Origin of the sequence: Muricauda brasiliensis (assembly GCF_003057865.1) — a bacterium.
Classification (GTDB): Bacteria; Bacteroidota; Bacteroidia; order Flavobacteriales; family Flavobacteriaceae; genus Flagellimonas; species Flagellimonas chongwuensis.
This window is the reverse complement of record NZ_QBTW01000003.1, coordinates 115343-173013: the sequence shown is the minus strand read 5'-3', so window position 1 is coordinate 173013 and position 57671 is coordinate 115343. Positions and strand designations below refer to the sequence as shown.

Below are 57671 nucleotides of genomic sequence, written 5' to 3'. Positions count from 1 at the left end.
GGTTACGAAGGCTATCCTTCCAATCCAAATGGAAGTGATTATAACACAGCCATGCTTTGCGACAAAACGGGAAGGCATTTGGTGACCATGCCACACATTGAGCGCTCGACATTCCCTTGGAACTGGGCGCACTATCCAAAGGATAGAACAGATGAGGTATCGCCTTGGTTGCAAGCATTTGTGAACGCAAGGGTTTGGTTGGAAAATAAATAATATGACTATAAGGCAAGCGAAAAAAGAAGATGTATCACTTATAGTTGAAATGCTTGCCAATGATGATTTGGGCAAACTTAGGGAAGATTTTCAAAATCCGCTTCCGAAAAAATATTACGATGCTTTTAGCAATATCGATAAAGACCCAAACCAAGAATTGGTGGTTATGGAGGATGCCGGACTTGTAATCGGAACTCTACAACTAAGTTTCATCCAATATTTAACTTATCAAGGCGGTATTCGCGCTCAAATTGAAGCTGTACGGGTTCATGAAGATTACCGGGGAAAGGGCATTGGTAAGCAGCTCTTCCTGTGGGCCATAGAACGTTCAAAAGAAAAAGGTTCACATGTGGTACAATTGACCACCGACAAAAAAAGACCGGATGCACTCAAGTTTTACAAATCCTTAGGATTCATAGATTCTCATGAAGGCATGAAATTGCATATTCAATAAAATTATTAAATAATTATGCGTTTTTTTGAATAACTCGTTTTAAAATACGGTTCTCTTTCCCTAATTTGCATTCGCTATACACATAACTTACTATGCAAACTGTTACCCGATTATTTGATTTCCCATACTATCAACTTGAAAAATACCCCTTAGAAAAATCATTGGTCACCAAAAGTGACGGTACTTGGATAGCAACGTCCACGCAAGAATATATTGATAAGGCCAATGCGGTGAGCAGGGCTTTGTTAAAAATGGGTGTTAAACCCAACGATAAGATTGCTGTGATTTCCATGACCAACCGTACCGAGTGGAATATTGTTGATATTGGAATTCTTCAGATAGGCGCACAAAATGTCCCCATCTACCCTACAATTTCGGAAGAAGACTATGAATATATTCTGAACCACTCTGAGGCAAAACTATGTTTTGTTTCCTGTGATGAAGTTCTGGAGAAAGTCCAGGCGATACAATCAAAAGTGGAAAACCTGAAAGATGTCTACTCTTTTGACCAGCTCGACAACTGTAAAAACTGGTCGGAAATATTGGAACTGGGTTCAGATGCGTCCAACCAAGACCAAGTCGAAGAAATTAAAAAAAGCGTAAAACCGGATGACCTAGCTACCTTGATATACACTTCGGGTACTACGGGTCGACCCAAAGGGGTTATGCTTTCCCATAACAATATTGTTTCCAACGTGGTATCCAGCAAAGTAAGGGTTCCATTTGATACAGATGGAGTAGCATTGAGCTTTTTGCCCGTCTGCCATATTTTTGAACGCATGATATTGTATTTGTACCAATATTGTGGCGTTCAAATCCATTTTGCGGAAGGGTTGGACAAGATAAGCGACAATGTAAAAGAAGTCAAACCAACAGTAATGACTGTGGTGCCACGACTCTTGGAAAAGGTATACGATGCCATTATAGCCAAAGGAGCATTGCTTTCCGGCATTAAAAAGAAATTGTTTTTCTGGGCCGTGGAAGTAGGACTCAAATTTGAACCTTACGGGGCCAACGGCTGGTGGTACGAGACCAAACTTGGGATAGCCAGAAAATTGATTTTCAGTAAATGGAGAGAAGGATTGGGCGGAAACCTGTCCGTAATGGTATCCGGTAGTGCAGCCTTGCAACCCAGACTTGCCAGAGTTTTTGCCGCTGCTGAGATGCCTGTGATGGAAGGGTACGGACTTACGGAGACATCACCCGTGATCGCAGTGAACGACCAACGCAATAAAGGTTGGAAAATCGGCACCGTAGGTAAAATGATTGATGACGTCGAAGTAAAAATCGCCGAAGATGGAGAAATCCTTTGCAAAGGTCCAAATGTGATGATGGGCTACTACAAAAACCCAGAGAAAACTGCAGAAGTGATGACGGGCGCCTATTTCCATACGGGTGACATTGGTGAGATTGATGCAGAGGGCTTTTTACGCATTACCGATCGTAAAAAAGAAATGTTCAAGACCTCAGGCGGAAAATATGTTGCTCCGCAATTACTGGAGAACCGTTTTAAACAATCAAGGTTCATTGAACAAATTATGGTTATAGGTGAAGGTGAAAAAATGCCTGCTGCACTTATCCAGCCTAACTTTGAATTTGTTAAGGAATGGGCCAAACGCCACAACATCCAACTGAGCTCCAACGAAGAACTAGTCAAAAATGAGAAGGTAATCGCACGCATGCAGGAAGAAGTAGATTGGGCCAATCAAGAATTTGCCAAGTGGGAAAAAGTAAAACAATTTAGGTTAACCCCAGATGTGTGGGGTGTAGAACAAGGCCACCTTACCCCTACTATGAAACTAAAACGCAAACCCGTTAAGGAAATGTACATTGATTTGTACAATGATATTTATGGGCATTAATCAACAGATTGTAAATTTTAAAAAGCCTGCTACTTGCAGGTTTTTTTTTGCGATTAATTAATCTAAATTTATTATGCATGCATAATAAATTTTCATATATTTGAGAATACCAAACAAGTTCTATGAAAGATTTGACCATTGATCACGCCCTGAGGGCAACCTGGCAAGCTGTTAGCAAAATGTACAACGAGGAAGCAAAAAACTACGGGCTTACAATGGCAATAGGTTTTACCTTATTAAGCATTGACCCAAAAGGAGGTACTCCTAGTACTACTTTGGGACCTAAAATGGGAATGGAAGCAACTAGTTTGTCCAGAATACTTAAAAATATTGAAGAAAGAGGATTTATAGAGCGTAAACGCAACCCCAAGGATGGTAGAGGTGTGCTAATCTTTTTGACACTGCTTGGTTTGGAAAAAAGGGAAGAATCCAAAGAAGTGGTACTGCGTTTCAATGAGGTGGTAAAAGAGAACACCACTCAAGACGATTTGGTGGGTTTCTTTAAGATAATCGACATTATCAATAAGCTTATTACTGATAAAAAAATCTATACAAAAACAACTAATAATTAAATTACAAACCCGCACATGAAAAGGCATATAAACAAAGTTGCCGTAATCGGTTCCGGAATTATGGGAAGTGGCATTGCCTGCCATTTTGCAAACATCGGAGTTGAGGTTCTATTATTGGATATAGTTCCCCGTGAACTGAACGATAAGGAAAAAGCTTCTGGGCTGACCTTACAGGACAAAGTGGTTCGAAACCGCATTGTCAACGATTCGCTGGCTGCTGCACTAAAATCCAAACCCTCTCCTATTTACCACAAAAAATTCGCTGATCGCATTACAACGGGCAATCTTGAGGACGATATTTCCAAAGTGGCCAATGTAGACTGGATCATCGAGGTGGTCGTGGAACGATTGGACATCAAAAAACAGGTATTCGAAAATCTGGACAAACACCGTAAACCGGGTACCCTCATTACTTCTAATACTTCCGGAATTCCAATCCGATTTATGAGCGAAGGTAGAAGTGACGATTTCCAAAAACATTTCTGTGGCACGCACTTTTTTAACCCAGCCCGCTATTTAAAGCTATTCGAAATCATACCCGGACCAAAAACCTCTCCTGAGGTTCTTGAGTTCCTTAATGGATATGGGGAACAATACTTGGGCAAGACCTCTGTGGTCGCCAAGGACACTCCAGCATTTATCGGTAACAGAATCGGAATCTTCAGTATCCAAAGTCTGTTCCATGCTGTTAAGGAAATGGGCATGACGGTCGAAGAAGTGGATAAATTGACCGGCCCAGTTATCGGAAGACCGAAATCCGCCACTTTCCGAACCGTGGATGTCGTAGGACTCGATACCTTGGTACACGTGGCCAATGGCATCAGTGAAAACTGTAAGGACGATGAACGTCACGAACTCTTCCAACTGCCGGATTTTATCCAAACCATGATGGATAATAAATGGTTGGGGAGCAAAACCGGACAAGGATTTTATAAAAAAGTGAAAGGGGACGATGGCAAGAGCGAAATCCTAACCTTGGATTTGGACACTATGGATTATCGTTCCAAAAAGAGTGCGAAATTTGCAACCTTGGAGCTTACCAAGACCATTGATAAGGTCATTGACCGTTTCCCTGTTTTGGTAAACGGAAAAGACAAAGCAGGTGAATTCTACCGAAAGAGCTTTGGAGCACTTTTCGCCTACGTAACCCACCGTATTCCAGAAATCACGGATGAACTATACAAAATTGATGATGCCATGAAGGCAGGCTTCGGTTGGGAACATGGACCATTTCAAATTTGGGATGCCGTAGGCTTGGATAAAGGTCTTGAACTCATCAAGGCCGAAGGCTTGGAAGCAGCATCTTGGGTATCCGAAATGAAAGAATCTGGAATCAATTCCTTCTACACGGTAAAAGAAGGGAACACCTACTTCTACGACATTCCAAAAAAGGCCATGGAGAAAGTTCCGGGTCAAGATGCGTTCATCATTTTGGACAATATTAGAAAAACCAAGGAAGTCTTTAAAAACAGCGGAGTTGTTATCGAAGATTTGGGTGATGGAATCCTTAACTGTGAGTTTCAATCCAAAATGAACACCATTGGCGGCGATGTATTGGCCGGTTTGAACAAGGCCGTTGACCTTGCCGAAAAGGATTTTGCCGGATTGGTTGTTGGTAACCAAGCGGCCAATTTCTCAGTAGGTGCCAACATCGGTATGATTTTTATGATGGCTGTGGAACAAGAATATGATGAGCTCAACATGGCCATCAAAATGTTCCAAGACACCATGATGCGTATGAGATACTCTTCCATACCAACGGTATCCGCCCCACACGGCATGTGCTTGGGCGGCGGTTGTGAACTTTCGCTACATGCAGATAAAGTAGTGGCTGCGGCTGAAACCTACATCGGTTTGGTGGAATTCGGCGTAGGTGTAATTCCTGGTGGAGGTGGTTCCAAGGAAATGGCACTTCGAGCCTCCGATACTTTTAGAAAAAACGATGTGGAGCTCAACGTGCTTCAAGAGTATTTCCTCACCATCGGAATGGCCAAAGTATCGACCTCGGCTTATGAAGCCTTTGATTTGGGTATCCTACAAAAAGGAAAAGATGTGGTGGTGGTCAATAAAGACCGTCAAATTGCAACAGCGAAAGCCCACGCCAAACTAATGGCTGATGCAGGCTATACCAAACCCGTCAAACGCAAAGATGTGAAGGTGCTCGGAAAACAAGCCTTGGGTATGTTCTTGGTAGGAACAGATTCCATGGAAGCTGGACATTACATTTCGGAACACGACAAAAAGATTGCCGATAAATTGGCCTATGTAATGGCAGGTGGCGACCTTTCTGAAGCAACGCTTGTCAGTGAGCAATATCTATTAGATCTAGAAAGAGAGGCCTTCTTGTCGCTCTGTACGGAGAAAAAGACATTGGAGCGCATACAGCACATGTTGAAAACAGGGAAACCACTTCGCAACTAGTTGCGATAGTAGTGAGATACTAGAATTGAGTAATCAGATATGCACAAGGTAGAGGATTTAAAAATTTGGAAGAGGTCGATTCAACTTTCTAAGTCCATTTACCTACTGATGCCTGAGTTACCAAAAGACGAAAAATTTGGTTTGATAAATCAAATTAAAAGAAGTGCGGTTTCGGTTCCTTCTAATATTGCCGAAGGGGCAGGAAGAAATTCAAACAAAGAGTTCAAGCACTTTTTAGGCATTGCGAACGGTTCTCTATACGAATTACAAACGCAATTGATTTTAATTATTGAATTAAACTTGACTGAAAACCAGAAAGTACAAACACTTATAGATGACTGTATTGAAATACAAAAAATGATTTATTCATTAGCACAAAAGCTTTAACCTCAATACTAGCATCTCAATTCTCAATACTTATTAAATGAAAACAGCATATATAGTAAAAGCATATAGAACAGCCGTAGGGAAAGCCCCCAAAGGTCTGTTCAGGTTTAAGCGTCCGGACGAACTGGCTGCAGAAACCATAGAATATCTAATGAAAGAGCTTCCCCAACTGGACAAAAAACGTATCGACGACGTTATTGTGGGTAATGCGATGCCAGAAGCCGAACAAGGCCTTAACATGGGACGACTCATCTCTTTAATGGGTCTTAACATCGAGGACGTTCCTGGTGTTACGGTGAACCGGTATTGCGCCTCAGGATTGGAAACCATTGGAATTGCCACAGCAAAAATACAATCAGGAATGGCGGATTGTATTATTGCAGGCGGTGCCGAAAGCATGAGCTATATCCCAATGGGAGGTTACAAACCGACACCTGATTACGCTACGGCCAAAGAAGGTCACGAAGATTACTATTGGGGAATGGGACTTACGGCAGAAGCAGTGGCCAAGCAATTCAAAGTGTCTCGTGAGGATCAAGATGAATTTGCTTTCAATTCACACATGAAAGCTTTGAAAGCTCAGGAAGAAGGTCGTTTTCAAGATCAAATCGTGCCCATTGAAGTCGAACACACTTTTGTGAACGAAGCTGGAAAAAAAGAGACCAAAACATATACTGTCAACAAGGATGAAGGTCCAAGAAAAGGAACTAACATCCCGACTTTGAACAAATTGAGACCCGTTTTTGCCGAAGGTGGAAGCGTAACCGCAGGTAACTCTTCACAGATGAGCGATGGTGCTGCGTTTGTCATGATAATGAGCGAGGATATGGTGAAAGAACTCAATCTGGAGCCCATTGCACGTCTGGTAAACTATGCCGCCGTAGGTGTGGAACCAAGAATTATGGGAATTGGACCTGTAAAAGCGATTCCAAAAGCCCTAAAGCAAGCTGGAATGAAACAGGACCAAATAGATCTTATTGAATTGAACGAAGCCTTTGCATCGCAATCCTTGGCCGTTATCCGGGAATTGGGATTGAATCAGGATATCGTTAACGTGAATGGAGGAGCCATAGCACTCGGCCACCCATTGGGATGTACTGGGACCAAATTGTCCGTCCAACTTTTTGATGAAATGAGAAAGCGTGACATGAAAGGCAAATACGGTATGGTCACCATGTGCGTGGGTACAGGTCAAGGTGCTGCGGGGATATTCGAGTTTTTGTCGTAGGAACCAAGACATTTAGAAGCAAGAACCAAGACTGGAATGCATAATTTCAAAAAACTGAAAATTTGGAAAGAGAGTATGGATTTGGTCTCTGAATCGTATAAAATAACAAGAACTTTTCCTGATTTTGAAAAATATGGCTTGGTCAGTCAAATGAATAGATGCGCCGTTTCGATTCCATCGAACATCGCTGAAGGTTCCAGTAAAAGTTCTGATAAATATTTCAAAAACTACCTCGAAATCAGTTTGGGGTCCGCTTTTGAATGGGAAACACAATTAATTATAGCACATAACGAGAATTATATCACTTCGGAGATATTTGAGAAACTAGAAAAAAGCATTAAACAATTACAAAAAATGATTTCAAGTTTTCAAACCAGTTTAGGCAAGTAAATCTTGGCTCTTGATTCTTGACTCTTTTAATCTAAGCAACTATGGAAACAACAGAAAAAGACATACTGAGAGGAGGTCAATTCTTGGTCAAGGAGACCAAATGTGAGGACGTATTCACCCTTGAGGACCTCAACGAAGAACAAAAAATGATGCGCGAAAGTACCAAGGAATTCGTAGACCGGGAACTTTGGGCGCATTGGGAACGTTTCGAGAAAAAAGACTATGCGTACACCGAGGAATGTATGCGAAAGGCTGGCGAACTTGGTTTATTGAGCGTAGCGGTACCAGAAGCGTATGGAGGTATGGGAATGGGATTTGTGTCCACCATGTTGGTGTGCGACTATATTTCCGGAGCCACTGGTTCATTTAGCACGGCATTCGGTGCACACACGGGAATCGGCACCATGCCTATTACTTTGTACGGGACCGAAGAGCAAAAGCAAAAATATGTCCCTAAACTAGCCACAGGGGAATGGTTTGGCGCATATTGCTTAACTGAGCCAGGAGCAGGTTCCGATGCCAATTCCGGTAAAACAAAAGCTGTACTTTCTGATGATGGTAAATATTACAACATCACAGGGCAAAAGATGTGGATTTCCAACGCTGGATTCTGCAATATGTTCATTGTCTTTGCTCGAATAGAAGACGATAAGAACATTACAGGCTTTATCGTTGAAAATGACCCAGAAAACGGTATCAGTTTCGGTGATGAAGAAAAGAAATTGGGTATCCACTCCTCCTCTACCCGTCAGGTGTTCTTCAACGACACTAAGGTGCCTGTTGAAAATATGCTTTCTGAAAGAGGAAACGGGTTCAAAATCGCTATGAATGCTCTAAATGTGGGTAGAATTAAATTGGCAGCCGCTTGTTTGGAAGCACAGCGCCGTGTAATCAACGAAGCGACGAAATACGCCAACGAGCGTATTCAATTTAAGACTCCAATCATGAATTTTGGAGCCATCAAAGCTAAAATCGCAGACATGGCCACCAATGCTTATGTGGATGAAGCAGCGTGTTATCGTGCCGCAAAAAATATCGAGGACAGGATTGCTATTCGCGAAGCTAGTGGAAATTCCCACCAAGAAGCAGAGCTCAAAGGTGTTGAGGAATATGCCATTGAATGTTCTATTTTAAAGGTGGCCGTTTCCGAGCACGTTCAGCACACCACCGATGAGGGTATCCAAGTGTTCGGAGGAATGGGCTTCAGCGCCGATACCCCAATGGAATCTGCATGGAGAGACGCCCGTATTTCCAGAATTTACGAGGGAACGAACGAAATAAACCGCATGCTCTCCGTAGGTATGTTGGTCAAGAAAGCCATGAAAGGCCATGTTGACCTTTTGGGCCCCGCTACAGCTGTAGGCGAGGAATTGATGGGTATTCCATCGTTCGACACACCTGATTTTACCGAGTTGCTCTCAGAAGAAAAAGATTTGATTGCAAGATTGAAGAAAGTCTTTTTAATGGTCGCTGGTAGCGCCGTTCAAAAATTTGGACCGGATTTGGAGAAGCATCAAATGTTATTGATGGCCGCTTCTGACATTTTGATTCAAATTTATATGGCCGAATCTGCCATCCTAAGAACAGAAAAGAATGCAAAACGCTTTGGTGAAGAAGCACAAGCCACCCAAATTGCAATGTCCAAATTGTATTTGTACAGAGCAGTGGACATCATTCAGCAAAAAGCTAAGGAAGGTATTGTCTCCTTTGCTGAAGGTGATGAACAACGCATGATGTTGATGGGACTAAAACGCTTTACCAAGTATACAAACCAACCCAATGTTGTGAAACTTAGAACGCAAATTGCCGACAAAGTTGCCGCAGATAATGGGTATACCTTTGACTAATTCAAATAAGTGTTGGGACTAAAACCCACTTGGATTTGAAAACGCCCCGATCGGGGCGTTTTTTTATTTATTTTACTTGATGGATTCCAAAATCCGCTCGTCCTTTTGCTTGGTAGAAAAATTGATAGCGCACTCAATAAGTGCCAAATGTGAATATGCTTGAGGAAAGTTCCCGAGCAATCTTTTGGTTTTAAAGTCGATGTCTTCACTGAAAAGACCCAAATGATTACTATACCCCAATAATTTTTCAAACTGTTCCAACGCCTTGTCTTCTTCACCAATTTTGAACAATGCATTGATAAACCAAAAAGTGCAAATAGTGAACGATGATGATGGTAACCCAAAATCATCCTCATTTTTATAACGGTACAAAAGACCATCATTGCTCAAACCCTCTTCTATTGCCTTTACCGTGCTCACATACTTAGGGTCGCGCGGATGAATAAATCCGTAAGGTTCCATTAATAAAACTGATGCATCCAAATGACGGGAGCCATAACTCTGCACAAATGCATTGATGTCACTGTTCCATGCATTTTCGTGGATATCTTCCTTGATTTTTTGTTCGAGTGCAGTCCAACGCTCCAGTTTCCTTGTTTTACCGAACATGTTGGCCACTTTAATGGCTCGGTCCAAAGCTACCCAGCACAATACTTTGGAAAATGTGAAATGCTTGTCCTCACCTCGAAACTCCCAAATACCTTTATCGGGTTCTTCCCAGTGTTTACCTACAATCCACACAATACCTTTTGTAATGCTCCAAAGCTCTTCTACATTTTCGATATCGTTGCTGAAATTTTTCAACTGTTCGTAAATGACATCCATCAATATTCCGTAAATATCGTTCTGTTTTTGCATGTAGGCCGCGTTACCCACACGAACAGGTTTAGAGCCTTTATAGCCGTCCAAATGGTCCAAGGCTATTTCCGTCAACTTTTTTTCCTTGTTGATGCCGTACATAATTTGGAGCTTTTCATCCTTGTCTGGCATCAAGTCAATAATAAATTGGAGGTAACGTTTGGCCGAATTCTTGTGTCCAAGCTCGGAGACTACCTTAATCACCATAGACGCATCTCTAATCCAGCAAAAGCGATAATCCCAGTTCCTAACCTCTCCAATAGTTTCGGGAAGTGATGTGGTCGCAGCTGCAAGTACAGCTCCGGTTTTATCGTAAGTCAACATTTTAAGGGTAATGGCGCTCCGGATTATCTCATCTTTGAATTTTTGATAATCAGGGGTCTTTGCAGACCAATCCAACCAATATACCTTGGTACGTTCCAGTTCCAACCCCATCTTTTCGGTCGTGGGTTTCAATATTTTTTCATTGTACCTGATCAAGAAATAGCCATCTTCTTTAAGAGTGATTTCTTCACCTTTTAGAACTCCCTCCTTGTCAAAAGAAGTGTACAGAAAAAGCGTATCATATTTTAATTTATGCGTAAGGCTAGCTATAAAATCCTCCTTTGCAAAGTGCTTGGTCTCCCCAAGTCCATACTCCAATTTAGGGTCATATTTCACGGTAAATTTTGGTGTTCCGGAGATATATTTTATATAACGGATAATCTCGGGCTGTGCCTTATATTTTCCGTTCATTTTATGGTGGCGAGGCATAAAGTCATGAAGTTCAAAAACATTGTTTCCTTCCGTAAATCGCGTAATCAGGATAGCGGTATTGGGATAATATTCCTGTTCAATGGTATAATCCCCAGTAGGGTGTATCTCAAAACTACCCCCTTTTTGCTCATCCAAAAGTTTGGCAAATATCGATGTAGAGTCAAATTGTGGCAGACAGCACCAGTCAATAGAACCTTCTTTGGAAATCAATGCTGCACTCCTACAATTTCCTATAATTCCGTAATTCAAATTATCCATAGCTCAAAAATTCTCAAAAGGGTTAGAATGAATTGGTTTTACGCTCGAATTTCCCGATTTTTAAAGAAACAAAAAATTAAAACACGTCAAAACTTATCCTTTTATGGGCAAAACTATCATAATCTCAAATCGATTACCTGTTCAGTTACAAATTAGCAATGGAACACTCAATGCAATACCAAGCGTTGGAGGTTTGGCCACGGGGATGAAATCCGTGCATAGCGGAGGTGAAAGTTTATGGATAGGTTGGTCCGGATTAACAGATGAAGATACCCCCGAAGATTTAGAGGATGATATTGACAAGGCCCTAAAGGAACATGGCTGTGCCAAAGTAAAGCTTAATTCTGAAGAAATTGATGGTTTTTATTACGGTTTCAGCAACCGAACCATTTGGCCCTTGTTTCATTATTTTTTGAAGTATTCCGAGTTTGAATTGAATTATTGGGACACCTACAAGGCCGTAAACCAAAAATTTGCAGATGCCATCATTGAGAATTCCGATGAAGATGATACCATTTGGGTGCATGACTACCAATTGATGCTCGTGCCTCAAATGGTGCGGGAAAAACGTCCAAATACCACCATTGGTTTCTTTTTGCACATCCCCTTCCCATCTTTCGAAATTTTCCGGACCTTGCCTTGGCGTGAAGAAATCTTGGAAGGATTACTGGGTTCGGACCTTATTGGCTTTCACACCTACGACTACGAAAGACATTTTTTAAGTTCCGTTCGTAGACTTATTGGATTGGATGTGAGCTTCAATGAGATTTATTTGGACAACAGGGTCATCAAAGTGGATTCTTTCCCTATGGGGATCGATTATAAGAAATTTAGGGACGCAGCTTTAAAGCACGATTCAAAAAATACTGAAGAGCGTAGCGACCTGCAGATTCGCTTGGATAACCATAAAGCTTCCTCTCCTGGCAGTAAACTCATACTGTCCATAGACCGTTTGGATTATAGTAAAGGAATTGCAAAGCGCATCAATGCCTTTGAGTATTTCCTTCAGAAATATCCCGAATACAAGGAAAAGGTTCGATTGATTATTCTTGCAGTCCCCTCCCGCTCCAATGTACCACAATATCAATTGTTGAAACGAGAGGTTGATGAACTGGTCGGACGCATCAACGGAGAGTTGTCCACGGTAAACTGGACACCAATTTGGTATTTCTATCGTTCCCTACCTTTCGAAAGCTTGATAGATCTCTACACTTCTAGTGATATTGCATGGCTTACACCACTTAGAGATGGAATGAATTTGGTGGCCAAAGAATATATTGCCACACGCACCGACAAGTCCGGAGTACTCATCTTGAGTGAAATGGCGGGCTCCGCTTATGAAATGAACGAAGCGCTACTAATTAATCCCAACAATTTTGAGCAACAAGCGGACACGTTAAAAAGAGCATTTAATATGCCGCTGGACGAGCAGGTGTCACGAAACACTTTTCTTCAAAAAAGACTGGAACGCTATAATGTGGAAGTCTGGGCCAATGAGTTTATGAGGTCACTAAAGGAAAAAAGGGAACTGGGCAAGGCATTTATTTCTGAAAAAATGTCACCAGAAATACTTTTATCCATTGAAAAAGAGTACACTAAATCTAAAAAAAGACTGCTCTTCTTGGATTATGATGGTACTTTGGCCGGTTTTCATAAAGACCCGCAGCAAGCCTCTCCCGATGAAGAGCTTTACGAACTATTGGACCAATTGAACCAACAAGAAAACACGACCGTTTTTTTAATCAGTGGACGGGACAAGCAAACCTTTACCCGCTGGTTCCTACCTAAAAGGTATAATATGATCGTAGAACACGGTGTATGGATTTCTCGCAACGGCGATGAGTTTAAATTGCTCGAACAAGTAAAAGGGGAATGGATGGATAAAATTAGACCTGTTCTAGAATCCTTTGTGGATAGGACGCCCGGCTCATTTATCGAAGAAAAAAACTACTCCCTGGCTTGGCATTACAGAAATACCGACCCCGATTTTGGTGAAAAAAGGGCAACAGAGTTAAATACTGTGTTGCGTAGTTTAATTGGCAATGACGATATTAGTGTGCTGAACGGAAACAAGGTCATGGAAATAAAAAGCAGCAACGTGAACAAAGGTAGAGCTGCCACTCGTATGTTAAGTGAAGATGATTACGACTTTGTTTTTGCCATTGGTGACGATTGGACAGATGAATTTATGTTCCAGGAACTACCCGATTCGGCAATTACCGTTAAGGTCGGACTTAAAAAAACCCAAGCCAAATACCATGTGGAAAACACCGCAAAGGTAAGGCAGCTTTTAAAACGTTTTACAAAACCATGACACGAACGCTTTTCGCTATTTGTTTTTTACTGGTATGCGCCCATGGATGGTCACAAACCGAAACAGAGGTTTATCTTTTTGACCTTTCTATGAATAACGGAAAGCCCATATTGACCAATCCTAAAAATATTTCCAATAACGCAGGTTATGACAATCAGCCTTCTTTTTGGGACAACGGTAGTGTTTTGTTCGCTTCAACCAGAAAGGACCAAACAGACATTCTTCGATTTAATGTTGACGAAGGAAGCACATCCTCTTGGCTGACCTACACCACCGCAGGGAGCGAATATTCACCTCTGCGTATTCCCGGAGAAAATGCAATTTCTGCTATTCGCCTGGATGTAGATGGGCTACAACGGTTATACCAATACGACTTTAAATCACGTGAGTCTATCCCTATAACCGATTTAAAGATTGGTTATCACGTTTGGTACAACAAGCATATTTTGGTTGCTACAGTACTGGTTGAAAACCGAATGGACCTAAAGGTTATCAATCTGGAAGACAACACCCAAAAAACGGTTTATCAAAACGTAGGGAGGTCTTTACACAAAATTCCCGGTTCAGATTTGGTGAGCTTTATTGGAAAAAGAAACAATAATGCCTGGGAAATTTTATCCCTTGACCCAATCTCTGGGGAATCAAAAAAAATAACGAACACCTACAACAAAGAAGAAGACATTTGTTGGTTGAATAAAAATACCATCATAACTGGTGCAGGTAAACAGCTTTTAACCTTGAACATTGATTCGGAAAACGCCACGTGGGAGACCATTATTGCGTTCCCACAGGAAGAAATCAATAATATTAGTCGGATTGCCATTAGCCCGAACGGTAAACGATTGGCATTTGTCGCCGAGGATTCACCATCAAAGATCATTCAGAAACAAGTGGAGTCTTTTAACAATCAAAACCTCGATGCCTTTGTCTCCTGTTTTGCAGAGAATGTCGTGGTACAACGTTTTCCAAACCAGAGAATGTACCAAGGGAGAAGCAAAATGAAGGAAAACTATGAACGTTTTTTTGAGAATGTCAAATCCTCGAGCGTTGAAGTCGTTAACCGAATCGTTCTAGGCAATACAGTTATAGATGAAGAGGTTGCCAAAGTAGACGGAAGAGAGGGACGCCAAGTCGCCATATATACGGTAGAGAACGGACTGGTCACATCAATGACCTTTATTTTTCCAGATGGTCCCTTGACCGATGCTGAAAGTGTGGTTCAAGAACAATTGGGCGCCTACAACGAAAGAGATATCGACGCCTTTGCCGGAACCTATGCCCAAGATGTAGAACTATATCAATTTCCAAAAAAGCTCAACTCAAAAGGCATTTCAAAACTGAAACAACAGTACAGTTCTTTTTTTAACAACACACCGGACTTAAAAGGCGAGATAGTTAACAGAATCGTAATTGGCAACAAAGTTATTGATCACGAGTCCGTAACCGTAAATGGAAGCGTTTTTAAAGCCATTGCCATTTACGAAGTAGTTGACGGAGAAATTACCAAGGTCACCTTTATTCAATAATCCAATGAAGCTACCCCACAATAGAAGCAGAATTGAAGCCTTTAGCGATGGGGTTTTTGCTTTTGCCGCTACATTGCTGGTGGTTTCGGTGGGTACTCAGGCCGAAAGTTCCGTTCTTCAAGTGGACTGGATGGTGTTCTTGAGTTTCGGTGTCAGTTTTTTTGCCCTGGTAGGATTATGGTCGGTGCACTATAACTTTTTTCGAAGAACCAGTTACATGGATAATTGGGTTATTGCCCTCAATGCAATTCTCCTGTTTTTGATACTCTACTACATCTTCCCCATTAAGTCCTTGATAAATTCATGGACGGGAGCACTACAGATCACTGCAGATGAATTTTCTTCATTGTTCCAACTGTACAGTCTTGGATTCCTCCTCATCTTCGCCTGCTATGCTCTTATGTATTTAAGAGTCTACAAAAAAGCGAACAACAGCAACATGACACATCTTTTTTATGCCCGCCATTTTGGGTTATTTGTACTTGTTGCTTTAGTTTCCATCGTAATTGCAAAGCTCCAATTGGGATTATATTACGGTCTCCCGGGTATTGTGTATGTACTTTTGGGCCCTTTTTGTTATTTTCACGCTTCATTCTTTCAGAAAAAAACCAACGCTTTTTAATATGAGAAAAATATTCCCCTTGCTATTTGTGGTTTTCACTACAACAATTTATGCGCAGACCGATACCAGAATTTATGACATAATCAATGCGGTTTCATCAGAACGTATCGAATCTGATGTTACGACACTGGTCAATTTTGGAACCAGACACACCTTGAGTGATACGGTTTCCCAAACTAGAGGAATTGGTGCTGCAAGAAGATGGATCAAGTCCGAGTTTGATAAAATTTCGTCCAATTGTGGAGATTGTTTGGAGGTCTTTTATCAAAAAAATCTAATCGAAAAAGGAGACAATGCCCGAATCGTTAAAGATGTTGAGATTGTGAACGTGGTGGCCATTCAACGCGGAACCAAGTTTCCCAATCGCTTTATAATTATGAGTGGCGATATTGATTCCCGTGTAAGCGACCCTACCAATTACACCTCGGATTCTCCCGGAGCCAACGACAATGCCAGTGGAATGGCCGGGACCATTGAGGCCGCCAGAGTATTATCACAATATAAGTTCGAGAGCAGCATCATTTTCGTAGGGCTCTCCGGTGAGGAACAAGGACTTTACGGAGGAAAAGGCCTCGCGGAGTATACCAAGGAAAAAGAATGGGATATTGTGGGTATACTAAATAATGATATGATCGGCAATATTACGGGCGTCGATGGTGTTGTGAGCAACCGGGATTTCAGAATATTCTCTGAACCTGTGCCCCCAACCGAAACAGAAGAACAAAGAAGAGCCAGACGTTTTTATGGTGGAGAGGTTGATGGTATTTCACGTCAGTTGGCACGCTATGTTTACAAAACCACTAAAACCTATATGCCAGAAATGAACCCCATGATGATCTATCGACTGGATAGATTCGGTAGAGGTGGACACCATAGACCGTTCAACGACGCTGGATACGCGGGAATCCGAATTATGGAAGCCCATGAGAACTACACACAGCAACATCAAGATATACGAGAGGAAAACGGTATTGCCTACGGCGATGTCTTGGAGCACGTAAACTTTGAATACGCCAAAAAACTTACTGCGGTAAATGCTATTAACCTAGCCTCCATTGCGTGGGCTCCCCCTGCTCCGGAAACCGTAGAAATCGGAGGTATTGTAGAGCCTAGTGCCAAATTACGCTGGAGCAAGGTAGATGGTGCCGTTGGCTATAAAATTTATTGGAGGGATACCACCTCGCCTACTTGGGACAATTACAAATATGTAAGCAATGTAACCGAACACACTTTAGATGGTGTTGTGATAGACAACTTCTTTTTTGGCGTTGCGGCCATAGGTAAAGATGGTCACGAAAGTCCAGTGGTTTTTCCAAATAAAGTATTCAGATAACAAAACAACCCATGAAACAAGGTTTAATTCTTTTAGTCCTCATACTCGGGGCATGCTCCATTGACGCCCAAGAACTTACAAGGCAAGATACCCTGAGGGGCAGCATTACATCTGAAAGGGCATGGTGGGACTTGAATCACTACGATCTCAACGTTAAAATCGAGCCTTCAAAGAAGTTTATTTCGGGCTATAACGTGGTAAGGTATAAAGTTTTGGAAGAAGCCAAAACACTTCAAATTGATCTTCAAGAACCCATGAAGATTGAATCCATTGAGCAAGATGGAAAAAAATTGAAGTTCACTTCTGAGGGCAATGCACATTTCATCAAACTCAAGAAAAAACAAGTTCCGGGAGAATTCAACGAAGTTAAAATCACATATTCGGGGCAACCACGAGAGGCCGTACGTGCACCTTGGGACGGTGGCTTTTCTTGGAAACAGGATAAAAATGGCAATCCTTTTGTAGCTACATCCTGCCAAGGTTTGGGAGCAAGTGTTTGGTGGCCCAACAAAGACCATATGTACGACGAAGTGGACAGTATGCGCATCAGCATTACCGTTCCCAAAGACCTAATGGATGTTTCCAACGGACAGCTTGAAAGTGTTGAGGAAATAGGTGAATTCAAAACCTACAATTGGGTAGTAAAAAATCCCATAAACAATTACGGTGTAAACGTAAATGTTGGAAACTATGTCCATTTTGATGAAGTTTTCGAAGGTGAAAAAGGTCCATTAAAATTGGTTTATTATGTGCTGCCCGAAAATTTGGAGAAAGCTAAAAAGCAGTTCGTGCAGACTCCGATGATGCTCCAGGCCTTTGAGCATTGGTTTGGCCCCTACCCCTTTTATGAGGATGGTTTTAAACTCGTGGAAGTTCCCTATTTGGGCATGGAACACCAAAGTTCCGTTACCTACGGAAACAAGTTCGAAAACGGATATTTGGGAAGGGACCTGTCTGGAACTGGCTGGGGTTTGCAGTTTGATTTTATTATAATCCACGAAGCGGGGCACGAATGGTTTGCCAACAACATCACCTATAAGGACATTGCCGATATGTGGATTCATGAAGGATTTACCGCATACTCGGAAAACCTGTATCTGGACTATCATTTTGGCACAAAGGCATCCGAAGCTTATGTTGTAGGAACCCGAAGCAATATTCAGAACGATAGTCCCATTATTGGGCCCTATGGGGTCAACAAATCCGGTTCGGGCGATATGTACTACAAAGGCGCGAACATGTTACATACACTTCGCCAATTGGTGGAGGATGATGATAAATGGCGTCAAATCTTAAGAGGATTGAACAAAGATTTCTATCACAAAACAGTGACCACCAAAGAAATTGAGGACTATCTCAGCAAACATACGGGAAAAGATTTATCCGCATTCTTTAATCAATACCTCCGAACAACAATGATTCCCACTTTGGAGTATACGTTGGAAGGAGACACAATTAAATTCCGATACACAGATGTAGTGCAAGACTTTGACATGCCTGTTCGGGTATTTATTGATGGTTCCGAAAAGTGGTTGTTCCCCAATAGTGAATGGAAAACCGAAAAATTGGATGGAACCCAAGTGATTTTTGATAAAAACTTTTACATAGAGACCAAAAAAATCTGATTTGGAGAAGCACCCGGAGCATTATTTTAAAAATGACGATGAGTGGCGCGATTGGCTTCATGAAAACCATAGCTCCTACACTGGTGTCCATCTTATCTTTTACAAGGTGGAGCACCATAAACTAAGTATGCGTTGGGAGGAGGCCGTTAAGGTCGCCCTATGCTATGGTTGGATAGATAGTACCGTTCGAAGTCTTGGAGATGGTAAACGAAAACAATACTTCTGTCCGAGAAAGCCTAAAAGTACTTGGAGCAAGGTGAACAAGGATTACATAAAAGATTTGTTGGCCAATGGATTGATGCACCAAAGTGGTCTTGCAGCGATAGAAATTGCCAAGGAAAATGGTTCTTGGACCGAATTGGATGATGTTGAAAATGGTGTGGTTCCCAAGGATTTACAAAAGGCATTTAAAAAGAAGCCCAATGCCCACACTAACTTTCAGAATTTCACGGTTGGGCAACGAAAAGGCTACCTCATGTGGCTCAATCAGGCCAAGCGGGAAGAAACACGAAATAAAAGAATAAAGGAAATCATCTACTTTTCAGAAAAAAACATCAAATACAGGAATTAGAAAATCATCTACCATATTTTCTCTGATAGACCCATGCGGCCAAACCGCCAACAAAAGCAAAGGCACTCAACATCCAAAAAACATGTTGGTGACCCAGTTCTTCTCCGGGATGCGCATCCAATAGCATACCATAAGCTGGTCCAGCGAACACATCAGGAGTGTATCCTATCAGAGAGATGAGTCCCACCGCTGTGCCCGTTAAGGTCATCGGAATTTTTCCTACCTGCATTACACCAAAGTATAAAGCTCTTATAGCGTATACACCTGCCGCTATCACAACAACCGACATAAAGAACAAAAGCGTTGTGGTAGGTGCAATTACTCCGCTGGCAAACAATACACCTCCAATCAAGGTTAATACAAAACTCATGAACAAAAGCCAGGTTATCTTCAGTTTATCGGCTATTAAACCAACCAAAATACCAGTGGCCGGACGAAGGAATTGCAGTAAAGTGCCCACTTTGGCAGAATCCACTTGGTTATAAAGCATCACCTCTTCGGCATATTGGGAAATAATGTCCGTGATTTTGTACCCTACATAGCCACAAAGGATGATTACCATCAAAAGCCAGACCGATGGCAATTGTAAGACCTGCTTGATTTCATTCCAAGAAATACGCTCCAAGGTCACTTTCTCACCTCTTTTGTCCGTTTTCATAAAAAACCAGACCAAGATACCTACCAGAATAATGATCAGTGATGATAAATAAAGAACATAGGTAAATGCTTCTTTACGGCTATCCAGACTCGCCATATCCAAAGACTCGGACAAAAAAAACGAAAACACGACCACACCCAGTAAGCTGAACAGGGCACCCGTTAGTCCACGACCACCATCCAAAAATCCAAAGGCTTTGCCTTGAGAATCGCTACCACCCCAAATTCTTGTAGCCTTGATCATCGGCGCCCAAAAAAGAAAAATAGTGGTAAATCCCCACCAACCATACAAAATTTGAAGCATCCACAAATCAGGGTATTGAGCAAACAAAAAACCGCCCAATGCAGTCATCCACAAAGCAATGGCTATCAATTTTCTGGGTTGGTACTTGTCGGCCAATGGACCTCCCAAAATATAAGAAACCATGGCTACTAGACCGTAAACCGAAAAGCAAAGTCCCAATTCCACATTGTCCACCTCCAAAACATCCAGAACTGTAGGCCTAAAAACACGTGGCAGCACAAAAGGAAGGATAAAGATGGCTTCACCCGAAAGAATCAATAATAATAAATAGAGCCAGCTTGGTTTTGTTTCCTTCAAAACTTGTATTTGGTTAAAAATCACCAAAAAAATTGGAAAAAGCCAAAGGGATGGGAAATAAAAAATCCGGTATCTTTAAGGATCATAATAAACCAACCCAAAATGATCAGACCACTTTTGTTCTCCCTCCTTCTCGTCATCGTTAGTTGTAAGAAGGAAACTATCAACCATTACGATCTCGCAATTACCAATGCACAGGTCATCCATCTGGAAACTGGAAAAATTGAAACTCAACATATTTTGGTGTCCAATGGCAAAATCGAGGCCATAGAAACCGAAGGTACAAGCAATTTTAAGGCCGACTCCACTATTGATGCTTCTGGAAAATATATTTTGCCCGGGTTTTGGGATAACCATATACACCTGCGCGGTGGTGATTCGTTGATTAAAAACAACAAAAACTTCCTGAAGTTATTTATTGCCAATGGTATTACCTCGGTGCGGGATGCCGGGGGCGACCTTACCCATTCCGTAATGGACTGGAAAAGCCAAATTACCTCTGAAAAACTAGTGGGGCCAACCATTTTTACCGCTGGGCCAAAAATAGATGGGCCTAATGGTAGTTGGGCCGGTTCGTTGGAAGTAGAAACCGAAGAAGATGTTGTCCACGCATTGGATTCTCTGGAATCCTTAAACGTAGATTTTGTAAAAATCTATGATAGTAGAATTTCACATGATAATTATCTAAAATCAATAGAAGAGGCAAAAAAGAGAGGTTTTACGGTTTCTGGGCACATGCCGTTCACCGTTACGCTGGATGAGACCATCGATGCAGGGATGGATGGTATCGAACACCTCTACTATATTATGAAGGGCTGCGCCAGCAACGAAATTGAAATCACCGAGAAATTGCAAAACGGTGATATCGGATTCTGGGGAGCAATGCCCGCGCTTATGGAAGATTATTCGGATAGCACGGCACAAGCAACGTTCAATAAGCTAAAAGAAAATGATGTATTTGTGGTTCCCACTCTGCATATTGGCAATACGCTAAGCTACTTGGACGAAGTTGACCACACCAACGATGAATACCTTCAATACATGGGAGATGGGATTATTCAAACCTATCAAGGTAGAATACGATCATCCTTAAATTCATCCGAAGAGGCTAGAAAAAATAGAAAAGAATTGGATACTTTTTTTGGTGAGTTGGTAAAAGACCTCGATTCTGCGGGGGTTCAACTTTTGGCCGGTTCGGACAGTGGAGCGTTCAACTCCTACGCGTATCCGGGAATTTCGTTGCACAAAGAATTACAGGCCATGGTGGCAAAAGGCATCTCTCCACTCGATGCGCTACGAACCTCCACAGTGAATGGGTCCATATTTCTGGACCAAACGGAAGATTACGGAAGTATTTCCAAAGGAAAAGTTTCGGATCTGGTGATTTTAGATGCCAATCCCTTGGAAAATATTGAAAATACACAGAAGATTTACACTGTAATCAAGGGGAGCCAAGTGTTTTCTAAAAGAGATTTACAAGAATTATTGAAGGATTCCATAATCGATTAATATCAAAACAAACCCGGATGCAATCAAAACAGTTATTTGCGGTAATTCTGATTTTATTCCTGAACAATCTAAAATCTCAGACCCTTCTGGTTCCCAGTCAGGTTTTTGATGGTGTTCAGCTTCACAGTGATTGGGTAGTTGCGGTAGATGAAAATCGTATCACCTACGCCGGCCCTTTGAGCGGTTTGAAAAGAGTCAATAACTACTCAAAAAAAGAACTAAAGGGCATGACGCTTATGCCCGGTATCATTGAAGGGCATTCCCATTTATTGTTGCATCCTTACAACGAAACGGAATGGAATGACCAAGTTTTGGTGGAATCCCCCACTGAACGAGCCATTAGGGGTACCGTACATGCTAAAAAGACTTTGATGGCAGGCGTGACCTCCATGCGCGACCTAGGTTCGGAAGGAGCCGGTTACACGGATATCTACCTTAAAAGAACCATTGATAAGGGTATAATTCCAGGTCCTCGTACCCTAATGGCAGGTCCAGCCATCGTAGCCACTGGGGCCTATGGACCAAAGGGTTTTCACGACGGGGTCAAAGTCCCTTTGGGCGCGGTTCCTGTAAGTGGAAGGGACAATGTTATCTCGGAGGTCAGGACGCAACTAGGTCAAGGAGCCAATCTTATAAAAATTTATGCTGACTACCGCTGGGGCAAAGACGAGCCCTCACAACCCACTTTTTTACAGGAAGAAATCAATGCTATGGTTGAGACAGCCACTACAGCCGGAAGATATGTCGTAGCTCATGCAAGTACTCCCGAAGGAATGCGGCGAGCGATCATGGGCGGGGTCGAAACCATCGAACATGGTGATGGGGGCACAGCAGAGATTTTTGTATTAATGAAAGAGAAAGGCGTTGCCCTTTGCCCTACCCTCGCTGCTGGAGATGCCATATCACAGTACCAAGGATGGAAAAAAGGGATTGAGCCAGACCCTGAACGAGTGGCAAAAAAGAAAAAATCCTTTCAACTAGCTTTGGAATCGGGGGTCGAAATTGTTTTTGGAGGCGATGTGGGTGTGTTTCCGCATGGAGAAAACTATCGCGAGCTGGAACTGATGGTCGCCTATGGCATGGAGCCCATTAAAGCTTTACAAGCTGCAACAGCTGTAAATGCAAAAATTCTTCATTTTGATAAATTGGGAATGATTCAAAAAGGGTACTTCGCGGACATAATTGCTGTTGAGGGAAATCCTATCGAGGACATCTCCCTAATGAAGAATGTAACTTATGTAATGAAGGATGGCACTGTGTATAAGGACCATTAAATCTTCTCCACCTCACAATGACTCATTAACATTCCTTTAAGAAAGGAGGTGAAGGTTTTTGGTATATTTAAACAACCTTAAAAATACCTCGCCTGGGTACGATTTTCAAAGGTCTAAACTAAACTCAAAACAATAAACCAACTAATGAAAAAATTAATCCTCTACTTCGTATTGTTGATTACAGCCAGCATTACAGCCCAAGATTTCAACGTAGAACTACTCCAAGACCTAAAACCCCGGAACATCGGTCCGGCCGGTATGAGCGGACGTGTTACATCAATTGACGTTGTGCACTCCAACCCCGACATAATGTTTGTGGGAACCGCTTCAGGTGGTTTGTGGAAATCTACTTCCGGAGGCATCAAATGGGAACCTGTTTTCGACAATGAGGTAACCGCCTCTATTGGAGCTGTGGCCATTCAACAGTCCAACCCATCCGTAATTTGGGTCGGAACAGGTGAAGGCAACCCTAGGAACAGTTTAAATGGAGGTTACGGTGTTTACAAATCTTTGGATGGCGGAAAAACATGGAAATCCATGGGATTGGAAAAAACAAGGCACATCCATAGGGTAATCATCGACCCAACCGACCCAGATGTAGTGTATGTAGGTGCCATAGGTTCACCGTGGGGGGAACATCCCGAACGAGGTGTTTTTAAAACTACCGACGGCGGAGAAACATGGGAAAAGGTATTGTTCGTGAACAATAAAACAGGAATTGCCGATTTGGTGATGGACCCTAAAAACCCGAACAAATTAATTGCCGCCATGTGGGAACACAAAAGAGAACCTTGGTTCTTTAACTCGGGGGGTGAAGGTAGTGGACTCCATATCACTCACGACGGTGGTAAAACCTGGAAAAAAATCACCGCGGAAGACGGTCTTCCAAAAGGCGATTTAGGGAGAATCGGAGTGGCCATAGCCCGCAACAAACCAAATATCATCTATGCACTGGTTGAAGCCAAGAAAAATGCACTGTACAAATCTACCGACGGGGGTTATAAATGGGAGAAAATCAATGACAAGAGCGATATCGGAAACCGTCCATTTTACTATTCAGAAATTTACGTAGACCCGCAAAACGAAAATCGAGTATATTCAGTTTTCACATACATCAACGTTTCCGAAGATGGAGGAAAAAACTTTACTCAGTTAATGCCATCCTATGGGGTCGACAATGGGGTGCATCCGGACCATCATGCGTGGTGGATTCACCCTGAAAACGGTGAGTTTATGTTGGATGGAAACGACGGAGGCCTCAATATCACTAAAAATGGAGGTAAAACATGGCGTTTTATAGGCAATTTGCCCGTGGCCCAATTCTATCATATCAACACGGACAATGAATACCCATATAACGTATATGGCGGAATGCAGGACAATGGCTCTTGGAGAGGCCCAGCTTATGTTTGGAAAGCACAGGGTATCCGAAATAGCTATTGGCAGGAAATCGCCTTTGGTGACGGTTTCGATGTAGTTCCAGATAGGGATGATAGCCAATATGGGTACGCCATGAGCCAGCAAGGATATGTGAGCCGATACGATTGGAAGACAGGCGATGGCTATATAGTGCGCCCTACTCCACCGGATGCAGAGACCCAACTTCGATTTAACTGGAACGCTGCCATTGGTCAAGACCCATTCGATAATAGCACGGTGTATTTTGGAAGTCAGTTCGTGCACAAATCAACGGACAAAGGTTTGACTTGGGAAGTAATTTCCCCCGACCTGACAACAAACGACAAGGAAAAACAAAAGCAAAGCGAAAGTGGTGGTTTGACCATGGATGCCACAGGAGCAGAAAACCATTGTACCATTATTGTGATAGAGCCATCACCTGTTGAAGAAAATATGCTGTGGGTGGGCACCGATGACGGTCGTGTACACTACACCCAAAATGCAGGTGAGACTTGGGTCGATGTTACCAAAAACATTAAAGGATTACCAACAGGAAGTTGGGTTCCACAGATAAAAGCATCACAGAACAATAAGGGAGAAGCCCTCTTGATTGCTAACGATTACAGGAGATTCAACTATGCGCCCTATGCTTACCGCACCAAGGATTATGGTAAAACGTGGACCCGTATTGTAGATGAAAACGATGTCGAAAGCTATACACTATCTATAATAGAAGACCCGAAAAACCCAAATTTGATGTTTTTAGGGACAGACGACGGACTCTATCTTTCTTTGGACGCGGGTAACAATTGGAAAAAATGGAACAAAGATTTCCCAACAGTTTCTACAAAGGACTTGGCGATTCACCCAAGGGAGCAGGATTTGGTCATCGGAACCTTTGGTAGGGCAGCATGGGTTGTGGATGACATTCGTCCGTTGAGGAAGCTGGCTGGCAACACTTCTGTTTTGGAGAAGGAAATCAGTCTTTTTGATAGTCCTGATGCCTACTTGGCCGCCTATCAACAGCCCACAGGTGGAAGATTTGGTGGAGATGCGATTTATAGTGGTGAAAATAGGGAGTCTGGCGCTATGATCACTTATTATTTAAAGGAAGGCGCAGATAAATCCAAGGAAGATAAAAAAGAAGAAAGCGGAGAAGATGATAAAACTGAGGATGAAAAACCCAAGGAAAAAACAAAGGATTCCATCTTTTTTGAATTCTACGACGGTGACAGACTTATCCGAACATTGAAATACAAAACTCCTGAAAAGGCCGGTTTCCATAGAGTTTATTGGAACTTGGATGAAAAAGGCCCAGATAGACCTTCAAGAACCATCAGCAAAAACAATAGAGAGCGAGGTGGCGTTGAAGTAAAACCGGGAAGTTACAAAGTAAAAGTAGTTTATGGTGAAGCATCCGATTCAACTTCTGTTACCGTCAAGACCGACCCTAGGTTGAACGTTAATCTAACTTCCATCAATGAAGTGTACGAAACCAGTAAAAAACTGGAAGCCTACACGCAGACTGCCGCCGATGCAGTAAAGCAATTGGTAGAGAGCAAAGATTTGGCAAATAAGTTCAAAAAGGAACTTAAAGACCTTGACAAAGTCAAGTTTAAGGAGCAGATAAAGGCTTCCGAGGAAATAGCAAAGCAAATCGATTCTGTTATTGCTCTTTATTTAGGTAAAGATGACAAACGCCAAGGCATCACCGATGACCCGGAGCCTAACGTAATGTCCAGATTGGGCAATGCATCTTACTATGTAAATACAAGAAAATCTGGAATCACCGAAACCGAACGAAGAATGATTCGTTTTGCAGAAGAAGAACTAAAGACTGCGTTGGACAGTACCAATGCGTTCTTTAATGATGAATGGAAATCGTACAGAACCTCCATTGAATCATTGGACCTATCTCCATTTAAGGAGACCGAAAGTTTTGAACTTAAATAGTGAACAATGAAAAAAATATTGGCCATTGCCTTGGTTACCAGCATCTGGGCATGTAAAGAAGAAAAAAAAGAGCCTACCATAGCTGAAACCATGAAGACCTACACCATCGGTCAAATGATGGATAATGAGTCTGTTGCAGGAGGAAGTTTTTCACCTGACAAATCCAAACTGTTGGTATCCAGCAATCGTTCGGGTATTTACAATATGTATACCATTCCCACAGCAGGTGGTGAAATGATGCCGGTTTCCCAGTCGGATAGCTCCTCCGTATTTTCTATTTCCTATTTCCCCAAAGATGAGCGGATGTTGTTCCGAATGGATAACAATGGAGATGAAATCTATCACATTTTTGTACGAGATACAGATGGAAGCCACAAGGACCTTACTCCAGAAGAAGGGGCACGCTCCCTTTTCTACCAATGGTCCGAGGATAAAAGCGCATTCTTTTATGGCTCCAATAAACGGGATAAACGTTTTATGGATCTGTACAAAATGGATTTGGAAAGTTTAACTTCAGAACTGGTTTATCAAAATGATGACGGTTATGATGTTGGTGTGGTTTCGCCCGATGAAAAATATGTTGCTTTGAGCAAATCCATCAATACGAACGATAGCGACCTGTTCCTTCATAATTTAGAGTCGAAGGAACTTATCAAAATCAACAAAAACCAAAGCGGAAACTCTTCTCAGGATTTCTCACCCGATGGTTCTGCATTCTATTACACCACCGATGATGGCAGCGAGTTTTCATATTTGATGAAATACACATTGGCAGACGCGTCCTACAAGAAGACATTGGAACGGGACTGGGATATTTTGGGCAGCTATTTCACGGATAATGGCACCTATCAAGTCACATATATCAATGAAGACGCCAAAAACACCATAGAGGTTATGGAAGTTGCAACAGGCGAAAACATTGATTTGCCCACTATCGAAAACATGGAAATCACCAACGTAAGTTTTTCTGATGACGAAACCATGATGCGTTTTTATGCAGGTGGCTCGCACACGCCATCTAATCTTTTCGTTTATAACCTTGAGACCAAAGAACAACAAAAGTTGACGGACGTTCTTAATCCGGAAATCCAAGGCCAAGATTTGGTAAAGGCTAAAGTTATCCGGTATAAATCCTTTGATGGCGTGGAAATCCCGGCCATTTACTATACGCCTCATCAGGCAACAGAGGAAAATCCAGTGCCCGCTTTGGTTTGGGTGCATGGTGGCCCTGGCGGGCAATCACGTCAAAACTTTAGCTCCTTTATTCAATATTTGGTAAACCATGGTTATGCGGTTTTGGCAGTGAACAACCGAGGAAGTAGCGGCTATGGTAAAACCTTTTACCAAATGGACGATTTGAACCATGGAGATAAAGATCTTAAGGATTGCGTGGAAGGTAAAAACTGGTTGGCCCAACAGCCCGAAATTGATGGGGAGAAAATTGGAATCATTGGCGGCTCTTATGGTGGTTATATGACCATGGCGGCCTTGACCTATACACCGGAAGAATTTGATGTGGGGGTCAATCTCTTTGGAGTAACCAATTGGATGAGAACCCTTAAAAGCATCCCGCCATGGTGGGAATCCTTTAAAGATGCACTTTACAAGGAGTTGGGCGATCCTTACAGCGCAGATTCCGTTCGCCTAAAGGAGATTTCCCCACTGTTCCATACCGACAAAGTCACCAAACCTTTGATTGTCCTTCAAGGCTCGCAAGACCCAAGGGTGCTTCAGGCAGAGTCGGACGAAATTGTTGCCGGAGTCCGCAAAAATGGTGTGCCCGTAGAGTATGTCCTGTTTGAGGATGAAGGTCACGGATTCGTGAAAAAAGAAAATCAAATTACGGCATACAGTAAAATTTTGGAATTTTTGGACGAGTACTTAAAAGAAGATAAAAGCACGCCGATAAAAGAAGAAGATAAATGATCAAAAGACTAACAGGCCTATTTACACTACTTGGAATATTAACCATACATGCACAACAACCGGGCGAAGATGAAATGGGAGCTTGGTACATGTACTTCGGTAGCAACAAAATTTCGGAACGATTCAGCATTCATACGGAGGCTCAGTTCAGGTTTTACGAGACCGCTAGCAACTTCAATCAAATGTTGTTGAGAACGGGACTTAATTACCATATCGATTCAAATGCCATTGCAACAGGAGGTTATGCATTTATAGATACCGACAACAATTTTTATGAGTTTGAAGGCGAGGTCAATTCCAAGGAGCATCGGATTTTTGAACAATTTATTCTAAAAAACAAGGTTTGGGAGTTTCTGTTCGAACATCGCTACCGTTTAGAACAACGGTTTTTGGATTTTGGGGAAACCACCGATACACAACATCGGGCGCGCTATCGTATTCAAATGACTTTACCGCTTACCAACACCTTTTTTCTCAATTTTTATGATGAATTGTTCATCAATCTACAGGATGACCTATTTGGTCAAAACAGGCTGTATGGTGCTGTTGGTGTGAATGTTACCGAAAACACTAGTGTACAGTTAGGTTACTTGAGAAATCAGTTTGCCAATGCTGTTTATGACAGGTTACAGTTGGCCATTTTTTACAATCCAGATTTAAGAGGATTGTTTAAGGGCAAAAAAACTGATCAATAGAGCACGGGAATGGTTGACAGCGGCATAAATAATACCTAACTTAGTGGTTAATCTAAAAACTCATTTTAATGAAAAGTATACAAGCAATAGCCTTAGCGCTAGTATTTATAATGGCTTTTAGCTGCAAACAAGCTAAAAAAGAGACAGAAGAAGCAACTGAGGAAGTTGAAGAAACCGTGGACCAAATGGCTGAAACTACTGAACCCGAATCCATTACATTTAGCATGGAACCTAAAAGCGACAGTAATGTGAACGGTGAGGTTGTTTTTACCCAAGAGAATGGCAATGTTGTTATGAAAGCTACCTTTACAGGGCTTGATGAAGGCGAACATGCCATCCACCTTCACGAAAAAGCAGATTGTTCTTCCGCAGATGGAAAATCAACAGGAGGACACTGGAACCCAACTTTTGAAAAACATGGTAAATGGGGAGCTGAAGATGGTTACCACAAAGGTGACATCGGTAACTTTACCGCTGATGCAGATGGAAATGCTACAGTAGATTTTTCTACGGACGAATGGTGCATTGGTTGCGATGACGAAAAGAAAAACATTTTGGGCAAAGCAGTAATCGTTCACCAAGGAGTGGATGATTACACCTCCCAACCATCCGGAGCTGCCGGTGCAAGAATCGCTTGTACAGGTATCATTCAGTAAAAACAATTCAGAGCTGCTTTCGGGCAGCTCTTTTTTTATTTCAATTTGTTGTGCTATGAAAGAATATTCTAACGGGGAAATAGCCGTGATATGGAAACCCGAACTTTGCCAACATGCCGGAATTTGCGTGAAAATGTTACCAAAGGTCTATAACCCCAAAGAAAAACCTTGGATAAAAGCTGAAAACGCGACCGCCGAGCAATTGAAAGAACAAATCTCAAAATGTCCATCGGGCGCATTAAGCTACCGATAACCAATCACTAAAATTTTGTGGAAAAGCAATATCAACTTGTAGATAACGAATCCGCCAAAAGGTTCCAGTTTGAACTGGATAATGGCGATATAGCAAAAATTGAATATATCAAAGCTAAAGAAAAAATATACCTTACCCATACCGAAGTCCCCCCAGGTCACGAAGGCCAGGGCATAGGCTCTGAACTTATCAAACAAAGCCTGGAACATATCAAAAAGGAAGATTGGACACTCATACCTTTGTGTCCCTTTGTTGCCAAATATCTGAAAGAACATCCCGAATGGAAAACATTGGTGCTTAAGGGAATCAATATTGAATAGTAAAAACACAGCCAACTTTTTATATCTTTAACCAACCGGTTATGCAATTGGACAACCTCATAGAAAAATTTCAGAAAAAGGACAGTGCTGCCTTTGAAACCCTGTACAATATGTACGCTGAAAATATATGTGGGGTAATCAATGTAATTGTGAACGATAGGGAGCGTTCCCAAGAAATCTGTCAAGATGTATTCGTGAAAATCTGGGAAAAATCGGACCAGTACGACACTTCCAAAGGCCGTTTTTTTACTTGGATTTTGAACATAGCCCGTAACGCCGCAATCGACGAAGTGCGCTCAAAAACCCATAAAAATCAAAAAAAGAACCTCCCCGTAGATTCTCTCGTAGGTATCTATGAAAACGGCGAAGATCTTAATGGTAGAATGGACACTATTGGACTTCAGTCTTTATTAAAAGGATTAAAGGAAAAGTGCATTTTGCTAATTGATATGCTTTATTTTAAAGGCTATACACAAAAAGAAGCTGCCAAAGAACTGGATACACCGGTCGGCACCATCAAAACGAGAATAAGAAGCTGTATTTCGAATATTAGAAAAAATATGGCATGAGCATGGATGTGAAAGAATACATAGCGTCTGGAAAATTGGAACTATATGTTGCAGGAGCATTGTCCACAGAGGAAAACTTGGAGGTGCAACATTATGCTATTCAATATCCTGAAATAAGGAATGAGATAGAGGCTATAGAGCGAGCTATTCTTGCAGTTACCGAAGCAGCGTCACCGAAGATGCCTTCGGATGGTTTTACCAAGATAAAAGCACGAATAGATGATATTATTCCATTTACACCTGAAGGTACCTCCAGCAAAGGAACCTCTTGGGGCAGTTATTTGGGATGGGCAGCATCGGTGCTATTGGCAGTCGGATTGTTCTGGATGTATACGGAGAATTCCAAGCTACAATCCGAAATAGAGCTTACCAACAAAGAGAAACAAAGTTTGGAGGATATCCTATCGGATACCCAAGAGGAAATTACTTATAAAGAGTCGCTCCTTGAAGATATAAGAGACCAAAACGTTACAGTGATTGCACTTGGTGGACAAACGGTGTCTCCTTCTTCTTATGCAAAGGCCTATTGGAACAAAGAAGAAAGCAAAGTGATTATTGATGCCAAGGGACTTCCCGAACCACCGGAAGGTTTTACCTATCAGGTCTGGTCCTTAAAATTGAACCCACTAACACCCACCAGCATTGGATTGTTGGATGATTTTGCATCGGTGGACACGAAGCTATTTACATTGGAAAACGCGAATGAATCGGAAGCGTTTGGTATTACTTTGGAACCCGAAGGCGGTAGCGAAACACCAACATTGGAGCAATTGTATACCCTTGGTGCCGTAGGCTCCTAAGAAAAAGAAGGTGGCCGGCCAAACCAACCACCTTCAAAACTTAGATTACCTAAAAAAACAATCAAATATTAAAGTTTAATACCCACTCCGAATCCAAAAATCCATGGGTTTATATCTACGTCTGCGCCTACTGTTGCTCCTAAAGCAGTGGTAGCATCCACGGTCGCGGTGGTATTCAAGAACAGTTTTTTTACGTCAAAGTTCAGGAACCATTTATCGTTCAACATATAATCAAACCCACCTTGAAGAGCAAAGCCAACAGCCGTATCATAGTCGATATCATCAACAGTTGGTCCTTCATCAACACCGTAGAATAAGGTAAGGTTCACCCCTGCCCCAACATAGGGAACCAAATTGCCTCCGGTAAAGTGGTATTGACCTGTAAGTGTCGGGGGCAACAACCAAACATGGCCCAAATCGATTTCTCCTACGGCAGTCTCTACTGCCTTTACATCGTGTTTCGTAGTTCCTAAAATCAATTCCATAGACCAATTATCATCAAAGAAGTAGGTAATGTCGAATTCAGGAACAATTGAGGTGGAAATATCAACATCTCCGCCAATAGCTTCAATATCCGCGCTTTCATCCGGGGAGACCACGATTCCCCTTAATCTAAACTGCCATTTTCCACCATTGTCCGCTGGGGCATCTTGTGCCATTGCCAAATTTGTCAGTGCCATTACAGCGATAACCGCTACAAGTATTTTTTTTCTCATCGTGTATTATTTAAAATGATGAGACAAATCTACCGAGCTGTGTTTTTCAAGAATATGATGTTTATCATTGGATGACAAAGAGGAATCACTAAGCCATCAAAATGAAAAAGACCTATCCATCAAAACCATTTTTTTCGTTTAAAAATGACGATGGATATTATGGTTACAATAAGCATTACGCCCAAGAGGATAAAATATCCGTAGGGAGACCTTAACTCGGGCATGTTTTCAAAGTTCATCCCGTAAATGCCGGCCAGAAATGTTAGAGGAATAAACACGACTGAAAAGATGGTCAGGGTCTTCATTACCTCGTTCAAACGGTGTCCCTGTACACTGAAAAAGAGGTTTATTTGGCTTTCGAGTTCCATAATATCTGAATCGATATCGGCAATAAGACCATTTATCTGTTCGCGAAGCTCACTAAAATATTTGGTGTGAAAGCCTTTGACCTGAACTCGTTCCAACTTTATGATGATGTCCCTAAGACCTTGTGCTGCTTTCTTAAAATCTTGTATCACCGCTTTTTTCTGTTCTACCTCGAACATAAACTCAGGGGTTGGTTCACGTTTTACGATGGCATCCAAGGCATTTTCCATAACTACCGTTTCCTCGTACTTATCTTTGTAATTGGTGATCAAGGTCTCTAGAATAAAAAACAATAAGTAGTCCGCTCGCTTTTTTCTGATGATACCCTTGTTTTCGAAAATTCGCTGACGAATCCAATCAAAATGATCCCCCCACTTTTCTTGGATACACCAATTAAAATCCTTTGAGACCACAAAATACATTTGCTCGGACTCCATAGTATCGTGTTCTGTTTTAAGGATTCTGGCTGCAATGAACAACTGGTCTTCCAGGACTATTACCTTGTTTCCCATCTTTTGGTTCAAGAGCAAACGCAGTAAAAAGTCATCAAGGTCATTGCCGTTCACCATTTGCCTAAACTCTTCCATGTAATCCAAACCATAGGTGTTTACCCAAGTAATGGATTTGTCGCCTTTTGAAAGCAATAAATCGTTCTCCAATGAGAATTTGTGATTAGAGTAATTTTCGGGAGAGTAGTTGATTACCCACGAATTTTCTTCAAAATCTGTTTTCATGGCTTAAAAATATGAAAGGGTTTATTCGTAGTTTAGACTTATCAATATAAATCAAATTTACTAAGAAGCATCATGATTGACACTATGTCCTTCAAATCCGAGATTTTGTTCACCATCATTCTTTTGACCATTATCATTACGCTCAACTCTTTCAGCAAAAGGGCTATTCGGCGGTTCGGCAGAACAAGTTCCATTGATATGAACAGTAGAAAAATCATTTTTTACTTGAGCAATTTGATGTTCTACCTGCTGGCCTTTATCGGCATTTCCTTGATATGGGGTGTTAATTTTGAAGATTTTTCAGTATTTATTTCCTCTATTTTGGCCATATTGGGAGTTGGTTTCGTAGCGCAATGGTCCATCCTTTCCAACCTTACGGCAAGTGTTATCCTCTTTTTTAACCATCCTTTACGTTTGGGTGACAGAATTAGGGTGATGGACAAGGATTTTGACTGGACCGGAAAAGTTGAGGATATCAGCGGATTCTATCTATTTATGCGCACGGATGATGGCAAACGAATTACCATCCCTACCAATCTGGTCATACAAAAAGGTATTGAAATCTTGAAAGAGCAAGAAAGCGAGACCCAAAACGCTATTGCCGATGATTAAAAAAACGCCATGGCAAAAATACCATGGCGTACCTAAAAACAACAACCAAGCCGAGACCCTATCGGTCTTCAACCTTGCTTTTAGCGGGGGAAATTCACAAACTGGCAACCTCTGCTTCCTTTATGGGGCCAAGCTCGTAGGTTGCCCCCAATAATTCTTCTTTTAGCGCTTTAACCTTATCTTGTTTTCCGTTTGCTTTGTAAATCTCGGCAGCACGTTGCAAAATAGCAGGCTCATGGGTGACACCTATTACGTGTTCTTCGATAACCTTCATTGATTTTTCCTTTTCTCCCAAATGAAGTAAACTGTAGGCCAACCACCCATAAGATTCAGGTGTAGGTCTAATACTCACCTCTTCCTGCGCCAATTCATAAGCTCGTTGTTCTACATCCATACTCAGTAAAAAATCCACGTTATGGGCATTGTACATATCGCCATAATCCGTGTTTTTACCCGCCATTTTATAATAATCATCCAATGCCTGAACCCTTAACATATCATCATCTATAAAAGCTGCGATCTCTGCTTTCAACAAATAATATTCGGGGGATTTGTTCTTTTGTGTAATGGAGTCCAAAATCCGAAGTGCTTCTATACCATTTCTTTCGTAGGAATACACAATCCAAGCGATTCCTTTTTTTGCATTTGCATCTTGCGGCGATATTTCAAGCACCTTGAGATATAGTTTGTAAGCTTCTTCTATATGTCCCGTAGCTCCATAATAATCCGCTAAATGGACGTAGGAACACAATAACAAGTCTTCATTCTGGGAAATCTCTGCCTTCTCGGTCGCTTTTTCCATGAGCTTAATGGCGGAATCAGAATGACCCTTGAAATCGTTCCACCTAGCCAACCTGACCAAATACTCATAGCTCGATACATCCTTGATGCTATCCAAGTATTTGTTTGCAAGCCCATAGTTGCCCAATTCCATATGAAGATCAAACAGCAAACTCTGGGTCGCCTCCACATCGGTACCTAGAGCTCTTGCCTCTTCTGCCAACAGCAAAGCCTCCTTGAACCTGTGCTGCAACATGTAATTATTGGACAAAGCCCTTATAAATCCAGGTTTTTCAATAGTAGCCATCTCAATCGCCTTTTTTAAGGTCTTCGCTGAATTTTTTAGGAATTTGACATCCCCGGTTTCCTTAAAAATTTGCATATTATCATCCGTCAAGTTCCACAAATCTGGCAATTGCATGCTGTCACTATTGGCTTCTACTTCAAACTGTAAATTTGCGGGTATAGTCTTTAACGGACCTGATATTAAAAAGTGATCATAGTCCGATTTGTTTGTTTTGAACACTTCCGGTTCTTGAACGCAAGAAATCAGAATCGTTAAGGCTAGAAGCAAACAAATACATTGTATTATTATCTTCATTTTAATTGTTGTTTTAGGGCTTGTATCTACTCTACCTACGGAACTGCGTAGTACGCGGTTTGGTTTTAAAATGTTAAAATTTCATCGAAGACACTGGCCTGTACCAAAGCAAAGTCAGAGAAATTGTTTTACTTTGAAGCGTTAAAATATATCCATGAACCCTTCCGCCTCTGGCTGGATCAACAAGTTTGGTCACCTAGTAGCTCAAGAGTCTTCCCGTTTTGAAGACTTTGACAGTTTGTACAGAGAACTCAAAACAAATGGTTTCATTTACGGTGTCCATTTAAGCATTCCATCATTTATAGAAGTGGAACACACCCTGAGCGAGGACGAGATTGCCAAGATCAATCTGCTGACCGCTTTATACTACACCTATACATTTGAGGTTGGAAAGACCGATTTCGAGGCCTTTGTAAACAAAGTATTCGAATATTATCAATCTTTGAATGTGAGCAAGATTTCGTTTTTGAGCAAGATATTGAGCGGTTCAAAAACAATTTCCCAACTGGAAAAGTTGATTGATTCTCGAATCTATTTAAGCGACAACACTTTTAGCAGGGCACTCGGAAATAGTTTGACCAATTCGTTACTCTATGTAGATATTCTCATCTTCATAATTTATCTCCGAAGCGATAAAGACATGATGAGCCATGCACAACTTTTGGAGTATGTCACCATTAATATTGTGTACCATGCACTCAACTCCAAAGAAACACATGAATCGGATGCCAAATTAATTCAATTGTTGGGGTCTTCCCTCACCTATGTTGATCTGGACAATGCGAAATTTGAAGGCGAATATTCGGATTTATTGACCCGGAATTTCACCAAAAACGAGAAGGATTATTTTCTGGACATGGCGTGCTTGACCATATGGGAAGATAAGACGTTGGACTACTCTGAAACGGACTATATTTTTGGTCTTGGAAAGGACCTTGGAAAGTCCAAAAAAGAAGTAGAATTTGAGCTCGATTTTGTGATGAATTTCTTCGAGAAAAACAAAGAGAAAATCGCCTATCTGAACAACAAAAATTTGGCCGTTCAATTCTATGATGGGATGTCCAAAAACGTGAGCAAATTAATTCTTAGAAACAGCAAAAGATTAAAAAAAGAGCTGACCGAAAGTAGGGAATTGGTCGCACTTTTATCCAAGTCGACCGTGAAGGATTTGAGTAACGAAGAGAAGAAAAAAGTTCAAAACCAGCTACTGGATATTTTCAAAAGTATTCCCTCTTTGGCAATTTTTATGTTACCCGGAGGAGCGATTCTTCTCCCCATTTTTATTAAATTGATACCTAAACTTCTTCCTTCTGCTTTTGATGACAACCGAGTGGAAGAAAAGTAGGCTTTTAGCCTAAAAAACCTACTATAAGAAAAACTTATAACATATTTTTTGTTTTATTAAAAGTTTAATAATCAGGTTTTTAAATCATCTTATTCTAACCACAACTTAAAGTCCCTGACTCGTTCCCTGCTCACGATTATTTCATGCTCATCAAACCGTTTTAACTTGATTTGGAGTCTTGAATTTGTATAAGAAATGATGTCACCTATGTGATTGATGTTCACGTAAAATTTTCGACTGACCCTAAAAAATGTCTGTGGTTCCAACTCCTCTTCCAACTGTTCCAAGGTAGTGTCCAATAAATAATTTCTTCCATCCGAAGTAGCGGCATAAGTACCTTTGTTCTCACTATAAAAACACTCCACCTCATCGGCGTTTATAATTTTTAAATGTTGCCCTACCCTAGCCGTAAACCGTTTCTTGAATTCGCGCTCCAAGGGGTTCACCAAAAGCTTTTTTATGTCGTTAAAATCGATGGGGATTTTTTGATTTTCCGGCTTAAAATTCCGGTACTTTTTTACGGCACTTTCCAGCTCTTCTTCGTCTATGGGTTTTAACAAATAATCAATGCTGTTCAACTTGAATGCTTGGAGTGCATATTCATCATAAGCGGTGGTAAAAATGATGGCACTTTTCACCTCGACTTCATCAAAAATTTCAAAGGAAAGTCCATCGGATAATTGGATGTCCAAAAAGATTAAATCGGGGTGTTGATTATCCTGAAACCATGCTATGGATTCTTCTACGGAATGCAACATGGTGGAGACCTCCATTTCCAATTCTGAGAGCAATCTGGACAATCTTCTTGCTGCCGGTTTTTCGTCTTCAATAATCAGAACATTCATATAGGTTTGGTTTGCGGTTTGGTAATGGTTCGTTTTATTTTATCATTTTTTGGTTTATCCTACCCCCCTTGTCTTCCTTTCTCATTAAGAAAAATCCAGGGGATAAAATCCAATGGGAACTACTAAAATATTCAATCTCGCAATTTCAAAAGCCCCTCATCTAGATTGTTACTTATATTTATCCACTTTACCCCTATCCTCTTCCATGTATTTTTGAATCTGCCGTGCTTCCCATTTTTTAAAGAACGTGAATTTATGCCTTTGCAGAATTAAGGTATGTACGACCAAGATCACGGCCCAAATCAAGATGTTTGCATTGATCCAATCGTAGTAGTACGATTCTTTTGGAAACGTTTCTGGTAACAACGAGTTTAATACTCCGGTCTTAAGTAGGTATAAGAAGCCGTTAACAACAATAAAGATGAAAATGTGCCTATAATATCCTTTGAGCTCCTTGACCCGCTTTTCGGCGTTCTCCCTAACGGTATGTTTGTTAACCATCATCCTATTTATATTTGTTCATTTCTTCTTTGTCCTCGTCCATGTACTTTTGGATTTGGCGCTCTTCCCAGTCTTTACCCAACAATGGGTTGAAACCAAAGGTTTTTGATGCATGAAAGAGAACTCCCACTCCCCAGGCAATTAAAGTAAAGAAATGCTCCCATCTCCAAAAGTCGTCGCTCCTTAGATACAGGTTTACCAGAATAAAGGCATTTATCACCACATAAATGGCCAAATGGATATAAAAGCCCTTGAGTTCATCCACTCGTTTTTTGGCTCTGTTGTACTTTTCTTTGTTGACGTTTTCCATGACTATTTCCATTTATTGTTCTGTTCATCTTCACGCATAAACTCTTCTAACTTGCGTTTTTCCCATTGCTTACCAAAAAAGGGATTAAGGTCAAATGTTTTAATCGCATGAAAAACAATTCCGATTCCCCAACCAAAAGCGGCCCACAAGAACCACATATAGCCAAAGCCCGTAGTATAGTAATTTAGAATTGCCAATCCGGCTATTACAAACACATAGGAAGTTACATTCCCATAAAACTTTTTGAGCTCCTGAACACGCTCACGTGCCCTTACATATTTGTTTTCTTTATCTATAGTTTCCATGGTATTGTTGTTTGATGTGATGTTGTAGCTAAAAATACTCATTCTTAAAATTCTTTATCGTTCATAAATTCCTGAATCTTACGTTCTTCCCAATCTTTACCAAAAATGGGATTGTGTCCATAAGCGGTCATCCAAAGACTGACCAAACCAAATCCCCATCCAACGGCGGGAAAAATGGCCCAAGGAATATCGGTGGTCCTATAATTGATGTAGATCAAAAGTGGAATTACCACGCAATAGGCAATTAAGCTATGATAAAAGGATTTAAGGCTCTCCACTCTTTCTTTTGCTCTTGTGTAACGGTGTTCGTTTACATTTTTCATGACTGTTCGGTTTTACTAATTGATTACAGGTCAAATATCAGAATAGCCTGGGGCAAAAAGAAAAGTGAATTCCCGAACTGTAATTTTAATGGGATGAGTTGTAGTTGCAGGGGTTACAGGTTATAGGTTACGGGGTTACGTGAGGGTTGAGGGTTGAGGGTTGAGGGTTGAGGGTTGAGGGAAGTTCGTGAAATTTTCGTGATTGCAACCCATATGCTGAGTTCATTTGACCCACACAATTCGAAGACGGAAATTAGAGTTCTGAAATCTGACAACTGAAATATGAATTCCTAGAAATCGTCCTTCTCCATTAACTCCTTGATCTTGCGCTCCTCCCAACGTTTCCCCCATAATGGATTATAGCCAAAAGCCGCCATACCGTGAGCCGTAAGTCCAAATCCCCAACCCAACGTAGGGAAAAAGGCCCATAAAAATTCAGTAGTACGAAAATTGAGCCACCATAAAAAGGGAATCACGATACAATAGGCCATAAGATTGCCGTAGAAGTCCTTAATATTCTTGACCCGCTCCTTGGCGTTGGCATAGCGTTTCTCTTCAAGATAGCTCTCCTGTGTCTCTAGAACCGTATATTTTTGGGTGAGCATGGGTATAAAAACCATGAAATCACTTTCCGTTTTCTCAATGATTACTTCACGTTCCGTGAGGATATTGTACCGTTGTTTTATGTTTTGGAGCCCTACCCCGCTGCTCTTTTTAACCACCTGTTTTTCTTGGAGGTTGTTGCTTACCACCAACATGCCATTCTGTTCAAATACTTTGATATGCAATGGCCGGGAAGAGGTAACCACATTGTGCTTTACTGCGTTTTCCAACAAAAGCTGTAATGACAGGGGCACTATTTTTGCTTCAGGCTGGGAGGAATTATCCGGGATATCGAAAATAATACTGTCTTCAAAACGCATCTTAAGAAGTCTAACATAGGTTCGGGCAAACTTCAACTCTTCATCAACCGTAACCAGGTCCTTGTTTTTCTGCTCCAGCACATATCGATATACTTTGGAAAGCGATGTGGTGAAATTTTGTGCCTGGTGCGGGTCCTCATCTATCAAACTGGTCAACACATTAAGGCTATTGAACAGAAAGTGGGGATCCAACTGATTTTTCAATGCATCGAAACGCGCCGATGCCGACCCGGCAATTATCTTTTGCTCCTTTACCTGTTTTTCCTTGTAGTATTTGTAGTAGTAGGCAGCATAGAACATCAATGCCACCGCCATAGAAATGATAAAGGAGCTTACATAGAATTCAGAACGTTCCTCAGCAAAAAACTGGTTTATGGATTTATCATATACCAGAACCATTAATACAAATCTGGAAACAATGATTCCAAGTATGGAAGCTATAATATTCCCTAGAATGCCATAACCAACATACTTTTTGGTAAAGAGCTCCTTATCGTACTTGCGCATTAAAAAGATAAAGGAGGCCGCATTGAACATGTAGATTATAACGGAAAAAATCATATTCTCCCAAAACTCCTCCCACAGTTGCTGATACGTAAGTTCCCATCCCTTGATAAAGAAAATAATGAGAAAAACTATAAAAATAGCTATCCCCACTAAAAATGCTTTTACAAGTTCTTTTATAAAGAGTTTCATGTTTTTCTATTTACCGCAACTTTTCAACACCTCTTCCGCCCTTTCCTTCCCCCAGGCAGGGTAAAACGGAGTTTCGGATTTAAAGGTAGCAAAAAGTTCCAAGGCCCTTTCCACATCTTTGCAATAGGGAGTAATGTCCTTTCCAAAATAACGGGCCGACCCCATGTCCCATTCCGCTTTGGAAAGTACTACCCTTGGATTGTCGGGCGCTATTTCCAATGCTTTTTGATACAATTGTACGTTTTTAGGGGAAAGTGTCATTCCATACGTGGCACCATCAAAAGCGATCCATGCCGTATTGATCAGGGCTTCCTGAATCAAAATTTCTGGATTGTCCGGAGAAATAGCCTTGGCCACATCCAAAAACTCTTTGGCTTTTTCCAATTGTTTGCTCAATTTTTCCTCATCCTTCTCCCCAAAAGAAATTACTGTATTGATCTGTGATACGTAGTAATAAGGCAACCATTTATCCGGTTCGGCCGTTGCGATACGTTCGAACAAATTTGATGCTTCCGTAGTTTTTTGGTTTTGCCATAGCTCAAAAGCCTTTTCCATTCCGCTGGAATAGCGGTCCTGAGCGTTTACAAATGTTGACCCGATAAGTAAAATTGCCAAAATAAGTTTTTTCATGACTGTTGTTTTATGATTATTGATGCCACAAAGGTGTTCTGAAGAGAGCTTTTTTTAAAAGAAGGTTTACCCAACTGTGAACATTCGGGGATGAACCGTAGTCCATCGCAACTTAATTTATATTTTAGCTTTCCATTTAAAATTTAAGCACGCCCATGTACACCCCTCCCCATTACAGCAATAATAACATTGAAGAAATCAAAGCTTTTTTAAAGCAAAACAGTTTTGGTATTTTGATTAATATCGTGGACAATAAACCATGGGGAACCCACATTCCCTTGGAACTGGAAACCGATGGGCAAGGAAACGATATTTTGGTAGGACACATAGCCAAAGCCAACCCACAGTGGAAACATTTTAAGGATGAATCCGAAGTGCTTTGCATTTTCAATGGACCTCATGCGTATGTATCATCATCGTGGTACAAGGAGGAAGAAGTACCTACGTGGAACTACATTGCAGTTCACGTATACGGAACCTTAAACATTCTTTCTGAAGAGGAAACCATGGCATCGATGCACCGATTGGTCGACAAATATGAGAAAGATTCTAAAAAACCGATTTCGCTTAAAAACATGTCCTCGAAAACCCTTCGACAGATAAAAGGTGTGGTAGGATTTCAGATAAAGGTTTCGGATATTCAGGCAACATATAAATTGTCGCAGACCCGTTCCGATGATCATCAAAAAATAATATCTGAACTAAAAGAACGCCCTGACTCGGGGAGCCAGGGCATTGCAGGATTAATGGAGGACTAAAAATTATTGATTGATTATTCGATATCCTGAAAAATAGCGTCGGCCCAGTTGGAATACCTTGAATTTTCCACGTGCATGATCCAAATCTCGTCTTGGTACTTGCCTTTCATCTTTGATTGATACGCCTGGTAAGCCAATTCATTTTGGTCGTACTTTGCCAAATAGACGTAGTTGAGACCATTATCCGGGTTCTTAAAGTATTGTGCCTGTATCCCTTTGCGCTTCAATTCTTCCATGAAGTTTTTCAGGTAGGTCTCATTTTTAAAGACATTTGCCACAATGTAATGTCCTTGCCCTACACCTTCTAGATTGATGTATTTTTCAATGGGCTTGAACGCTCCGCCGTTAAAGGTTCCCTCGCTTTTCTTCTCAATACTTTTGGACACCACGGGCTGGGTGTTTACTGCCAAAGCGGAAGCAGTAGAAGCATCAATGGCGTTGTACAAGGAGTCCAAGTCTTTGCTATCGGCCATATACAGCTTTTGGGCTTTCTCCTTTATATCGGGAATCTCGTCACCATTGTGCCGTTTTACCAAGCGCATGACCATCTCAAAACGCTTTTCCATGTCTTGTTCCCGACTCTGTTTCATGGAATCCACTTTATAAAGTAAGTCGTCTATTACGGCATAACTGTCTTCTTGCTTTTCTTGTAATTCGGCTACTCTTTCCTCCCAATAGGCTCTTTCTTCCGTATTGGTGGGGCGCAAAGTGGTTTCAACATGCAGTTTACTGCTTTGTTCCGTCTTTTTGGTTTCCTCTCCTGCAGCCGCTACAGCTGTATTCTCAATTTTCTTTTTCTCTATATCTTCTTCATCATTGGAGACGAATGTATTTTTGGAAAGATTGGGCACAAAAGAGTATGCAATGGAAATTTCGTGGGTCACACCAAGATTGGCTATACTATTCACTAAGCTCTTCTCAAAATTATAGCCGAAGGACAACCGCTGGTTTAAATTGAACCCCGTTCCTGCGGATGCACCATAAAATTGATCATATCCAGCTTGTACCCAACCCAGTTTTGGAAGGTCAAAAATAATCCCTCCGCCGAAAACAGGATCTTCACTGCCTTCAAAACGAGCTCTTGCCAAGGGCATTAATCGCGCATCCTCAAAAATACCCTTACCATATTCCAATTGGTGAACATACTGAATGTGGCCAGAGAATGTTTTTTGTTTGAACTGGGTCAGCGATTCACTGGATTTTAAATTAAAGTCCACCAAATTCTGGGCAAAAACGCCAAAATCAAACTTGCCCAAACTAAGGTTCAACCCGGGTTGAAAAGAGATAATGGAACTTTCGCTAGCTTCGTTCAAAAAAGGGTCTTCTTCCAAGGCAACAACCCTACTCGGGTCATAACTGCTCACATAATAGGGAATATTCACGCCAAAAGTTAGGCTGCTCTCTTCCCCCAACTGAATTCCATGGGAGTAATTGGCCATTATGCCCAAATTGGAGATTATGCCAACTCGCTGATTGTAAAGGCTTAGGCCCAAGCCAATTCTATCGTTCAGCCGGCCGCTATAACTCAAAAAGTAGTTCTGACGGTTGTTGGTAAAATCTGCACTTTGACTTCGATGAAAAAAATTGATGTACGATTTGTCCTCCCGAATGGATGAAAAAGTGGGATTGATCAAAAATCGGTTGAATTTCAACAAATTTTGAAACGGTACATCGTAACTTACATTGGGACCATTTTGCTCTTGGGCCTGCAATGGAAGACCAAGAAAAATAATGACCAGAAACGCAAATAGATAACGCTCACATGGGTACGGGAATGTAGTTTGGGGAAACTTGGGTAGTTTTATCTCCATAGCCGATTGGAATTTGTAGGTTAAGTTGCCTGATTGGGACAGGCCAATATGTTTTTAAGTTTGTAATTCGCAAGATTTGGGACCTTGTAAGAATTTTATGACTAATCTAATGTAAAACTAAATATTTTATCGTCCAACTGGTAATTTTTTCGTTGAACAGCATAGTGAATTGATAGATAAGCAGTTTCTGTCGATAAAAAGTGCTTTTGAGTTTACGGATGTTATTGAAATTCAAATTATTTTTAATGGCAAAAACGAAAAATAACCTCAAAATGGATGCCTCTTTTACCATTGTCCCCTATTCCGAAGCTTATAAGGATGCATTCAGAGACCTGAATGAGGAATGGATTATCAAATATTTTCAAATTGAGGAAATGGACCGTCTTGCTCTACACAATCCGAAAAGCTACATTTTGGACAAAGGCGGATATATTGCAGTTGCCTTATTGAATGAGCAACCGGTAGGGGTTTGTTCCTTGATACCTTGTATTTATGACGGGTACGATTTTGAACTTTCCAAGATGGGTGTCTCTCCTACTGCACAAGGCAAAGGAATAGGCAAACTATTGGGCCAGCATATTATTGAGAAAGCAAAACAATTGGGCGCCAAAAAATTATTTTTGGAAAGCAATAGAAAATTGGTTCCAGCCCTTGCACTGTACAAAAAACTCGGCTTCGTGGAAATGGCCAAGGTCGCATCTCCATATGCCCGCAGCGATATTCAGATGGAATTGATTTTGGAGTAAGTAGTTCTTTGAGTGACTGCTTTCAGATATAAGTTCGTTTAATGACATGGTTGATATTTTTAATTGATTTCACTTAAAATTCAAATATCATTATCAATATTTATGTGAAAAAATTAATATACCACTTAAAATGAGTATCTTATGTAAGCAATCCACAAACTTCAACCACATGGGTCTCATAAAAAAGCTCAACAAGTGGGCCAATGCCCATACCTATCTTTTACTCGATTTAATCCGAGTTTTACTCGGTGTCGTTTTTTTTGTCAAAGGAATCGAGTTTATGTCCAATTATGAGGAAATGGAGCGGTTGGCAAAACCGTTCCAAGATGTTCCCGGAGGAATGATTTTTCTTCATTATCTAATTCCCGCACATTTTGTTGGCGGTATCTTGATTACCGTTGGTTTACTCACCAGATGGGCCGCCATTGCACAGTTGCCGATTTTGTTCGGTGCTATCCTCACCAACTTTATAGGGGTAATGAACACTAACTATCTAATGTTGGCCATTATTGTTTTGATAACTTCCTTATTCTTTATTGTATATGGCTCAGGTCGACATTCTGTCGACTATTACCTCAAAATGCAGCAGTAGCCTATAGATTATCCAGCTGATTACTTTTACCATCGGTACTTATCGTCCAGAAGAAACCTACGAAGAAAAAGCTGTCCGCCGGAGGGGTTATGGCCCTTCTATTGTACACTCCTCTCACATCAGGAGTGTTGGCATACTGATAATTGCTCACGTTATTTAGGCTCAACAGATTGCTTACGGAGAAGTATAGGATTTTTTGTTGGTCGATAAGATAGGCCCAGTTAAAGCTCAAGTTATTGTACGATTTGGTTTTCTCTTGCATAAAACCAGGGTTGTTGGGATTGTGATAAGGCCTTCCCGAACCGTAAGAATATGACAACCCCACTTGCGAGCGCAACTTGTCCACCCAATATTTGGTTACGAGCGAAGCATTGTGCTTTGGTGCAAAGTTGGGAGTGGCCCGTTCAGGAAAATTTTGGTAGTCTCGCTCGGTATCCAAATAAGAATAGGAAAACCAGTAGTCCAAGTTTTTAATACTCTTACTGTCCCTCCAAAATATATCAATACCTTGGGCATATCCATCCCCAAAATTGCTATATATGGAATTAAACTGTGGCATCTCGGAATCATATTTCACCAATTGGTCATACGCCTTATGGTAGACCTCTGTCCTAAAGGTTTTTCCGTTGTTTATGTATTGATAGTTAAGAATATAATGGGAAGCTTTCTCCATGGACAAGCTACCATCAAACTTGAGAACACCTGAAAGCGGTCTTTGATAAAAATCGCCGTAAGCCAAAGAAAACTGCCCATTCTCGCCTGCTTTATAGGCCAGTGACAGTCTTGGAGACACTTTAAACTCATCCAACAAGCTACTGTGCGTGCCTCTAACACCCAGTTTCATGGCAAACTTATTGCTCAAATAGATATCGGATTCAGCAAAACCTGCCCAAAGTCCATCGGTGTAACCATTGGTAAATTCATCAATATTTACATCTGCGTAAGTTTCATCGAATTTGGTGTGGAAATATTCGGCCCCAAAGCTCAAATCGTATCGATTGCTAAAGTTTTTATGAGCCTTTACCTTAAGGTGTGAAGATGTTTCCTTACTGTCCACATTGGCCTCATTAATGCCAATATCGTTAGTGTCCCATGCAATGGAAGCTCCCGATATAAGGCTCCAGTCATTCCCAAAATAGTATTTATAGGATGAGTTAACATACAGGTTGTTGTTTTTCAGACCAAAGCGTACAAAATCATCAAAATTGATGTCCTCTTGTTCAATATCCAAATTGGAATGGTTAAAACCTGTGTACAGTTTGAACATACTTTTTTCGCCTTTGCTCCTAAAGACGGCTTCACCCGAAATAGATTCATAAGGGCTTTTCCAACGAACACCTTGGGTGGAAGGAATCAAGGCTTCGTATGGCGCAAGGTTCATATAGGATGTATTGATACTCAACGATTGGTCGCCCCAAATCTTGGTATGCCCGAGGCCACCACCAACGCTCATTATGGAGATTTCCGTTTGCTCTTGCAAGGGAACGTCCGTAGTATTTAGCAATAATACACTAGAAAGGGCCTGACCGTACTCAGCAGAATATCCTCCGGTACTGAAAGAAATACCTTTGAACAAGAAAGGGGAGAATCTACCTCGTGTTGGCATATTGTTCGCTGTGGCATTGAATGGTTGAAAAACCCGAAGTCCATCTATAAAGACCTGTGTTTCGCCCGCTGTGCCTCCCCTTACAAACAATCTACCATCTTCATTAACCGTGGTAGTTCCCGGGAGGGTCTGTAACGCGGCCACAAAATCACCAGTAGCGCCCGCAGTGGTCACAATATCGAGTGGTTTCAATACGGATGCCTTGGAATTGTTACCGGCTTCAAATGTACCGGCGGTCAAGGTAACTCCCGTTAATGAGTTAACGGATTCCATCAATTTTATGTGCAGATTTTGAAAATAGGACACATCACCGGCCTCATAATGAGGTTCAAAAGACAACATGGAAACAATGAGTGTTTGAGTACCCTCCTCCGTGGTCTCAAAACTAAAATTCCCGTCCTTGTCCGAGGAAGCTCCATCATAGGTGCCCTCCAGATAGATGTTGGCCCCTTCAATAGGATTGTTCTTTGTATCGGTAATTTTTCCTGAGATGGTTTGCTGGCCAAAAACAGCGCCGGCACAAAGTAATAGGGTAACAAGTTTGATAAAGATTTTCATGACTTTTTGTTTAGATTGATGCCCCAAAATTGCTTTCACTCAGGTTTTTAAACCAAAATGAAGTGCCCAATTGTAGATTTTTACCTCCGAATTGATTTCCTGATTATCGATTGCAGTTCACTCCAAAAAATCGACATTTCGGTAGGTTGAAATTTTTTAAGAGTCACTTCTTTTGAAACTTTGGAGTATACAAAACATCAAAAACAACCATTATGAAAACTGTAACACTAGCATTAAGTCTATTTTTAGTAAGCATCGTTGGCCTGGCACAAGAAAAAACCGGCGTGGACATTACCATCACTATCGATAATATCACTAACAACGAAGGCAAGGTACTCGCGGGGCTACACACCGAAGACACTTTTATGAAAGGACCCGGAGTACAAAATTTACAAAGTGAGATTAAAGAGGGGAAAGTCATTCTAACATTTGCCAACGTAGCACCGGGCAACTACGCCATTTTGGCCCTACACGATGCCAATGACAACAACCGAATGGATTATCAAACCAATGGAATGCCCAAAGAAAGCTATGGCATGTCCGGTAATGATATGACCATGGGACCACCTAGCTTCAATAGTGCCAAGTTTACCGTTGGCGAGGAAGATATGGCGTTTACCATTCGATTCTAACTCTAAAAACATCATCAATCAAAAGAAAGCCTGCCATTGCGCAGGCTTTTTATTTGCGTATAGTAATGGTACAGGATTACGCTTTTTCTATAGATTAACCTGATGGTTTTTCATACTTTTATCCTCTAAACTTATAATTGAATGACCATTACCCAACTTCAATATGTGCTGGCCGTTGCTGAACACAAGAACTTTACCCTGGCCGCGGAAAAGAGTTTTGTAACCCAACCTACATTGAGTATGCAGGTTCAAAAATTGGAGGACGAACTCGATGTTCTCATTTTTGATAGAAGCAAAAAACCTATAACCATCACAGAAGTTGGTAAAAAAATAGTTGCCCAAGCTAAAAACATTGTTGCTGAGGCAGAGCGCATTAAAGACATTGTAGATCAAGACAAGGGCTATATTGGTGGGGACTATACCTTGGGAATTATACCCACGGTAATGCCAACATTACTCCCAATGTTTTTGAATTCGTTCATTAGGAAATATCCAAAAGTAAACCTCATTATAAAGGAACAATCTACCCAAACCATGATCAAAAATATTATGGATGGGCATTTGGATGCCGGGATAGCGGCAACTCCCTTGGAAATTGAATTTATAAAAGAGCGCCCTCTTTATTATGAACCCTTTGTAGGATATGTACCCAAGAATCACCGTTTGGCAACCGAAAGTGAGCTCACCACGAGTGATTTGGATGTAAACGACGTACTTTTATTACAAGATGGGCATTGTTTCCGTGAAGGGGTCATCAACCTATGCAAAGCCTCCAAAAACCTGCGTGGGGAACATTTTAAAATAGAGAGCGGAAGCTTTGAAACTTTGGTTAGCTTAGCGGACGAAGGTATGGGAATGACCTTATTGCCCTACTTGAACACTCTACACCTTGATAAAGACAAAGCTGCAAACCTTAAATCTTTCCAAACTCCTTCCCCTGCCCGGGAAATAAGCATGATATACCATAAAAGCGAACTAAAAATACAGATAACGGACGCATTAAGAGAAGTTATCTCCAGTATTGTTCGCGGAGCAATTGCTTTTCAGGACGTGAAAATCATCAGTCCGTTGTCCAAAAATTAAAAGAGCCGCTTTTCAGCGGCCCTTGGTAGTGTTTAAGTTTTTAATAATAATAGTGTTGAATGTAATTCTGGTTTGTCCACAATATAAAATTGCAACCAGATTTTCAATTCCTCTACTTCACTGGGCAACAATCTAGAAATAGCTTTCTGAAGCTCCCTAGTGAAGAGTTTAGCATCAAAACTCACCTTTTGAAGGATTGTTTTGGTGTAATCTAACATAGCTCTAGGCATATCAATTTGATTAAATTGGGTAAAAAGGTTGTGTTCTAAATTACTAAAAAAGGAGGTTTAAAAAGCTAACTTGCAGTTAAAAATTGAATATCTTGTTGTTAAATTCCATCTAAAAATCATATGCTCAAAACATATAAAAATCAAATCAAAATACTGATTTTCAGATATTTCACCATTGCCACCTTATTGACCAGTTGCAGTTCAGTCAAAAAAACACTTAATTCAAAAATAGGGAACGACAAACTTCAAAATTCCTTCCATGGCTTGGTTGTCATCGATGCAAATAGTAGTAAAGAAATCTATAATTTGAATGGCGATAAATACTTTACCCCGGCCAGTAATACTAAGATTGTGACTTTTTACACGGGTCTTAATTTGCTTCCCAAACATATCCCGACCCTAAAATATTTGGTTGCCAATGACACTGTATTTGTAGAAGGAACCGGCGACCCATCTTTGCTTCACCCCTATTTTATGGACAGTACTGCTATTAATTGGCTGAAAAACCAAAGAACTATTGCTCTTTACACCAAAAACCATGATGAGCAACGGTACGGACCTGGTTGGGCCTGGGAAGATTATGACACCTATTTTTCGCCCGAAAAATCCGCGATGCCCCTTTACGGTAATGTTACTACGATTTCAAACAACGCTGATTTGGAGGTTTCCCCTGACTATTTTGAAAATCAAACTGTAGTGAAGGACACAACCATAAAAAGAATCGAGTTCAAAAACCAATTCTTTATTGCCCCAATGGAGCAGGACACTTTGGAAGTCCCTTATATGACCAGTGATAGTTTAACGAAGCAATTATTGGAAATAGCCACAGAAAAAGAGGTTTTCTTGACCCAACATTTCCCCAAGGGAGAAAAACAAATGTTGTATGGCATGGAGACGGATTCCATATACAAACGGATGCTATTGAAGAGCGATAACTTTTTGGCGGAGCAATTGTTACTTACCGCTTCGGGGATGATTTCCGATACCTTGAGCACCAAAAGGGCCATAGATTATATACTGGATAATCAACTGAAAGATTTGGAGCATCGCCCACGCTGGGTGGATGGTTCCGGACTATCACGCTATAATTTATTTACACCAAGGTCGTTTGTTCAGATACTTCAAAAACTATACAACCAAATTCCGGAAGAGCGCCTCTTTGCGCTATTTCCCATGTGGGGACCAAATAATACGGTGGAGCACTGGGAAGACCCAACCACGGAACCTTTTCTATTTGCTAAATCCGGTTCGGTGGGGAACAATTATAATTTGAGCGGTTATGTAAAGACGAAATCGGGCAAATTGCTCATTTTCAGTTTTATGAACAATCATTTTAGGTTACCCTCCAAAGAAATCAGGAAAACCATGTACGAAACTTTAAAAAGTCTATATGAAAACTACTGATCGAAAATACCTTGGATTTGAGCATATTGTAGCAGCATGATTGTTTTGGCATCCTTGATTTCGCCGGACTCCATCATTCCAATGGCTTCCTTAAAATCAATTTCCAAAACCTCGATATTCTCTGTTTCGTCCTCGGCACCGCCGCCATCACTGATTTTCATACCATCTTCATAAGCACCAATAAAAAAATAAAGGATTTCGGTAACGGAGCCTGGAGACATATACGCTTCAAATACTTTCTTCACCTTATCAATTTTATAACCGGTCTCCTCCTCTACCTCCATTTTTATGGTCTGTTCGGCGTTTCCCTTTTCCAAAAGTCCCGCGCAGGCCTCGATCATCATTCCATCCTCATTCCCGTTCACGTAGGTGGGCATCCGAAACTGCTTGGTAAGCACCACCTTGCCCTTTTCAATATTATACAGAAGAATGGCAGCTCCATTGCCCCTATCGTAGGCTTCACGGGTTTGTTTTTCCCAAACCCCATCGTCCCGTAAATATTCGAAGGTGATTTTCTCCAAAGTATACCAATTGTCCGAAAGCAACTCCCGCTGCATGTTTCTGATTTTATTGTTCTTCAAAATGATTAAGTTTTGTCTAAATATAGTTCTTATCCATTTATATAGATGAATCACTTCTCCTTTTGACAACATCACAATATTGTCGATATTTATACTTTAGTAAAACCGACCAAACCCAATACCATGCGAAAGCCCATACTATTTCTTTTTCTTTTTTCCATTTTGATAGGTTGTGAGAAAAACACCGAAAAAAAACTGCCCCGAATAGCCATTGCAGGCCTGGGTATCGAATCCAGTACGTTCTCACCTGCCCTAACCCATGAAGAAGCCTTTCACCCTAAAATCGGGGATTCGATATTTAACCGTTATCCATTTATGGAAGCTGATTCATCTTTGAGGCAACGGGCCGAATGGGTCCCCACTTTAGTGGGAAAATCCTTGCCGGGAGGTACCGTTACCCGAGAAGCTTACGAATCGTTGGTTGAAAAAACTCTTTCCATGTTAGAAGAAAACTTGCCGTATGATGGTCTTTTCTTTGATATTCATGGTGCGATGAGTGTTGTAGGGTTGGACGACCCTGAAGGCGACCTCATCAAAAGAATCCGTGAAGTGGTCGGTACCCATGTGTTGATTTCCACTTCAATGGACTTGCACGGCAATGTTTCCAAACGTTTGGCACAACACTCCGACCTGATTACTTGTTACCGCATGGCGCCCCATGAAGACGCTACGGAGTCACGCAAGAGGGCGGTGGAAAACTTGGTCACTAGATTGGAAACCGGAAAAGGTAAACCAAAATATAAAGCTTGGGTTCCCGTTCCCATCCTACTGCCCGGAGAAAAAACGAGTACCCGGGTGGAACCGGGTAAAAGTCTATACGCCAAAGTACCCGAAGTTGAGCAAAAAGAAGGTGTAATCGATGCCGCAATTTGGATTGGCTACGCTTGGGCCGACGAACCCAGAAACCATGCCGTGGTAATGGTTACAGGAGATGACGAAAAAGCGGTTACAGAAAGTGCGGAGACATTGGCCAATAATTTTTGGGATGTTAGAGAGGAGTTTGAGTTCGTCGCCCCAACAAAATCATATGAGGAAGCTTTGGAAACTGCCCTTGCCAGTGACAAAAAACCTTTTATGCTAAGCGATATGGGCGATAACCCCACCGCAGGTGGCGCAGGGGATGTCACTTGGACCCTGACGGAACTATTAAAACGAGAAGAGTTTCATAAAACCGATGGCAAATCATTGATTTATGCCTCCATTCCTGGGCCTAAACTGGTCGAGGAAGCCATAAAAGTTGGTGTTGGTGAACAAGTCAGTGCGCCTGTTGGGGCCGAAATAGACGATAGGTATGCCCCACCACTGGAATTGACAGGTGAAGTGACCGCCATAAAATATGGCGACGTTCATGCCGAGACCGAGGTCGTGGTAAAAGTGGGCAATGCCCATGTGATTGTGACAAAAAAGAGGAAACCGTACCACCGAAAATCAGATTTCACCAACTTGGGACTTACACCAAGTGAAACGGACATTATCGTGGTGAAAATCGGTTATTTGGTTCCCGAACTTTACAACATGAGGGGCGACTGGATCATGATGTTGACCCCCGGCGGTGTAGATCAAGACTTAGAGCGTTTGGGGCACAAAAGAATCATTCGGCCTATGTTCCCTTATGATAAGGATATGGAACGCCCAGACCTATCGGCCCGTTTGATAGAAGCTTCGGACAAATTGGACTAAACAGTAACTGCTTGGTTCAAATATTGACGAAAGGGCAGCATTTCCTTGTAAACCTCAATGATTTTTTCCTTGAAATCATCTCGGAGCACATCCTTTTTGGTCAATTTATATTCCACGGCAAAGGTTTTATTACGCAATAATTCTATGTGTGGATGGTCATTGGAAAATCCTTTTGGGGATGACACCAGTTTTTCGTCTTCATAAAGACCACCGAACATCTTTTTGAAAGAAGGTTTGTCCAGTATCTTTTGCAGTTCCTCTCCATTATAATCAATGGCATCCCGGATACTGCCAAGGGTTTTGGAGTCTGGTCGCCAGCGACCTCCGGCCAACAAGCAATTTTTCAAACCTATCTCTATATAAAAATCGGCCGAATTGGGAGCTTTATCCAACCCTGCACCAAAATGATCTTTATAAATGGGCTTGTTCGGGTGGAACATCAAATTATTATTGATACGGTTGATGCCCTTTTTGCCCGGAGTGGGGTAATAATCATCATGGAGCTGGGCCATGGTGATGTCCAAATCATCCAACCAAGTGATGAAATCGTTGCGGAGGGATTTGTACCATTTACGGTTCGCATCCATCCATTCCTTAGTATTGTTTTGTTGCAATTCTTCCAGAAAGTGGAACAGGTCTTTGAAATTCATAGACACAAAAGAAGTGATTTTTTCAGAAATCAGATATCGGAATTCAGACACCGTATTCCTAACTCCTAAAATTAAAACCTGTTATCGCCATCGAGCAAATCACCAAGACCACCTAAGATGCTGCCTTCGCCCTTGTCCTTTCCACCACCACGAGGAGCAGCGGCCCACACACGGCTGGCCAACCTACTAAATGGCAAGGATTGGATATAAACGGTTCCTGGTCCGCGCAGCGTAGCAAAGAAAAGTCCTTCTCCACCGAACACCGAGTTTCGGATGCCCCCGATAAACTCAATATTATAATCCACGGTCTGGGAAAAACCGACAATACAACCGGTATCCACTTTTAATACCTCGCCTGGAGCCAATACCTTTTTGGCCATGGTGCCTCCGGCATGTACAAAGGCCATTCCATCGCCTTCCAACTTTTGCATGATAAAACCTTCCCCACCAAAAAAACCACGTCCCAAACGTTTGGAGAATTCAATACCAACGGAAACACCTTTGGCAGCGCACAGGAATGCATCTTTCTGGCAGATGAACTTTCCTCCTTTTTCAGATAGGTCGATGGGAACGATTTTACCCGGATAGGGCGAAGCAAAGCTTACCTGTTTTTTACCTTGACCAATATTCAGGAAAGCGGTCATGAAAAGGCTCTCTCCGGTTAGCAAACGCTTGCCCGCGGAAAACAACTTGCCCAAAACCCCGGTATCTTGGTTCGAACCATCACCAAAGATGGTGTCCATTTTAATATCGGAGTCCATCATCATAAAACTGCCTGCTTCGGCAACAACAGCTTCTTGTGGATCCAGTTCTATTTCCACATATTGCATTTCTTCGCCGTAAATCTGATAATCTATTTCGTGTGCGTTCATTCTGTATGGATGTTTTTTGATTTCTATTTATATGTTGGGGAAATTGTTGTTTTGTTACAATTTTTAATTACACATTTCCAACGCTCTTTTAATCTCCTTTTCGAAATTTTCTTCGTTAACAGGTAATTCTAATAAAATTGATTCATAATCAAAATTATATCCCCGATTAGGTCCAGTTGAACCTCCATTTTTTGTGGGACTAATTTCAATATGCTTTTTATTTCTAGAGATTGAAATCATTTTCGAATCTTGCATCTGCTTTTTAATTGATTTTCTGCCTGTTAGTTTGGAAACGACATCAAAAGGCTTATAATTTTCAAAGTTTACTACTCCCCATCTAGATTGATCCAAATGTTCTGAAACAATTCTAGCCAGTTCATTGTGTACGTAATTTTCTTTTTCAATTTTACTTATAATATCGGTATGAACTCCCGGACCATTTTTTAATGTACATATTGTGGTAACTAAAAAACAATCAGGGTACTCAACAACATTTGCACGTTGCCATTTAGGCAAACCCTTGATTTTGAACTTTATTTTGAGTTTAAGATTTCGGAAAAATTGATTAAACCTAATCTTATAAATAATTCTACGAGTTTTCCAATCCATTTATCTTGCAATTATCCCTTCACCTTAACCGTCCATTCGAAATGAAAGGTGGACACTTCTACCCCATCTTGGTTGACCCCTACGGCTTTCATCCAGCAGGTTTGTCCCTTCCCAGTATCCACGGTTTTTTGTATAGCATCGGCAATCAGTTCCCCATCGTCGCAGGTGAAATTGATGCGTCCCGTAGCTTTTTTGGTAAAGCTGGCTTTGTTGTTGGCTACGAGCATGGACACTTTTTTACCACTTTTCTGGATTTCGTTCATCACTAAAGCTCCTGTACTCAACTCGGCGGCCATCCCCTGAACGGCCCAAAACATCGATTTAAATGGATTCTGATTCATCCATTTGAGCTTTACAGTGGTCATTGCTTTTTTATCATCAATATATTTAAGCCGCACCCCGCACCACCATGCAGAAGGGAGCTTCATAAATGTGAACATATTGATTTTACTGGGTGTAAGTGCCATATTATTTATTTAAGTCTGCTTAAAAATAGGTAAAAAGATGGTATCAATTATTGTTAATTTTTTGTTAAATGATAGTACTTTGCTTTGCATAGTACCATCTTTTGGATATATATTTGCATCGTAAGCTAATAGGTTTACCATTTTACAATCAAAAAACATCAATCAAAAATGGCAACTGCAATCACCAAACACGAACGAAATTTATCCGCGATCATCCACGCGTCCATGTTCTCGAAGTACTTTATCCCTTTTGGAAACTTTATACTTCCGTTGATCTTATGGACCGCAAACAAAAAAGAGCATGCGTTTGTCGACTATAACGGCAAACAGGCTCTTAATTTTCAAATTAGTATGTTGCTTTATTCCATCGTGGCAGGTTTGGTCACTATCCCATTCTTTATTGGATTTTGGCCAGACTTGTTCGATTGGAACTTTTTCGGGTTTCACGGATTGAGCGACATCAACAATTTGAATTTTCATATCGACAGTGACGATTTTATGTTCGGAAGATGGATCTGGCCGGTGGGTATTTCTGGTTTTTTACAATTGGCCTTGGCCGTTGTAAACATTGTATTTACCATTTTGGCCACTATAAGGACCAACGAGGGAGAGTATTTCAAATATCCGTTCACCATTAAATTCATCAAGTAATGAAGAACCTTAGATACCTATTTGGAATTTTGACCTTATGCATGGTGAGCTCAACACAAGCGCAGGAACCAGCAACATCGGAACTCTACCTCTTATTGAAATCCAAGGACAGTTTATTGTTCGATGCCGCTTTTAATAGATGCGATGTAGAAACCATGGAATCTTTGTTTACCGAAGATTTTGAATTCTACCACGATAGGGGTGGTTTTACAGACGGAAGAGAAGCTTTTTTGAAGCCGACCAGAGAAAACTGTGAAAAAAGAGAACCTTCGGCACCACAGTATTCCAAAAGAATATTGATAGACGGAAGCCTTGAAGTCTACCCCCTTAAAAAGGATGGAGAAATCTACGGGGCCATTCAACATGGTGTTCATCGTTTTGAATTTTTAAATGAAAAAAACGAATATCAAAAAGGTGATATCGCAAAATTTACACACGTTTGGATGCTAATCGATGGTGAATGGAAAATTAAAAGAGAGTTGAGCTACGACCACCATTTGATGGAAAGCGAAGATACCACCGAAGCCATTACAGTATCTGAAGAGATATTGGATTCTTATGAGGGAAACTATACATCCCCGCAAGTTGGTACGGTTCAAATTAAAAAAGACAACGGTACGCTTCTATTGGTAACGGAAAGAATGCAAGCGACGCTCTTCGCAAAAACAACGGACACCTTTTTTATGAAAGAGCGACCTGTGCAATTTAAATTTATTGTATCGAGCAATGTAGGTGTAGAAAAAATGCAAATCATCGAAAACGAAAAAGTTGTGGACGAAGCACAACGGGAATAAAATCAATCATTCATCATAAAAGGAGCTTAATCACCTCCGACATATTCATCATCAATCAAAGAAAAGGAGTTTAAACATTAATCAAAAAACGAAAAAAACAATCATCAATCAAAGAACCGTTTCCACTCCCCTGCCCAATTCAGGGGACTGGAGTGGGAACGAAACCAAACAAAGTTTGGAGAACAAGAAAAAACTGTTAATCAGATGCCGAACCCAGTTCAGCATAAATTTAGAACCATGAAATTATGAACATAGAAAACACAAAAGCACAAATGCGCAAGGGGGTTCTGGAGTACTGCATTTTGTCCATTCTTAGGGATGACGACAAATATGCCTCCGAAATTCTGGACGCCCTAAAGGACGCAAAGATGTTAGTAGTGGAAGGTACCATATATCCTTTGCTCACAAGGCT

At 41.3% G+C, this 57671-nt stretch carries 57 protein-coding genes (2 of these 57 running past the window's edge); 37 read left to right on the top strand and 20 right to left on the bottom strand.

The window, feature by feature from the left end:
- The 9 genes from purL to DCK90_RS02455 form a co-directional block, all read left to right on the top strand.
- On the top strand, window positions 1-213 hold the end of the coding sequence (gene purL, locus DCK90_RS02495) for a phosphoribosylformylglycinamidine synthase (RefSeq protein ID WP_108244597.1). The gene continues 3447 nt to the left of window position 1, outside the view; 213 of the gene's 3660 nt are visible here — the last part of the coding sequence; the start codon falls outside the window, past its left edge; the stop codon is at window positions 211-213.
- 1 nt (window position 214) lies between these two features.
- Window positions 215-667, top strand: a complete 453-nt coding sequence (locus tag DCK90_RS02490) for a GNAT family N-acetyltransferase (RefSeq protein ID WP_108244596.1) — start codon at window positions 215-217, stop codon at window positions 665-667.
- A 92-nt stretch (window positions 668-759) separates the two neighbouring features.
- Window positions 760-2529, top strand: a complete 1770-nt coding sequence (locus tag DCK90_RS02485) for an AMP-dependent synthetase/ligase (RefSeq protein ID WP_108244595.1) — start codon at window positions 760-762, stop codon at window positions 2527-2529.
- Between the two features lie 122 nt (window positions 2530-2651).
- A complete protein-coding gene (locus DCK90_RS02480) occupies window positions 2652-3101 on the top strand; it encodes a MarR family winged helix-turn-helix transcriptional regulator (RefSeq protein WP_108244594.1) in 450 nt (149 codons plus the stop codon).
- 15 nt (window positions 3102-3116) lie between these two features.
- Window positions 3117-5522 carry a 3-hydroxyacyl-CoA dehydrogenase/enoyl-CoA hydratase family protein gene (locus tag DCK90_RS02475; protein ID WP_108244593.1) on the top strand — a complete coding sequence of 802 codons (2406 nt, stop codon included), beginning with the start codon at window positions 3117-3119 and terminating at the stop codon, window positions 5520-5522.
- A 39-nt stretch (window positions 5523-5561) separates the two neighbouring features.
- Window positions 5562-5909 (top strand): four helix bundle protein, encoded by a 348-nt coding sequence (locus DCK90_RS02470; RefSeq protein ID WP_108244592.1) that lies wholly within the window; start codon window positions 5562-5564, stop codon window positions 5907-5909.
- Window positions 5910-5946: 37 nt separating this feature from the next.
- A complete protein-coding gene (locus tag DCK90_RS02465; RefSeq protein WP_108244591.1) occupies window positions 5947-7137 on the top strand; it encodes an acetyl-CoA C-acyltransferase in 1191 nt (396 codons plus the stop codon).
- Window positions 7138-7173: 36 nt separating this feature from the next.
- Window positions 7174-7527 (top strand): four helix bundle protein, encoded by a 354-nt coding sequence (locus tag DCK90_RS02460; protein WP_108244590.1) that lies wholly within the window; start codon window positions 7174-7176, stop codon window positions 7525-7527.
- 41 nt (window positions 7528-7568) lie between these two features.
- Complete coding sequence (locus DCK90_RS02455) at window positions 7569-9374, top strand: acyl-CoA dehydrogenase family protein (RefSeq protein ID WP_108244589.1); 1806 nt, start codon at window positions 7569-7571, stop codon at window positions 9372-9374.
- A 72-nt stretch (window positions 9375-9446) separates the two neighbouring features.
- On the opposite strand, the gene DCK90_RS02450 is transcribed toward DCK90_RS02455, so the two are convergent.
- Window positions 9447-11246: a glycoside hydrolase family 15 protein gene (locus DCK90_RS02450; RefSeq protein WP_108244588.1), complete on the bottom strand. Its 1800-nt coding sequence runs from the start codon at window positions 11244-11246 to the stop codon at window positions 9447-9449.
- A 103-nt stretch (window positions 11247-11349) separates the two neighbouring features.
- Here DCK90_RS02450 and DCK90_RS02445 point away from each other — a divergent pair, with 103 nt between their 5' ends.
- Genes DCK90_RS02445 through DCK90_RS02420 form a run of 6 tightly spaced genes read left to right on the top strand, consistent with a single transcriptional unit; the run spans window position 11350 to window position 19237 of the window.
- Window positions 11350-13560 carry a bifunctional alpha,alpha-trehalose-phosphate synthase (UDP-forming)/trehalose-phosphatase gene (locus DCK90_RS02445; RefSeq protein ID WP_108244587.1) on the top strand — a complete coding sequence of 737 codons (2211 nt, stop codon included), beginning with the start codon at window positions 11350-11352 and terminating at the stop codon, window positions 13558-13560.
- Window positions 13557-15086: a nuclear transport factor 2 family protein gene (locus DCK90_RS02440; protein WP_108244586.1), complete on the top strand. Its 1530-nt coding sequence runs from the start codon at window positions 13557-13559 to the stop codon at window positions 15084-15086. Before DCK90_RS02445 ends, DCK90_RS02440 begins: the two co-directional genes overlap by 4 nt.
- Window positions 15087-15090: 4 nt before the next feature.
- Window positions 15091-15708 carry a TMEM175 family protein gene (locus DCK90_RS02435; protein WP_108244585.1) on the top strand — a complete coding sequence of 206 codons (618 nt, stop codon included), beginning with the start codon at window positions 15091-15093 and terminating at the stop codon, window positions 15706-15708.
- 1 nt (window position 15709) lies between these two features.
- Window positions 15710-17041 (top strand): M28 family metallopeptidase, encoded by a 1332-nt coding sequence (locus DCK90_RS02430; protein ID WP_108244584.1) that lies wholly within the window; start codon window positions 15710-15712, stop codon window positions 17039-17041.
- An 11-nt stretch (window positions 17042-17052) separates the two neighbouring features.
- Complete coding sequence (locus tag DCK90_RS02425) at window positions 17053-18666, top strand: M1 family metallopeptidase (protein WP_108244583.1); 1614 nt, start codon at window positions 17053-17055, stop codon at window positions 18664-18666.
- A 1-nt stretch (window position 18667) separates the two neighbouring features.
- A complete protein-coding gene (locus tag DCK90_RS02420) occupies window positions 18668-19237 on the top strand; it encodes a YdeI/OmpD-associated family protein (RefSeq protein ID WP_108244582.1) in 570 nt (189 codons plus the stop codon).
- A 4-nt stretch (window positions 19238-19241) separates the two neighbouring features.
- Here the strand turns inward: DCK90_RS02420 and DCK90_RS02415 are convergent, their stop codons facing one another.
- Window positions 19242-20495: an MFS transporter gene (locus DCK90_RS02415; protein ID WP_108244723.1), complete on the bottom strand. Its 1254-nt coding sequence runs from the start codon at window positions 20493-20495 to the stop codon at window positions 19242-19244.
- Between the two features lie 102 nt (window positions 20496-20597).
- Here DCK90_RS02415 and DCK90_RS02410 point away from each other — a divergent pair, with 102 nt between their 5' ends.
- The 10 genes from DCK90_RS02410 to DCK90_RS02365 all read left to right on the top strand — a co-directional run bounded on the left by DCK90_RS02410 (window position 20598) and on the right by DCK90_RS02365 (window position 31848).
- Complete coding sequence (locus DCK90_RS02410) at window positions 20598-22004, top strand: amidohydrolase family protein (RefSeq protein ID WP_108244722.1); 1407 nt, start codon at window positions 20598-20600, stop codon at window positions 22002-22004.
- A gap of 17 nt (window positions 22005-22021) precedes the next feature.
- Window positions 22022-23278 carry a metal-dependent hydrolase family protein gene (locus tag DCK90_RS02405; RefSeq protein WP_108244581.1) on the top strand — a complete coding sequence of 419 codons (1257 nt, stop codon included), beginning with the start codon at window positions 22022-22024 and terminating at the stop codon, window positions 23276-23278.
- 144 nt (window positions 23279-23422) lie between these two features.
- The gene (locus tag DCK90_RS02400) at window positions 23423-26629 is read left to right on the top strand and encodes a WD40/YVTN/BNR-like repeat-containing protein (protein WP_108244580.1); all 3207 of its coding nucleotides are present in this window, start codon (window positions 23423-23425) and stop codon (window positions 26627-26629) included.
- A gap of 6 nt (window positions 26630-26635) precedes the next feature.
- On the top strand, window positions 26636-28555 hold the full coding sequence (locus tag DCK90_RS02395; RefSeq protein ID WP_108244579.1) for a S9 family peptidase: 1920 nt from the start codon (window positions 26636-26638) through the stop codon (window positions 28553-28555).
- Window positions 28552-29250, top strand: a complete 699-nt coding sequence (locus DCK90_RS02390) for a DUF2490 domain-containing protein (protein WP_108244578.1) — start codon at window positions 28552-28554, stop codon at window positions 29248-29250. The genes DCK90_RS02395 and DCK90_RS02390 overlap by 4 nt, the downstream gene beginning before the upstream one ends.
- Window positions 29251-29318: 68 nt before the next feature.
- Window positions 29319-29906, top strand: coding sequence for a superoxide dismutase family protein (locus tag DCK90_RS02385; protein ID WP_108244577.1), 588 nt, complete (start codon window positions 29319-29321; stop codon window positions 29904-29906).
- 55 nt (window positions 29907-29961) lie between these two features.
- Window positions 29962-30159 (top strand): (4Fe-4S)-binding protein, encoded by a 198-nt coding sequence (locus tag DCK90_RS02380; RefSeq protein ID WP_108244576.1) that lies wholly within the window; start codon window positions 29962-29964, stop codon window positions 30157-30159.
- Window positions 30160-30176: 17 nt separating this feature from the next.
- Window positions 30177-30479, top strand: a complete 303-nt coding sequence (locus tag DCK90_RS02375; protein WP_108244575.1) for a GNAT family N-acetyltransferase — start codon at window positions 30177-30179, stop codon at window positions 30477-30479.
- Window positions 30480-30520: 41 nt separating this feature from the next.
- The gene (locus DCK90_RS02370; protein ID WP_108244574.1) at window positions 30521-31048 is read left to right on the top strand and encodes an RNA polymerase sigma factor; all 528 of its coding nucleotides are present in this window, start codon (window positions 30521-30523) and stop codon (window positions 31046-31048) included.
- A gap of 2 nt (window positions 31049-31050) precedes the next feature.
- Complete coding sequence (locus DCK90_RS02365) at window positions 31051-31848, top strand: anti-sigma factor (RefSeq protein ID WP_108244721.1); 798 nt, start codon at window positions 31051-31053, stop codon at window positions 31846-31848.
- 68 nt (window positions 31849-31916) lie between these two features.
- Here DCK90_RS02365 and DCK90_RS02360 read toward each other — a convergent pair whose 3' ends face one another.
- Together DCK90_RS02360 and DCK90_RS02355 are read right to left on the bottom strand one after the other, a co-directional pair.
- Window positions 31917-32564 (bottom strand): OmpW/AlkL family protein, encoded by a 648-nt coding sequence (locus DCK90_RS02360; RefSeq protein WP_108244573.1) that lies wholly within the window; start codon window positions 32562-32564, stop codon window positions 31917-31919.
- A 119-nt stretch (window positions 32565-32683) separates the two neighbouring features.
- A complete protein-coding gene (locus DCK90_RS02355; protein ID WP_108244572.1) occupies window positions 32684-33664 on the bottom strand; it encodes a CorA family divalent cation transporter in 981 nt (326 codons plus the stop codon).
- A gap of 72 nt (window positions 33665-33736) precedes the next feature.
- On the opposite strand from DCK90_RS02355, the gene DCK90_RS02350 reads away from it, so the two are divergent.
- A complete protein-coding gene (locus DCK90_RS02350) occupies window positions 33737-34276 on the top strand; it encodes a mechanosensitive ion channel domain-containing protein (protein WP_108244571.1) in 540 nt (179 codons plus the stop codon).
- Between the two features lie 94 nt (window positions 34277-34370).
- On the opposite strand, the gene DCK90_RS02345 is transcribed toward DCK90_RS02350, so the two are convergent.
- Window positions 34371-35657 (bottom strand): tetratricopeptide repeat protein, encoded by a 1287-nt coding sequence (locus tag DCK90_RS02345; RefSeq protein ID WP_108244570.1) that lies wholly within the window; start codon window positions 35655-35657, stop codon window positions 34371-34373.
- A gap of 154 nt (window positions 35658-35811) precedes the next feature.
- On the opposite strand from DCK90_RS02345, the gene DCK90_RS02340 reads away from it, so the two are divergent.
- Window positions 35812-37002: an LETM1-related biofilm-associated protein gene (locus DCK90_RS02340; RefSeq protein WP_108244569.1), complete on the top strand. Its 1191-nt coding sequence runs from the start codon at window positions 35812-35814 to the stop codon at window positions 37000-37002.
- Between the two features lie 89 nt (window positions 37003-37091).
- Here the strand turns inward: DCK90_RS02340 and DCK90_RS02335 are convergent, their stop codons facing one another.
- The 7 genes from DCK90_RS02335 to DCK90_RS02305 form a co-directional block, all read right to left on the bottom strand.
- The gene (locus DCK90_RS02335) at window positions 37092-37847 is read right to left on the bottom strand and encodes a LytR/AlgR family response regulator transcription factor (RefSeq protein ID WP_108244568.1); all 756 of its coding nucleotides are present in this window, start codon (window positions 37845-37847) and stop codon (window positions 37092-37094) included.
- Window positions 37848-38015: 168 nt separating this feature from the next.
- Complete coding sequence (locus tag DCK90_RS02330; RefSeq protein ID WP_108244567.1) at window positions 38016-38351, bottom strand: 2TM domain-containing protein; 336 nt, start codon at window positions 38349-38351, stop codon at window positions 38016-38018.
- 1 nt (window position 38352) lies between these two features.
- The gene (locus DCK90_RS02325; RefSeq protein WP_108244720.1) at window positions 38353-38658 is read right to left on the bottom strand and encodes a 2TM domain-containing protein; all 306 of its coding nucleotides are present in this window, start codon (window positions 38656-38658) and stop codon (window positions 38353-38355) included.
- Between the two features lie 2 nt (window positions 38659-38660).
- Entirely contained in the window at window positions 38661-38963 is a 303-nt protein-coding gene (locus DCK90_RS02320) for a 2TM domain-containing protein (RefSeq protein WP_234414576.1), read from the bottom strand.
- 44 nt (window positions 38964-39007) lie between these two features.
- Window positions 39008-39286, bottom strand: a complete 279-nt coding sequence (locus DCK90_RS02315; protein ID WP_108244565.1) for a 2TM domain-containing protein — start codon at window positions 39284-39286, stop codon at window positions 39008-39010.
- A 290-nt stretch (window positions 39287-39576) separates the two neighbouring features.
- Entirely contained in the window at window positions 39577-40905 is a 1329-nt protein-coding gene (locus tag DCK90_RS02310) for a 2TM domain-containing protein (protein ID WP_108244564.1), read from the bottom strand.
- 6 nt (window positions 40906-40911) lie between these two features.
- Complete coding sequence (locus tag DCK90_RS02305) at window positions 40912-41535, bottom strand: tetratricopeptide repeat protein (protein ID WP_108244563.1); 624 nt, start codon at window positions 41533-41535, stop codon at window positions 40912-40914.
- 155 nt (window positions 41536-41690) lie between these two features.
- Between DCK90_RS02305 and DCK90_RS02300 the strand changes: the two genes are divergently transcribed.
- Window positions 41691-42293 (top strand): FMN-binding negative transcriptional regulator, encoded by a 603-nt coding sequence (locus DCK90_RS02300; protein ID WP_108244562.1) that lies wholly within the window; start codon window positions 41691-41693, stop codon window positions 42291-42293.
- 14 nt (window positions 42294-42307) lie between these two features.
- Here DCK90_RS02300 and DCK90_RS02295 read toward each other — a convergent pair whose 3' ends face one another.
- On the bottom strand, window positions 42308-44104 hold the full coding sequence (locus tag DCK90_RS02295) for a PorP/SprF family type IX secretion system membrane protein (protein WP_108244561.1): 1797 nt from the start codon (window positions 44102-44104) through the stop codon (window positions 42308-42310).
- Window positions 44105-44349: 245 nt separating this feature from the next.
- On the opposite strand from DCK90_RS02295, the gene DCK90_RS02290 reads away from it, so the two are divergent.
- A complete protein-coding gene (locus DCK90_RS02290; protein WP_234414574.1) occupies window positions 44350-44850 on the top strand; it encodes a GNAT family N-acetyltransferase in 501 nt (166 codons plus the stop codon).
- A 169-nt stretch (window positions 44851-45019) separates the two neighbouring features.
- Window positions 45020-45442 carry a DoxX family protein gene (locus DCK90_RS02285; protein ID WP_108244718.1) on the top strand — a complete coding sequence of 141 codons (423 nt, stop codon included), beginning with the start codon at window positions 45020-45022 and terminating at the stop codon, window positions 45440-45442.
- A 1-nt stretch (window position 45443) separates the two neighbouring features.
- Here DCK90_RS02285 and DCK90_RS02280 read toward each other — a convergent pair whose 3' ends face one another.
- Window positions 45444-47606 carry a TonB-dependent receptor gene (locus DCK90_RS02280; RefSeq protein ID WP_108244560.1) on the bottom strand — a complete coding sequence of 721 codons (2163 nt, stop codon included), beginning with the start codon at window positions 47604-47606 and terminating at the stop codon, window positions 45444-45446.
- Between the two features lie 212 nt (window positions 47607-47818).
- Here DCK90_RS02280 and DCK90_RS02275 point away from each other — a divergent pair, with 212 nt between their 5' ends.
- Complete coding sequence (locus DCK90_RS02275; RefSeq protein ID WP_108244559.1) at window positions 47819-48238, top strand: DUF2141 domain-containing protein; 420 nt, start codon at window positions 47819-47821, stop codon at window positions 48236-48238.
- Window positions 48239-48379: 141 nt separating this feature from the next.
- On the top strand, window positions 48380-49321 hold the full coding sequence (locus DCK90_RS02270) for a LysR substrate-binding domain-containing protein (RefSeq protein ID WP_108244558.1): 942 nt from the start codon (window positions 48380-48382) through the stop codon (window positions 49319-49321).
- Window positions 49322-49353: 32 nt separating this feature from the next.
- On the opposite strand, the gene DCK90_RS02265 is transcribed toward DCK90_RS02270, so the two are convergent.
- Complete coding sequence (locus DCK90_RS02265) at window positions 49354-49551, bottom strand: hypothetical protein (RefSeq protein ID WP_108244557.1); 198 nt, start codon at window positions 49549-49551, stop codon at window positions 49354-49356.
- A gap of 120 nt (window positions 49552-49671) precedes the next feature.
- On the opposite strand from DCK90_RS02265, the gene DCK90_RS02260 reads away from it, so the two are divergent.
- On the top strand, window positions 49672-50955 hold the full coding sequence (locus tag DCK90_RS02260; protein ID WP_108244556.1) for a D-alanyl-D-alanine carboxypeptidase: 1284 nt from the start codon (window positions 49672-49674) through the stop codon (window positions 50953-50955).
- Here DCK90_RS02260 and DCK90_RS02255 read toward each other — a convergent pair.
- Window positions 50949-51539, bottom strand: a complete 591-nt coding sequence (locus tag DCK90_RS02255) for an NUDIX domain-containing protein (RefSeq protein ID WP_394339693.1) — start codon at window positions 51537-51539, stop codon at window positions 50949-50951. The genes DCK90_RS02260 and DCK90_RS02255 overlap by 7 nt on opposite strands.
- Before the next feature lie 120 nt (window positions 51540-51659).
- Here DCK90_RS02255 and DCK90_RS02250 point away from each other — a divergent pair, with 120 nt between their 5' ends.
- The gene (locus DCK90_RS02250) at window positions 51660-53216 is read left to right on the top strand and encodes a M81 family metallopeptidase (RefSeq protein WP_108244554.1); all 1557 of its coding nucleotides are present in this window, start codon (window positions 51660-51662) and stop codon (window positions 53214-53216) included.
- On the opposite strand, the gene DCK90_RS02245 is transcribed toward DCK90_RS02250, so the two are convergent.
- From DCK90_RS02245 to DCK90_RS02230, 4 genes are all read right to left on the bottom strand, one after another.
- On the bottom strand, window positions 53213-53866 hold the full coding sequence (locus DCK90_RS02245; RefSeq protein ID WP_108244553.1) for a DUF2461 domain-containing protein: 654 nt from the start codon (window positions 53864-53866) through the stop codon (window positions 53213-53215). The genes DCK90_RS02250 and DCK90_RS02245 overlap by 4 nt on opposite strands.
- Window positions 53867-53937: 71 nt before the next feature.
- Complete coding sequence (locus DCK90_RS02240; RefSeq protein ID WP_108244552.1) at window positions 53938-54738, bottom strand: TIGR00266 family protein; 801 nt, start codon at window positions 54736-54738, stop codon at window positions 53938-53940.
- A gap of 63 nt (window positions 54739-54801) precedes the next feature.
- Window positions 54802-55347: a hypothetical protein gene (locus DCK90_RS02235; protein ID WP_108244551.1), complete on the bottom strand. Its 546-nt coding sequence runs from the start codon at window positions 55345-55347 to the stop codon at window positions 54802-54804.
- A gap of 11 nt (window positions 55348-55358) precedes the next feature.
- The gene (locus tag DCK90_RS02230) at window positions 55359-55814 is read right to left on the bottom strand and encodes a DUF4442 domain-containing protein (protein ID WP_108244550.1); all 456 of its coding nucleotides are present in this window, start codon (window positions 55812-55814) and stop codon (window positions 55359-55361) included.
- A 168-nt stretch (window positions 55815-55982) separates the two neighbouring features.
- Here DCK90_RS02230 and DCK90_RS02225 point away from each other — a divergent pair, with 168 nt between their 5' ends.
- The 3 genes from DCK90_RS02225 to DCK90_RS02215 form a co-directional block, all read left to right on the top strand.
- Entirely contained in the window at window positions 55983-56465 is a 483-nt protein-coding gene (locus DCK90_RS02225; RefSeq protein WP_108244549.1) for a DUF4870 domain-containing protein, read from the top strand.
- The gene (locus tag DCK90_RS02220) at window positions 56465-57259 is read left to right on the top strand and encodes a nuclear transport factor 2 family protein (protein WP_108244548.1); all 795 of its coding nucleotides are present in this window, start codon (window positions 56465-56467) and stop codon (window positions 57257-57259) included. The genes DCK90_RS02225 and DCK90_RS02220 overlap by 1 nt, the downstream gene beginning before the upstream one ends.
- A 245-nt stretch (window positions 57260-57504) precedes the next feature.
- Window positions 57505-57671, top strand: the 5' portion of a protein-coding gene (locus DCK90_RS02215; RefSeq protein ID WP_108244547.1) for a PadR family transcriptional regulator. Its footprint extends 163 nt past the window's final position; 167 of the gene's 330 nt are visible here — the first part of the coding sequence; it begins with the start codon at window positions 57505-57507; the stop codon falls past the right edge of the window.

Coding starts and splice junctions, on each gene's coding strand:
- DCK90_RS02490 (WP_108244596.1), top strand. CDS start 215: ATGACTATAAGGCAAGCGAAAAAAGAAGATGTATCACTTATAGTTGAA.
- DCK90_RS02485 (WP_108244595.1), top strand. CDS start 760: ATGCAAACTGTTACCCGATTATTTGATTTCCCATACTATCAACTTGAA.
- DCK90_RS02480 (WP_108244594.1), top strand. CDS start 2,652: ATGAAAGATTTGACCATTGATCACGCCCTGAGGGCAACCTGGCAAGCT.
- DCK90_RS02475 (WP_108244593.1), top strand. CDS start 3,117: ATGAAAAGGCATATAAACAAAGTTGCCGTAATCGGTTCCGGAATTATG.
- DCK90_RS02470 (WP_108244592.1), top strand. CDS start 5,562: ATGCACAAGGTAGAGGATTTAAAAATTTGGAAGAGGTCGATTCAACTT.
- DCK90_RS02465 (WP_108244591.1), top strand. CDS start 5,947: ATGAAAACAGCATATATAGTAAAAGCATATAGAACAGCCGTAGGGAAA.
- DCK90_RS02460 (WP_108244590.1), top strand. CDS start 7,174: ATGCATAATTTCAAAAAACTGAAAATTTGGAAAGAGAGTATGGATTTG.
- DCK90_RS02455 (WP_108244589.1), top strand. CDS start 7,569: ATGGAAACAACAGAAAAAGACATACTGAGAGGAGGTCAATTCTTGGTC.
- DCK90_RS02450 (WP_108244588.1), bottom strand. CDS start 11,246: ATGGATAATTTGAATTACGGAATTATAGGAAATTGTAGGAGTGCAGCA.
- DCK90_RS02445 (WP_108244587.1), top strand. CDS start 11,350: ATGGGCAAAACTATCATAATCTCAAATCGATTACCTGTTCAGTTACAA.
- DCK90_RS02440 (WP_108244586.1), top strand. CDS start 13,557: ATGACACGAACGCTTTTCGCTATTTGTTTTTTACTGGTATGCGCCCAT.
- DCK90_RS02435 (WP_108244585.1), top strand. CDS start 15,091: ATGAAGCTACCCCACAATAGAAGCAGAATTGAAGCCTTTAGCGATGGG.
- DCK90_RS02430 (WP_108244584.1), top strand. CDS start 15,710: ATGAGAAAAATATTCCCCTTGCTATTTGTGGTTTTCACTACAACAATT.
- DCK90_RS02425 (WP_108244583.1), top strand. CDS start 17,053: ATGAAACAAGGTTTAATTCTTTTAGTCCTCATACTCGGGGCATGCTCC.
- DCK90_RS02410 (WP_108244722.1), top strand. CDS start 20,598: ATGATCAGACCACTTTTGTTCTCCCTCCTTCTCGTCATCGTTAGTTGT.
- DCK90_RS02405 (WP_108244581.1), top strand. CDS start 22,022: ATGCAATCAAAACAGTTATTTGCGGTAATTCTGATTTTATTCCTGAAC.
- DCK90_RS02400 (WP_108244580.1), top strand. CDS start 23,423: ATGAAAAAATTAATCCTCTACTTCGTATTGTTGATTACAGCCAGCATT.
- DCK90_RS02395 (WP_108244579.1), top strand. CDS start 26,636: ATGAAAAAAATATTGGCCATTGCCTTGGTTACCAGCATCTGGGCATGT.
- DCK90_RS02390 (WP_108244578.1), top strand. CDS start 28,552: ATGATCAAAAGACTAACAGGCCTATTTACACTACTTGGAATATTAACC.
- DCK90_RS02385 (WP_108244577.1), top strand. CDS start 29,319: ATGAAAAGTATACAAGCAATAGCCTTAGCGCTAGTATTTATAATGGCT.
- DCK90_RS02380 (WP_108244576.1), top strand. CDS start 29,962: ATGAAAGAATATTCTAACGGGGAAATAGCCGTGATATGGAAACCCGAA.
- DCK90_RS02370 (WP_108244574.1), top strand. CDS start 30,521: ATGCAATTGGACAACCTCATAGAAAAATTTCAGAAAAAGGACAGTGCT.
- DCK90_RS02365 (WP_108244721.1), top strand. CDS start 31,051: ATGGATGTGAAAGAATACATAGCGTCTGGAAAATTGGAACTATATGTT.
- DCK90_RS02360 (WP_108244573.1), bottom strand. CDS start 32,564: ATGAGAAAAAAAATACTTGTAGCGGTTATCGCTGTAATGGCACTGACA.
- DCK90_RS02355 (WP_108244572.1), bottom strand. CDS start 33,664: ATGAAAACAGATTTTGAAGAAAATTCGTGGGTAATCAACTACTCTCCC.
- DCK90_RS02350 (WP_108244571.1), top strand. CDS start 33,737: ATGATTGACACTATGTCCTTCAAATCCGAGATTTTGTTCACCATCATT.
- DCK90_RS02345 (WP_108244570.1), bottom strand. CDS start 35,657: ATGAAGATAATAATACAATGTATTTGTTTGCTTCTAGCCTTAACGATT.
- DCK90_RS02340 (WP_108244569.1), top strand. CDS start 35,812: ATGAACCCTTCCGCCTCTGGCTGGATCAACAAGTTTGGTCACCTAGTA.
- DCK90_RS02335 (WP_108244568.1), bottom strand. CDS start 37,847: ATGAATGTTCTGATTATTGAAGACGAAAAACCGGCAGCAAGAAGATTG.
- DCK90_RS02330 (WP_108244567.1), bottom strand. CDS start 38,351: ATGATGGTTAACAAACATACCGTTAGGGAGAACGCCGAAAAGCGGGTC.
- DCK90_RS02325 (WP_108244720.1), bottom strand. CDS start 38,658: ATGGAAAACGTCAACAAAGAAAAGTACAACAGAGCCAAAAAACGAGTG.
- DCK90_RS02320 (WP_234414576.1), bottom strand. CDS start 38,963: ATGGAAACTATAGATAAAGAAAACAAATATGTAAGGGCACGTGAGCGT.
- DCK90_RS02315 (WP_108244565.1), bottom strand. CDS start 39,286: ATGAAAAATGTAAACGAACACCGTTACACAAGAGCAAAAGAAAGAGTG.
- DCK90_RS02310 (WP_108244564.1), bottom strand. CDS start 40,905: ATGAAACTCTTTATAAAAGAACTTGTAAAAGCATTTTTAGTGGGGATA.
- DCK90_RS02305 (WP_108244563.1), bottom strand. CDS start 41,535: ATGAAAAAACTTATTTTGGCAATTTTACTTATCGGGTCAACATTTGTA.
- DCK90_RS02300 (WP_108244562.1), top strand. CDS start 41,691: ATGTACACCCCTCCCCATTACAGCAATAATAACATTGAAGAAATCAAA.
- DCK90_RS02295 (WP_108244561.1), bottom strand. CDS start 44,104: ATGGAGATAAAACTACCCAAGTTTCCCCAAACTACATTCCCGTACCCA.
- DCK90_RS02290 (WP_234414574.1), top strand. CDS start 44,350: ATGGCAAAAACGAAAAATAACCTCAAAATGGATGCCTCTTTTACCATT.
- DCK90_RS02285 (WP_108244718.1), top strand. CDS start 45,020: ATGGGTCTCATAAAAAAGCTCAACAAGTGGGCCAATGCCCATACCTAT.
- DCK90_RS02280 (WP_108244560.1), bottom strand. CDS start 47,606: ATGAAAATCTTTATCAAACTTGTTACCCTATTACTTTGTGCCGGCGCT.
- DCK90_RS02275 (WP_108244559.1), top strand. CDS start 47,819: ATGAAAACTGTAACACTAGCATTAAGTCTATTTTTAGTAAGCATCGTT.
- DCK90_RS02270 (WP_108244558.1), top strand. CDS start 48,380: ATGACCATTACCCAACTTCAATATGTGCTGGCCGTTGCTGAACACAAG.
- DCK90_RS02265 (WP_108244557.1), bottom strand. CDS start 49,551: ATGCCTAGAGCTATGTTAGATTACACCAAAACAATCCTTCAAAAGGTG.
- DCK90_RS02260 (WP_108244556.1), top strand. CDS start 49,672: ATGCTCAAAACATATAAAAATCAAATCAAAATACTGATTTTCAGATAT.
- DCK90_RS02250 (WP_108244554.1), top strand. CDS start 51,660: ATGCGAAAGCCCATACTATTTCTTTTTCTTTTTTCCATTTTGATAGGT.
- DCK90_RS02245 (WP_108244553.1), bottom strand. CDS start 53,866: ATGAATTTCAAAGACCTGTTCCACTTTCTGGAAGAATTGCAACAAAAC.
- DCK90_RS02240 (WP_108244552.1), bottom strand. CDS start 54,738: ATGAACGCACACGAAATAGATTATCAGATTTACGGCGAAGAAATGCAA.
- DCK90_RS02235 (WP_108244551.1), bottom strand. CDS start 55,347: ATGGATTGGAAAACTCGTAGAATTATTTATAAGATTAGGTTTAATCAA.
- DCK90_RS02230 (WP_108244550.1), bottom strand. CDS start 55,814: ATGGCACTTACACCCAGTAAAATCAATATGTTCACATTTATGAAGCTC.
- DCK90_RS02225 (WP_108244549.1), top strand. CDS start 55,983: ATGGCAACTGCAATCACCAAACACGAACGAAATTTATCCGCGATCATC.
- DCK90_RS02220 (WP_108244548.1), top strand. CDS start 56,465: ATGAAGAACCTTAGATACCTATTTGGAATTTTGACCTTATGCATGGTG.